Source organism: Enterobacter sp. V87_3, from assembly GCF_029967835.1.
In the GTDB taxonomy this organism is placed as follows: domain Bacteria; phylum Pseudomonadota; class Gammaproteobacteria; order Enterobacterales; family Enterobacteriaceae; genus Enterobacter; species Enterobacter cancerogenus.
This window is the reverse complement of sequence record NZ_JASCAM010000010.1, coordinates 453782-510563: the sequence shown is the minus strand read 5'-3', so window position 1 is coordinate 510563 and position 56782 is coordinate 453782. Positions and strand designations below refer to the sequence as shown.

General features: G+C 56.1%; 57 protein-coding genes (2 of these 57 cut by a window edge). 46 read left to right on the top strand and 11 right to left on the bottom strand.

All coding sequences use genetic code 11. From position 1 onward, the window contains the following. The 15 genes from pdxB to hisP all read left to right on the top strand — a co-directional run. Positions 1-78 carry the final stretch of a 4-phosphoerythronate dehydrogenase PdxB gene (gene pdxB, locus QLG21_RS03050; protein WP_282483859.1) on the top strand. The gene continues 1059 nt to the left of window position 1, outside the view, so the window shows 78 of its 1137 coding nt (coding positions 1060-1137); its start codon lies off the left edge, out of view; the stop codon is at positions 76-78. 67 nt (positions 79-145) lie between these two features. Further along, the gene (locus tag QLG21_RS03045) at positions 146-1159 is read left to right on the top strand and encodes an aspartate-semialdehyde dehydrogenase (RefSeq protein WP_282483858.1); all 1014 of its coding nucleotides are present in this window, start codon (positions 146-148) and stop codon (positions 1157-1159) included. Continuing rightward, a complete protein-coding gene (gene truA / locus QLG21_RS03040; RefSeq protein WP_088207994.1) occupies positions 1159-1971 on the top strand; it encodes a tRNA pseudouridine(38-40) synthase TruA in 813 nt (270 codons plus the stop codon). The genes QLG21_RS03045 and truA overlap by 1 nt, the downstream gene beginning before the upstream one ends. A gap of 28 nt (positions 1972-1999) precedes the next feature. After that, entirely contained in the window at positions 2000-2659 is a 660-nt protein-coding gene (locus QLG21_RS03035; protein WP_006176551.1) for a DedA family protein, read from the top strand. A gap of 154 nt (positions 2660-2813) precedes the next feature. Next, positions 2814-3719, top strand: a complete 906-nt coding sequence (accD, locus tag QLG21_RS03030; protein ID WP_006176550.1) for an acetyl-CoA carboxylase, carboxyltransferase subunit beta — start codon at positions 2814-2816, stop codon at positions 3717-3719. 70 nt (positions 3720-3789) lie between these two features. Beyond that, positions 3790-5058: a bifunctional tetrahydrofolate synthase/dihydrofolate synthase gene (folC, locus tag QLG21_RS03025; RefSeq protein ID WP_282483857.1), complete on the top strand. Its 1269-nt coding sequence runs from the start codon at positions 3790-3792 to the stop codon at positions 5056-5058. Next, entirely contained in the window at positions 5048-5743 is a 696-nt protein-coding gene (gene dedD / locus QLG21_RS03020; protein WP_282483856.1) for a cell division protein DedD, read from the top strand. The genes folC and dedD overlap by 11 nt, the downstream gene beginning before the upstream one ends. Positions 5744-5996: 253 nt before the next feature. Then, positions 5997-6485 carry a colicin V production protein gene (cvpA, locus tag QLG21_RS03015; RefSeq protein WP_000262116.1) on the top strand — a complete coding sequence of 163 codons (489 nt, stop codon included), beginning with the start codon at positions 5997-5999 and terminating at the stop codon, positions 6483-6485. A gap of 36 nt (positions 6486-6521) precedes the next feature. Beyond that, on the top strand, positions 6522-8039 hold the full coding sequence (gene purF / locus QLG21_RS03010; protein WP_006176547.1) for an amidophosphoribosyltransferase: 1518 nt from the start codon (positions 6522-6524) through the stop codon (positions 8037-8039). Between the two features lie 89 nt (positions 8040-8128). Further along, a complete protein-coding gene (locus QLG21_RS03005; protein ID WP_058609885.1) occupies positions 8129-8698 on the top strand; it encodes a UbiX family flavin prenyltransferase in 570 nt (189 codons plus the stop codon). A 290-nt stretch (positions 8699-8988) separates the two neighbouring features. Further along, entirely contained in the window at positions 8989-9771 is a 783-nt protein-coding gene (gene argT, locus QLG21_RS03000) for a lysine/arginine/ornithine ABC transporter substrate-binding protein ArgT (RefSeq protein WP_006176545.1), read from the top strand. Positions 9772-9997: 226 nt separating this feature from the next. Beyond that, complete coding sequence (hisJ, locus tag QLG21_RS02995; RefSeq protein ID WP_006176544.1) at positions 9998-10780, top strand: histidine ABC transporter substrate-binding protein HisJ; 783 nt, start codon at positions 9998-10000, stop codon at positions 10778-10780. An 88-nt stretch (positions 10781-10868) separates the two neighbouring features. Further along, complete coding sequence (locus QLG21_RS02990; protein ID WP_006176543.1) at positions 10869-11555, top strand: histidine ABC transporter permease HisQ; 687 nt, start codon at positions 10869-10871, stop codon at positions 11553-11555. Continuing rightward, positions 11552-12268 carry an ABC transporter permease gene (locus QLG21_RS02985; protein WP_006176542.1) on the top strand — a complete coding sequence of 239 codons (717 nt, stop codon included), beginning with the start codon at positions 11552-11554 and terminating at the stop codon, positions 12266-12268. Before QLG21_RS02990 ends, QLG21_RS02985 begins: the two co-directional genes overlap by 4 nt. 8 nt (positions 12269-12276) lie before the next feature. Next, positions 12277-13050 carry a histidine ABC transporter ATP-binding protein HisP gene (gene hisP, locus QLG21_RS02980; RefSeq protein WP_042320620.1) on the top strand — a complete coding sequence of 258 codons (774 nt, stop codon included), beginning with the start codon at positions 12277-12279 and terminating at the stop codon, positions 13048-13050. A 120-nt stretch (positions 13051-13170) separates the two neighbouring features. On the opposite strand, the gene QLG21_RS02975 is transcribed toward hisP, so the two are convergent. The 4 genes from QLG21_RS02975 to yfcG form a co-directional block, all read right to left on the bottom strand. Further along, positions 13171-13680: a GNAT family N-acetyltransferase gene (locus tag QLG21_RS02975; RefSeq protein WP_282483855.1), complete on the bottom strand. Its 510-nt coding sequence runs from the start codon at positions 13678-13680 to the stop codon at positions 13171-13173. Between the two features lie 43 nt (positions 13681-13723). Further along, positions 13724-14617 (bottom strand): TIGR01777 family oxidoreductase, encoded by an 894-nt coding sequence (locus tag QLG21_RS02970; protein WP_137849438.1) that lies wholly within the window; start codon positions 14615-14617, stop codon positions 13724-13726. Between the two features lie 13 nt (positions 14618-14630). After that, positions 14631-14999, bottom strand: a complete 369-nt coding sequence (gene folX / locus QLG21_RS02965) for a dihydroneopterin triphosphate 2'-epimerase (RefSeq protein WP_006176538.1) — start codon at positions 14997-14999, stop codon at positions 14631-14633. A gap of 75 nt (positions 15000-15074) precedes the next feature. Continuing rightward, positions 15075-15704 (bottom strand): GSH-dependent disulfide bond oxidoreductase, encoded by a 630-nt coding sequence (gene yfcG, locus QLG21_RS02960; RefSeq protein ID WP_006176537.1) that lies wholly within the window; start codon positions 15702-15704, stop codon positions 15075-15077. A 138-nt stretch (positions 15705-15842) separates the two neighbouring features. Between yfcG and yfcF the strand changes: the two genes are divergently transcribed. Genes yfcF through yfcD form a run of 3 tightly spaced genes read left to right on the top strand, consistent with a single transcriptional unit; the run spans position 15843 to position 17705 of the window. After that, positions 15843-16487: a glutathione transferase gene (gene yfcF, locus QLG21_RS02955; protein ID WP_042320328.1), complete on the top strand. Its 645-nt coding sequence runs from the start codon at positions 15843-15845 to the stop codon at positions 16485-16487. A gap of 56 nt (positions 16488-16543) precedes the next feature. Continuing rightward, complete coding sequence (gene yfcE, locus QLG21_RS02950) at positions 16544-17095, top strand: phosphodiesterase (RefSeq protein ID WP_153688070.1); 552 nt, start codon at positions 16544-16546, stop codon at positions 17093-17095. A gap of 55 nt (positions 17096-17150) precedes the next feature. Beyond that, entirely contained in the window at positions 17151-17705 is a 555-nt protein-coding gene (gene yfcD, locus QLG21_RS02945) for an NUDIX hydrolase YfcD (protein ID WP_006176534.1), read from the top strand. Between the two features lie 3 nt (positions 17706-17708). Here yfcD and QLG21_RS02940 read toward each other — a convergent pair whose 3' ends face one another. Beyond that, positions 17709-18728, bottom strand: a complete 1020-nt coding sequence (locus tag QLG21_RS02940) for a LacI family DNA-binding transcriptional regulator (RefSeq protein WP_042320326.1) — start codon at positions 18726-18728, stop codon at positions 17709-17711. Between the two features lie 237 nt (positions 18729-18965). Here QLG21_RS02940 and QLG21_RS02935 point away from each other — a divergent pair, with 237 nt between their 5' ends. From QLG21_RS02935 to QLG21_RS02915, 5 genes are all read left to right on the top strand, one after another. Beyond that, positions 18966-19409, top strand: a complete 444-nt coding sequence (locus QLG21_RS02935; protein ID WP_042320324.1) for a PTS sugar transporter subunit IIA — start codon at positions 18966-18968, stop codon at positions 19407-19409. A gap of 80 nt (positions 19410-19489) precedes the next feature. Beyond that, positions 19490-19762: a PTS sugar transporter subunit IIB gene (locus tag QLG21_RS02930; RefSeq protein ID WP_006176530.1), complete on the top strand. Its 273-nt coding sequence runs from the start codon at positions 19490-19492 to the stop codon at positions 19760-19762. A gap of 21 nt (positions 19763-19783) precedes the next feature. Next, positions 19784-21175, top strand: coding sequence for a PTS ascorbate transporter subunit IIC (locus QLG21_RS02925; RefSeq protein WP_006176529.1), 1392 nt, complete (start codon positions 19784-19786; stop codon positions 21173-21175). After that, a complete protein-coding gene (locus QLG21_RS02920; RefSeq protein ID WP_006176528.1) occupies positions 21172-22002 on the top strand; it encodes a transketolase in 831 nt (276 codons plus the stop codon). Before QLG21_RS02925 ends, QLG21_RS02920 begins: the two co-directional genes overlap by 4 nt. After that, complete coding sequence (locus QLG21_RS02915) at positions 21995-22948, top strand: transketolase family protein (protein ID WP_137849433.1); 954 nt, start codon at positions 21995-21997, stop codon at positions 22946-22948. Before QLG21_RS02920 ends, QLG21_RS02915 begins: the two co-directional genes overlap by 8 nt. A 113-nt stretch (positions 22949-23061) precedes the next feature. Here the strand turns inward: QLG21_RS02915 and pta are convergent, their stop codons facing one another. Together pta and ackA are read right to left on the bottom strand one after the other, a co-directional pair. After that, positions 23062-25206, bottom strand: coding sequence for a phosphate acetyltransferase (pta, locus tag QLG21_RS02910; RefSeq protein WP_042320322.1), 2145 nt, complete (start codon positions 25204-25206; stop codon positions 23062-23064). A 76-nt stretch (positions 25207-25282) separates the two neighbouring features. Continuing rightward, positions 25283-26485, bottom strand: a complete 1203-nt coding sequence (gene ackA / locus QLG21_RS02905; protein ID WP_006176525.1) for an acetate kinase — start codon at positions 26483-26485, stop codon at positions 25283-25285. Positions 26486-26822: 337 nt separating this feature from the next. Here ackA and yfbV point away from each other — a divergent pair, with 337 nt between their 5' ends. The 4 genes from yfbV (at position 26823) to QLG21_RS02885 (ending at position 30445) form a co-directional block, all read left to right on the top strand. Further along, the gene (yfbV, locus tag QLG21_RS02900; RefSeq protein ID WP_006176523.1) at positions 26823-27278 is read left to right on the top strand and encodes a terminus macrodomain insulation protein YfbV; all 456 of its coding nucleotides are present in this window, start codon (positions 26823-26825) and stop codon (positions 27276-27278) included. Between the two features lie 91 nt (positions 27279-27369). Continuing rightward, positions 27370-27864, top strand: a complete 495-nt coding sequence (locus QLG21_RS02895; RefSeq protein ID WP_006176522.1) for a YfbU family protein — start codon at positions 27370-27372, stop codon at positions 27862-27864. Positions 27865-27875: 11 nt separating this feature from the next. After that, positions 27876-28535 (top strand): sugar phosphatase, encoded by a 660-nt coding sequence (locus QLG21_RS02890; RefSeq protein WP_101737219.1) that lies wholly within the window; start codon positions 27876-27878, stop codon positions 28533-28535. Between the two features lie 77 nt (positions 28536-28612). Then, positions 28613-30445 (top strand): SLC13 family permease, encoded by a 1833-nt coding sequence (locus QLG21_RS02885; protein WP_282483854.1) that lies wholly within the window; start codon positions 28613-28615, stop codon positions 30443-30445. Between the two features lie 53 nt (positions 30446-30498). On the opposite strand, the gene yfbR is transcribed toward QLG21_RS02885, so the two are convergent. Both yfbR and alaA read right to left on the bottom strand, forming a co-directional pair. Then, complete coding sequence (gene yfbR / locus QLG21_RS02880) at positions 30499-31098, bottom strand: 5'-deoxynucleotidase (protein ID WP_058609873.1); 600 nt, start codon at positions 31096-31098, stop codon at positions 30499-30501. Between the two features lie 117 nt (positions 31099-31215). After that, the gene (gene alaA, locus QLG21_RS02875) at positions 31216-32430 is read right to left on the bottom strand and encodes an alanine transaminase AlaA (RefSeq protein ID WP_006176518.1); all 1215 of its coding nucleotides are present in this window, start codon (positions 32428-32430) and stop codon (positions 31216-31218) included. A 946-nt stretch (positions 32431-33376) separates the two neighbouring features. Between alaA and lrhA the strand changes: the two genes are divergently transcribed. From lrhA to nuoN, 14 genes are all read left to right on the top strand, one after another. Further along, a complete protein-coding gene (gene lrhA, locus QLG21_RS02870) occupies positions 33377-34315 on the top strand; it encodes a transcriptional regulator LrhA (RefSeq protein ID WP_042320321.1) in 939 nt (312 codons plus the stop codon). A 631-nt stretch (positions 34316-34946) separates the two neighbouring features. Next, positions 34947-35387 (top strand): NADH-quinone oxidoreductase subunit NuoA, encoded by a 441-nt coding sequence (gene nuoA / locus QLG21_RS02865; RefSeq protein ID WP_006176516.1) that lies wholly within the window; start codon positions 34947-34949, stop codon positions 35385-35387. Positions 35388-35402: 15 nt separating this feature from the next. Continuing rightward, complete coding sequence (gene nuoB, locus QLG21_RS02860) at positions 35403-36077, top strand: NADH-quinone oxidoreductase subunit NuoB (protein ID WP_006176515.1); 675 nt, start codon at positions 35403-35405, stop codon at positions 36075-36077. Positions 36078-36166: 89 nt separating this feature from the next. Then, on the top strand, positions 36167-37969 hold the full coding sequence (gene nuoC, locus QLG21_RS02855) for an NADH-quinone oxidoreductase subunit C/D (RefSeq protein WP_006176514.1): 1803 nt from the start codon (positions 36167-36169) through the stop codon (positions 37967-37969). Positions 37970-37971: 2 nt separating this feature from the next. Further along, positions 37972-38472 (top strand): NADH-quinone oxidoreductase subunit NuoE, encoded by a 501-nt coding sequence (nuoE, locus tag QLG21_RS02850; protein WP_006176513.1) that lies wholly within the window; start codon positions 37972-37974, stop codon positions 38470-38472. Beyond that, positions 38472-39809, top strand: coding sequence for an NADH-quinone oxidoreductase subunit NuoF (gene nuoF, locus QLG21_RS02845; protein ID WP_088208007.1), 1338 nt, complete (start codon positions 38472-38474; stop codon positions 39807-39809). The genes nuoE and nuoF overlap by 1 nt, the downstream gene beginning before the upstream one ends. 106 nt (positions 39810-39915) lie before the next feature. Next, a complete protein-coding gene (gene nuoG / locus QLG21_RS02840) occupies positions 39916-42639 on the top strand; it encodes an NADH-quinone oxidoreductase subunit NuoG (RefSeq protein ID WP_137272295.1) in 2724 nt (907 codons plus the stop codon). Further along, positions 42636-43613 (top strand): NADH-quinone oxidoreductase subunit NuoH, encoded by a 978-nt coding sequence (gene nuoH, locus QLG21_RS02835; RefSeq protein ID WP_006176509.1) that lies wholly within the window; start codon positions 42636-42638, stop codon positions 43611-43613. The genes nuoG and nuoH overlap by 4 nt, the downstream gene beginning before the upstream one ends. A 13-nt stretch (positions 43614-43626) precedes the next feature. After that, positions 43627-44169 carry an NADH-quinone oxidoreductase subunit NuoI gene (gene nuoI, locus QLG21_RS02830; RefSeq protein WP_003861491.1) on the top strand — a complete coding sequence of 181 codons (543 nt, stop codon included), beginning with the start codon at positions 43627-43629 and terminating at the stop codon, positions 44167-44169. A gap of 10 nt (positions 44170-44179) precedes the next feature. Next, positions 44180-44734 carry an NADH-quinone oxidoreductase subunit J gene (gene nuoJ / locus QLG21_RS02825; protein ID WP_006176507.1) on the top strand — a complete coding sequence of 185 codons (555 nt, stop codon included), beginning with the start codon at positions 44180-44182 and terminating at the stop codon, positions 44732-44734. After that, the gene (gene nuoK / locus QLG21_RS02820; RefSeq protein WP_006176506.1) at positions 44731-45033 is read left to right on the top strand and encodes an NADH-quinone oxidoreductase subunit NuoK; all 303 of its coding nucleotides are present in this window, start codon (positions 44731-44733) and stop codon (positions 45031-45033) included. The genes nuoJ and nuoK overlap by 4 nt, the downstream gene beginning before the upstream one ends. Further along, positions 45030-46871 (top strand): NADH-quinone oxidoreductase subunit L, encoded by a 1842-nt coding sequence (gene nuoL / locus QLG21_RS02815; RefSeq protein ID WP_006176505.1) that lies wholly within the window; start codon positions 45030-45032, stop codon positions 46869-46871. The genes nuoK and nuoL overlap by 4 nt, the downstream gene beginning before the upstream one ends. 176 nt (positions 46872-47047) lie before the next feature. After that, on the top strand, positions 47048-48577 hold the full coding sequence (gene nuoM / locus QLG21_RS02810) for an NADH-quinone oxidoreductase subunit M (protein WP_006176504.1): 1530 nt from the start codon (positions 47048-47050) through the stop codon (positions 48575-48577). A 6-nt stretch (positions 48578-48583) separates the two neighbouring features. Beyond that, positions 48584-50041, top strand: a complete 1458-nt coding sequence (gene nuoN, locus QLG21_RS02805) for an NADH-quinone oxidoreductase subunit NuoN (protein ID WP_088208009.1) — start codon at positions 48584-48586, stop codon at positions 50039-50041. A 100-nt stretch (positions 50042-50141) separates the two neighbouring features. Here the strand turns inward: nuoN and QLG21_RS02800 are convergent, their stop codons facing one another. Further along, positions 50142-51146 (bottom strand): chemotaxis protein, encoded by a 1005-nt coding sequence (locus QLG21_RS02800; RefSeq protein WP_006176501.1) that lies wholly within the window; start codon positions 51144-51146, stop codon positions 50142-50144. Between the two features lie 64 nt (positions 51147-51210). Further along, complete coding sequence (gene rbn, locus QLG21_RS02795; protein WP_282483853.1) at positions 51211-52128, bottom strand: ribonuclease BN; 918 nt, start codon at positions 52126-52128, stop codon at positions 51211-51213. Between the two features lie 72 nt (positions 52129-52200). Here rbn and QLG21_RS02790 point away from each other — a divergent pair, with 72 nt between their 5' ends. The 5 genes from QLG21_RS02790 to menH all read left to right on the top strand — a co-directional run. Continuing rightward, a complete protein-coding gene (locus QLG21_RS02790) occupies positions 52201-52662 on the top strand; it encodes a GNAT family N-acetyltransferase (protein WP_042320312.1) in 462 nt (153 codons plus the stop codon). A 53-nt stretch (positions 52663-52715) separates the two neighbouring features. Continuing rightward, the gene (gene elaB, locus QLG21_RS02785) at positions 52716-53021 is read left to right on the top strand and encodes a stress response protein ElaB (RefSeq protein WP_042320308.1); all 306 of its coding nucleotides are present in this window, start codon (positions 52716-52718) and stop codon (positions 53019-53021) included. A gap of 87 nt (positions 53022-53108) precedes the next feature. Continuing rightward, entirely contained in the window at positions 53109-54404 is a 1296-nt protein-coding gene (gene menF / locus QLG21_RS02780) for an isochorismate synthase MenF (RefSeq protein WP_282483852.1), read from the top strand. 88 nt (positions 54405-54492) lie between these two features. Further along, positions 54493-56163, top strand: coding sequence for a 2-succinyl-5-enolpyruvyl-6-hydroxy-3-cyclohexene-1-carboxylic-acid synthase (menD, locus tag QLG21_RS02775; protein WP_282483851.1), 1671 nt, complete (start codon positions 54493-54495; stop codon positions 56161-56163). After that, on the top strand, positions 56160-56782 hold the 5' portion of the coding sequence (gene menH, locus QLG21_RS02770) for a 2-succinyl-6-hydroxy-2,4-cyclohexadiene-1-carboxylate synthase (protein ID WP_137849425.1). Its footprint extends 154 nt past the window's final position; 623 of the gene's 777 nt are visible here — the first part of the coding sequence; the start codon lies at positions 56160-56162; its stop codon lies beyond the right edge, outside the window. Before menD ends, menH begins: the two co-directional genes overlap by 4 nt.

The following is a 56782-nucleotide window of genomic DNA, read 5'->3' as shown; positions in this document are numbered from 1 at the left end:
GTGATTTGCGATGATGCTTCAGCGGCGACGCTGCTGCACGCACTGGGTTTTAACGCGGTTCATCACCCGGCGCGTTAATGTCTTCTTCATGCTCCCTGTTGGATGCTCTGACAGGGACGCTTTTTTATTTCTGGAGTAAACCACCATGTCTGAAGGCTGGAACATTGCCATTTTGGGTGCCACTGGCGCCGTGGGCGAAGCCCTGCTCGAAACCCTTGCTGAGCGTCAGTTCCCGGTGGGCGATATTTACGCGCTGGCGCGTACTGAGAGCGCGGGCGAACATCTGCGTTATAACGGTAAATCCGTGAGGGTCCAGGACGCCGCTGAGTTCGACTGGACGCAGGCGCAGCTGGCATTTTTCGCCGCAGGTGCCGAAGCCACCGCATCCTACATTGAAGACGCCACTAACGCGGGCTGCCTGGTAATTGATCTGAGCGGTCTGTTCTCACTGGAGCCAGACGTCCCACTGGTAGTGCCGGACGTGAACCCGTTTGTCCTGGCTGACTACCGTAACCGCAACGTTATTGCGGTACCGAACAGCCTCACCAGCCAACTGCTGACCGCGCTTAAGCCGTTGATTGACGATGGTGGTCTGTCGCGTATCAACGTGACCAGCCTGCTGTCAGCCTCTGCTAACGGCAAGAAAGCGGTCGATGCGCTGGCCGGGCAGAGCGCGAAACTGCTTAACGGTGTTCCGATTGACGAAGACGATTATTTTGGCCGCCAGCTGGCGTTCAACATGCTGCCACTGTTGCCGGATCGTGAAGGTAGCGTGCGTGATGAGCGTCGTATCGTCGATGAAGTGCGCAAAATCCTCCAGGATGACGGCCTGATGATCTCCGCCAGTTGTATCCAGTCACCGGTATTCTATGGCCATGCGCAGATGGTGGGCTTTGAGGCGCTGCGTCCGCTGGCGGCCGAAGAGGCACGCGATGCGTTTGGCCGCGGTGAAGACATCGTCCTCTCGGAAGAGAGCGAATTCCCGACGCAAGTGGGTGATGCAACCGGAAGCGCGCATCTTTCAGTCGGCTGCGTGCGCAATGATTACGGCATGCCGGAGCAGGTTCAGTTCTGGTCGGTAGCGGATAACGTCCGTTTTGGCGGTGCGCTGATGGCGGTCAAAATCGCTGAGAAACTGGTGCAGGAGTATCTGTACTGATGTCAGAAGTGGAACACAAGCCGGTCCATAGAATTGCCCTCGGCATTGAGTACGATGGCAGTAAATACTATGGCTGGCAGCGTCAGAACGAAGTGCGCAGCGTGCAGGAAAAGCTGGAAAAAGCGCTTTCTCAGGTGGCGAACGAACCGATTAACGTTCTTTGCGCAGGGCGGACGGACGCCGGTGTCCACGGCACGGGGCAGGTGGTTCATTTTGAAACCACCGCCGTGCGTAAAGACGCCGCCTGGACCCTGGGCGTGAATGCGAATCTGCCTGGAGACATCGCAGTGCGTTGGGTCAAAAATGTGCCCGATGATTTTCATGCGCGTTTCAGCGCCACGGCGCGTCGTTACCGCTATGTCATCTACAATCAGCGTCTGCGTCCGGCGGTGCTCAGCCAGGGCGTGACGCATTTCTATGAACCGCTCGATGCAGAACGTATGCAGCGCGCGGCACAGTGTCTGATTGGCGAAAATGACTTTACGTCGTTCCGTGCGGTGCAGTGCCAGTCCCGCACGCCGTGGCGTAACGTGATGCACATAAACGTCAGTCGTTATGGCGCGTATGTGGTGGTGGATATCAAAGCGAATGCCTTTGTACATCATATGGTGCGGAATATTGTGGGCAGCCTGATGGAAGTGGGTGCCGGACACCAGCCGGAGAGCTGGATTGCTGAGCTGCTGGCAGCGAAGGACAGAACGCTTGCGGCAGCAACGGCGAAAGCGGAAGGGCTGTATCTGGTTTCGGTGGATTATCCGGACCGGTTCGATCTTCCAAAACCGCCAATGGGTCCGCTGTTTTTAGCGGACTAATCAACGGTGCTATTAAGGCTTAGACAATATGGACGTAATACGTTTTCTGATTGATTTCATTCTGCATATTGATGTTCACCTGGCTGAACTGGTCGCTCAGTACGGCATTTGGGTGTATGCCATTCTGTTTTTAATCCTCTTTTGCGAAACCGGGCTGGTGGTTACCCCGTTTTTGCCGGGAGATTCGCTGCTGTTCGTGGCCGGTGCGCTCTCTGCGCTGCCCACCAACGATCTGAATGTGCATCTGATGGTGATACTGATGATTATTGCCGCCATTGTCGGCGATGCGGTCAACTACACCATTGGGCGGGTGTTCGGTGAACGATTGTTCAGCAATCCGGATTCGAAAATATTCCGCCGCAGCTATCTGGATAAAACCCATGCGTTCTATGAACGTCATGGCGGTAAAACCATTATCCTTGCGCGTTTTGTGCCTATTGTGCGTACATTTGCACCCTTTGTGGCGGGAATGGGACATATGTCCTATCGTCACTTTGCAATGTACAACGTGGCGGGGGCGCTGCTGTGGGTCCTGTTGTTTACCTACGCGGGCTATCTGTTTGGCGATCTGCCGGTGGTTCAGGAAAACCTTAAGTTACTGATTGTAGCGATTATTGTGCTTTCCGTCCTGCCTGGTGTTATCGAAATTATTCGCCATAAGCGCGCGGCGGCAAAACAAGCGAAGTAACAGCACTCTGGCGGTTCGACCACTTTTTTATCCAAAGTTTCGGGCTGTTATGTTTTAATGTGCAACATTCATGGTCTGTTGGAGGCAAAAATGGCATTATTCGCCTCTTACAGCAAAACTGGCATACGACCAGGTTCAGGCAGAAAGGTTATCAATGAGCTGGATTGAACGAATTAAAAGCAACATTACCCCAACGCGCAAAGCGAGCATTCCTGAAGGGGTATGGACGAAGTGTGATAGCTGCGGCCAGGTTCTGTATCGCGCAGAGCTGGAACGCAATCTCGAGGTGTGTCCGAAGTGTGACCACCACATGCGTATGTCGGCGCGTAACCGCCTGCATAGCCTGCTGGACGAAGGTTCCTTAGTTGAACTGGGCAGCGAACTTGAGCCAAAAGATGTGCTGAAGTTCCGCGATTCCAAAAAATACAAAGATCGTCTGGCCTCTGCACAAAAAGAGACCGGCGAGAAAGACGCGCTGATCGTCATGAAAGGCACCCTGCACGAGATGCCGGTTGTCGCCGCCGCGTTTGAGTTCGCCTTTATGGGCGGCTCAATGGGCTCTGTAGTCGGTGCGCGTTTCGTACGTGCCGTTGAGCAGGCGCTGGAAGACAACTGTCCGCTGATCTGCTTCTCCGCCTCCGGTGGCGCGCGTATGCAGGAAGCGCTGATGTCCCTGATGCAGATGGCGAAGACCTCTGCGGCGCTGGCGAAAATGCAGGAGCGCGGTCTGCCGTATATCTCCGTGCTGACCGACCCAACCATGGGTGGCGTCTCAGCCAGCTTCGCGATGCTGGGTGATTTGAACATCGCCGAGCCGAAAGCGCTGATCGGGTTTGCCGGTCCTCGCGTTATCGAACAGACCGTACGTGAAAAGCTGCCGCCGGGCTTCCAGCGCAGTGAGTTCCTCATCGAAAAAGGCGCTATCGACATGATCGTCCGCCGCCCGGAAATGCGCCTGAAACTGGCCAGCATCCTGGCGAAGCTGATGAATCTGCCAACGCCTAACCCGGATGAACCGCGTGAAGGTGTGGTTGTACCGGATCAGGTACCCGAGGCCTGATAACTGAAAAGGGCAGGGCCGGTTGGCGCTGCCCTTTTGCTTTCTAAACTGTTAATGACAACCGGGCATCATGGAAAATAAACGCATTCCCCAAGCCACGTCGCCCCTGGTCGCGTGGCTTTCTTATCTGGAAAATCTGCACGGTAAAACCATCGATATGGGGCTTGAGCGCGTAAGCCAGGTTGCCGCGCGTCTCGATGTGCTGAAACCCGCACCTTTCGTGTTTACCGTTGCCGGAACGAACGGTAAAGGTACCACCTGCCGTACGCTGGAATCCGTGCTGATGGCCGCCGGTTATAAGGTCGGTGTTTACAGCTCCCCGCATCTTGTGCGCTATACCGAGCGCGTGCGGGTGCAAAACACCGAGCTGCCGGAATCGGCCCATACGGCGTCGTTTGCTGAAATCGAAGCCGCGCGCGGTGAGACCTCATTAACCTATTTCGAATACGGTACCCTTTCGGCGCTGTGGCTGTTTAAACAGGCGCAGCTGGACGTGGTGATTCTGGAAGTGGGCCTTGGCGGACGGCTTGATGCTACCAACATGGTGGATGCCGACGTTTCCGTGGTGACCAGCATTGCGCTGGATCATGTTGACTGGCTGGGGCCGGATCGCGAAAGCATTGGGCGCGAGAAAGCGGGCATTTTCCGCGCCGGTAAGCCTGCCGTTGTCGGTGAACCGGATATGCCGCACACCATTGCCGATGTGGCGAAAGAGAAGGGGGCCACGTTGCTTCACCGCGACGTGGACTGGCAGTACAGTGTTGAGGATAACGGCTGGTGCTACCGCGATGCACAGGGCGCGCTGGATAACCTGCCGCTGCCGCAGGTGCCACAGCCTAATGCGGCTACCGCGCTGGCGGCACTGCGCGCAAGCGGGCTGGCAGTGAGCGAGCAGGCGATCCGCGACGGCATCAAAAATGCCATCCTGCCCGGGCGTTTCCAGATCGTCAGCGAATCGCCACGTCTGATTCTGGACGTGGCGCATAATCCGCACGCGGCGGCCTATCTCGCAGGACGTCTCAAATCGTTACCAAAAACCGGGCAGGTCCGGGCGGTTATCGGTATGCTTCATGATAAAGATATTGGCGGCACGCTGGCCTGCATGGAGAGTGTGGTCGATAGCTGGTATTGTGCTCCTCTGGAAGGGCCGCGAGGCGCCACCGCTGAACAGCTGATGGCGCATCTCGGCGAAGGCAAAGCCTACGCAAGCGTAGTGGAGGCCTGGCATGCCGCGATGGCGGATGCGAAACCAGAAGATACCGTGCTGGTGTGTGGCTCGTTCCACACGGTGGCACATGTCATGGAAGTGATGGACGCGGGGAGAACCGGTGGCGAGTAAGTTTCAGAACCGTCTGACAGGAACCATTGTGTTGGTCGCGCTCGGGGTGATTATCCTCCCGGGGCTGCTTGACGGGCAGAAAAAGCATTATCAGGATGAGTTTGCGGCGATCCCGCTGGTGCCAAAACCAGGCGATCGCGATGAGCCGGATATGCTGCCTGCGGCGACGCAGGCGCTGCCTGCTCAGCCGCCGGAAGGCGCTGCCGAAGAGGTGCGTGCGGGCGATGCGGCAGCCCCGTCGCTGGACCCGTCTCGCCTGGCGGCAAACAGCAATACCGATATCGACCCTGTGCCGGTTGAACAGCCGAAACCGGCAGTCAAACCGAAGCCGGTAGAGAAACCGCAGCCTAAACCACAGCGTGACCAGACCGACGATCGGCTTGCCGCTGCGTCAGAAACACCGCCGCCGGCAAAACCTGCCCAGCAAGAGCCAGCCCCTGTGGGTAAAGCGTACGTCGTGCAGCTCGGCGCGCTGAAAAATGCCGATAAGGTTAATGAGGTAGTGAGTAGGCTGCGTGGCGCGGGATATCGTGTTTACACTTCACCTTCCACGCCGGTACAGGGTAAAATCACCCGTATCCTCGTCGGACCGGATGCGTCGAAAGATAAGCTCAAAGGGTCGCTCGGCGAGCTGAAGCAGATTTCCGGTCTGAGCGGTGTGGTGATGAACTACAGCGCGAACTGATAAGATCTTTCCCCTCACCCTGACCCTCTCTCCAGAGGGGCGAAGGGAGGGTTTGCTCCCTCTTCCTTGAGGGAGATAGCTGGGGGGAGGGGCAACAGACGTCCACAGCGACGTCAAAAGGACCGTGGCGTTGAGCTTTTTTTCAGCGCCTTTTTTATTTACGCGGGGAAAGGAAATCCCTACGCAAACGTTTTCTTTTTCTGTTAGAATTCGCCCCGAACTGGATGACAGGGCGTTAAATCGTGGGACATATATGGTCTGGATTGATTACGCCATCATTGCGGTGATTGGTTTTTCCTGTCTGGTTAGCCTGATCCGTGGCTTTGTTCGTGAAGCGTTATCGCTGGTGACATGGGGTTGTGCTTTCTTTGTTGCCAGTCATTACTACACTTACCTGTCTGTCTGGTTCACGGGCTTTGAAGATGAACTGGTCCGAAACGGAATCGCCATCGCGGTGCTGTTTATCGCGACGCTGATTGTCGGCGCTATCGTCAATTACGTGATAGGTCAGCTGGTCGAGAAAACCGGTCTGTCAGGAACGGACAGGGTACTCGGGATCTGTTTTGGGGCGTTACGAGGCGTGCTGATTGTGGCCGCGATACTGTTCTTCCTGGATACCTTTACCGGGTTCTCAAAAAGCGAAGACTGGCAAAAATCGCAGCTCATTCCGGAGTTCAGCTTCATCATCAGATGGTTCTTTGACTATCTGCAAAGCTCGTCGAGTTTCTTGCCCAGAGCCTGACTGGCTCTGAGATGTGGCTTAACGAGGAAAAGACGAATGTGCGGTATTGTCGGTATCGCCGGTTTCATGCCGGTTAACCAGTCTATTTATGACGCATTATCGGTGCTTCAGCACCGTGGTCAGGATGCTGCGGGTATCATCACCATTGATGCACACAACTGCTTCCGTTTACGTAAGGCAAACGGCCTGGTAAACGATGTGTTTGAAGCCCGCCATATGCAGCGCCTGCAAGGTAATATGGGGATTGGTCACGTTCGTTATCCTACTGCTGGCAGCTCCAGCGCCTCTGAGGCTCAGCCTTTTTACGTCAACTCACCGTACGGCATCACGCTTGCCCACAATGGCAACCTGACCAATGCCCACGAGCTGCGTAAAAAGCTGTTCGAAGAAAAACGTCGCCACATTAACACCACCTCTGATTCTGAAATCCTGCTCAATATCTTTGCCAGCGAGCTGGATAACTTCCGTCACTATCCGCTGGAAGCCGATAACATCTTTGCCGCCGTGGCCGCGACCAACCGCCTGATCCGCGGCGCGTACGCCTGCGTGGCGATGATTATCGGTCACGGTATGGTGGCCTTCCGCGATCCAAACGGCATTCGCCCGCTGGTGCTCGGCAAACGCGATCTCGGCGATGGTCGTACCGAATACATGGTCGCCTCCGAAAGCGTGGCGCTTGATACTCTGGGCTTTGAGTTCCTGCGCGACGTCGCGCCGGGCGAAGCGGTGTACATCACCGAGAAGGGGCAGCTGTTTACCCGCCAGTGTGCCGACAACCCGGTCAGCAACCCGTGCCTGTTCGAATACGTCTACTTCGCGCGTCCGGACTCGTTCATCGACAAGATTTCCGTGTACAGCGCCCGCGTGAACATGGGAACCAAACTGGGTGAAAAGATTGCCCGCGAGTGGGACGATCTGGATATCGACGTGGTTATCCCTATCCCGGAAACCTCCTGCGATATCGCGCTGGAAATTGCCCGTATTCTGGACAAGCCGTACCGTCAGGGTTTTGTGAAAAACCGCTACGTTGGCCGCACCTTCATCATGCCGGGCCAGCAGCTGCGCCGTAAATCCGTGCGCCGCAAGCTGAACGCCAACCGCGCCGAGTTCCGTGACAAGAACGTCCTGCTGGTGGATGACTCCATCGTGCGGGGCACGACGTCTGAGCAGATTATCGAGATGGCGCGTGAAGCCGGGGCGAAGAAAGTGTATCTGGCCTCTGCGGCACCGGAAATTCGCTTCCCGAACGTGTACGGCATTGATATGCCAACCGCCAACGAGCTGATCGCCCATGGCCGCGAAGTGGATGAAATCCGTCAGATCATCGGAGCCGACGGCCTGATTTTCCAGGATCTCAACGATCTGATCGACGCGGTACGTGCCGAGAACCCGGATATTCAGCAGTTCGAATGCTCGGTGTTTAACGGTATCTACGTAACCAAAGACGTTGATCAGCAATATCTCGACTACCTTGATTCGCTGCGTAACGACGACGCGAAAGCCGTCCAGTTGCAAAACGATCTCGAAAGCTTAGAGATGCACAACGAAGGCTAACGCCTGAGCAGGTGAGGGCGGGTGCCCTCACTTGCAACTCCCCGTAAAATCCTGCACAGTCAGCCCTGAATTCAGCAAGGGCAAAAATCATGAAACGACTCATTATCGGGCTTAGCGGTGCCAGCGGTGCCATTTACGGCGTGCGCCTGTTGCAGGTGCTGCGTGACGTACCTGAAGTAGAAACGCATCTGGTGATGAGCCAGGCGGCGCGTCAGACCCTGTCGCTTGAAACCGACCTCTCCCTGCGTGACGTACAGTCGCTGGCTGATGTCGTGCATGATGCCCGCGATATTGCCGCCAGCATCTCCTCTGGCTCGTTTAAAACGGCGGGCATGGTGATCCTGCCGTGTTCCATCAAAACCCTCTCGGGCATTGTGAACAGTTATACCGACACGCTCGTCACCCGCGCAGCCGACGTTGTGCTGAAAGAGCGCCGTCCGCTGGTGCTGTGCGTGCGTGAAACGCCTTTGCACCTGGGCCACCTGCGGTTAATGACCGCGGCTGCGGAGCTGGGGGCGGTGATCATGCCTCCGGTCCCGGCGTTCTATCATCGGCCTAAAAACCTTGACGATGTGATTAACCAGACGGTCAACCGCGTGCTGGATCAGTTTGACATTGACCTGCCTGAAGATCTCTTTACCCGCTGGCAGGGCGCGTGAGTCGCTGCACCGCCTGAGTGCATGAGAAGACAAGTTGCCCTGTTTCAGGGCAAAACTGCAACCGCGATCATATCCTCGACATTTAATTCGTTTTTTCCCTTTTTCTCTCTGCGGTTCGTTCGACAGACCTGCTATCTTTCACCATTAAGGCAATATCGCAACGTTTTATTAACATATTTAACGTCGAAAAATTGACCCGACGTCAAAATGGCATAAGACCTGCAAGAGAAGCCCTGCACGACAACACACAACACAACCATAATAAAATCACGGTACTTGAGGGTAAATGTATGAAGAAGACGGTTCTGGCTCTGTCTTTGCTGGTGGGATTAAGCGCTGCTGCGAGCAGCTACGCAGCGCTTCCACAGACGGTACGTATCGGTACGGACGCCACCTACGCGCCATTCTCTTCGAAGGATGCGAAAGGTGAATTTGTCGGTTTTGATATCGACCTGGGAAATGAGATGTGCAAACGCATGCAGGTGAAATGCACATGGGTGGGCAGCGACTTCGACGCATTGATCCCGTCGCTGAAAGCCAAGAAAATCGACGCCATTATCTCTTCACTCTCCATTACCGAGAAACGTCAGCAGGAGATTGCTTTCTCCGAGAAGCTCTATGCGGCGGATTCTCGTCTGATTGCAGCCAAAGGCTCGCCGATCCAGCCGACGATTGACTCGCTGAAAGGCAAGCACGTGGGTGTGCTTCAGGGCTCGACGCAGGAAGGGTATGCCAATGCCAACTGGCGCGAGAAGGGCGTGGACGTGGTGCCTTATCAGAACCAGGATCTAATTTACTCGGATCTGACTGCCGGGCGTCTGGACGCTGCGTTCCAGGATGAAGTCGCTGCAAGCGAAGGCTTCCTGAAACAGCCTGCGGGCAAAGAGTACGCCTTTGCTGGCCCCTCGGTTAAAGATAAAAAATACTTTGGTGACGGAACCGGTATCGGCCTGCGTAAGGACGACACCGAGCTGAAAGCCGCCTTTGATAAAGCGTTTACCGAACTGCGCAAAGACGGCACCTACGACAAGCTGGCGAAGAAGTATTTCGACTTCAACGTATACGGTGATTAAGACGGACGGTGATGCCCCGAAACGGTGCGCTTCGGGGCGCGAATGAGCCAATATGGTGCAGTGCGTGCACCATATTGGTTCGGCTCGTGCATAGTTAAGCACTAATAATGCAAAAAATACCGCCCGAAAGGCATTAATCTTTGCCTGACAGAGGGGATTAATGGCACATTAACGGCACCCCGTCGTCGTAAAAATCCCGTATGAAGACAGTCTGTTGAGGATAGATATGAAAAAACTGGTGTTGTCCCTTTCTCTGGTGCTGGCCTTTTCCAGCGCTACCGCGGCATTCGCAGCGATCCCGCAAAAAATTCGTATCGGTACCGATCCAACCTATGCCCCCTTCGAATCGAAGAATGCGAAGGGTGAACTGGTCGGTTTTGACATCGATCTGGCTAATGAGCTGTGCAAACGCATCAAAGCGCAATGTACCTACGTTGAGAACCCGCTGGATGCGCTGATCCCATCGCTGAAAGCGAAAAAAATCGACGTTATCATGTCTTCTCTCTCCATCACCGAAAAACGCCAGCAGGAGATTGCCTTTACGGACAAGCTGTATGCGGCAGATTCCCGACTGGTGGTGGCGAAATCCTCTGATATCCAGCCAACCCTTGACTCCCTGAAAGGCAAGCGCGTCGGCGTTCTGCAGGGCACGACTCAGGAAACCTATGGCAATGAGCACTGGGCACCGAAAGGGATTGAGATTGTCTCCTATCAGGGCCAGGAAAACATCTACGCTGACCTGACGGCAGGCCGTATCGACGCGGCGTTCCAGGATGAAGTCGCGGCGAGCGAAGGCTTCCTGAAGCAGCCGGTGGGTAAAGACTATAAGTTCGGCGGTCCGTCTATTAAGGACGAAAAACTCTTTGGCGTCGGCACCGGTATGGGCCTGCGCAAAGAAGACAACGAACTGCGTGAAGCGCTAAACAAAGCGTTCGCGGAAATGCGTGCTGACGGCACGTACGACAAACTGGCCAAAAAATACTTCGATTTTAATGTTTACGGCGGCTAATCGCTCCGTCAAATAACGTGCGGCCCCTCCCCGTGTGGGAGGGGAAAAGACACGGTTTCACCACTCACGACACGACAGGGCAGGCGGTATGCTGTACGGATTTTCTGGCGTTATTTTACAGGGCGCGCTTGTCACCCTGGAGCTGGCTCTTAGCTCCGTGGTACTCGCCGTGCTGATAGGACTGGCGGGGGCGGGAGCAAAGCTGTCGGCAAATAAACCGCTCGCGCTGATTTTTGAAGGCTATACCACGCTGATTCGCGGCGTGCCTGATCTGGTCCTGATGCTGCTGATTTTTTACGGTCTGCAGATTGCGCTGAACGGCGTAACGGATGCCATCGGCATGGACCAGATTGATATTGACCCGATGGTGGCCGGTATCATTACTCTCGGTTTTATCTACGGGGCGTACTTCACCGAAACCTTCCGTGGCGCGTACATGGCGGTGCCGAAGGGCCATATCGAAGCGGCGACCGCATTTGGTTTCACCTCCTCACAGACGTTTCGCCGGATCATGTTCCCGGCCATGATGCGCTATGCGCTTCCGGGCATCGGTAACAACTGGCAGGTTATCCTCAAAGCCACGGCGCTGGTTTCCCTGCTCGGCCTGGAAGATGTCGTGAAAGCGACCCAGCTGGCGGGCAAGAGTACCTGGGAACCCTTCTATTTTGCCGTCGTCTGCGGGGTGATCTATCTGGTCTTTACGACCGCCTCCAACGGCGTGCTGCTTCTGCTCGAACGTCGCTACTCCGTGGGTGTGAAGAGGGCTGACCTGTGATTGAGATTATTCAGGAATACTGGAAAGCGCTGCTGTGGACGGATGGCTACCGTTTTACCGGCGTGGCGATTACGCTGTGGCTGCTGATCTCCTCGGTGGTGATGGGCGGCATTCTGGCCATTTTTCTCGCCATTGGCCGCGTGTCCAACAATAAATACATCCGCTTCCCGATCTGGCTGTTCACCTACGTGTTCCGCGGTACGCCGCTGTATGTGCAGCTGCTGGTGTTCTATTCAGGCATGTATACGCTGGAGATAGTGAAAGGCACCGAGATGCTGAACGCCTTCTTTCGCAGCGGTTTGAACTGTACGGTGCTGGCGTTAACGCTGAATACCTGCGCTTACACCACCGAGATCTTCGCTGGCGCCATTCGCTCTGTACCCTACGGTGAAATTGAGGCGGCGCGCGCGTACGGCTTTTCGTCGGTTAAGCTTTACCGCTGCATCATTCTGCCGTCGGCGCTGCGCATTGCGCTGCCTGCCTACAGCAACGAAGTGATTTTGATGCTGCACTCAACCGCGCTGGCCTTCACCGCAACGGTCCCGGACCTGCTGAAGATTGCCCGTGATATTAACTCCGCGACCTATCAGCCCTTTACCGCCTTCGGGATTGCAGCGGTGCTCTATTTAATTATTTCATACGTCCTGATTAGCCTGTTCCGCAAGGCGGAAAAACGCTGGCTGCAGCATATAAAACCTTCTTCGACGCACTGAGAATGATGATGGCTGAGAACAAATTAAACGTAATTGATTTGCACAAACGCTACGGCGAACACGAAGTGCTGAAAGGGGTATCGCTGCAGGCTGATGCAGGCGACGTGATCAGTATTATCGGCTCATCCGGTTCCGGTAAAAGTACTTTCCTGCGCTGCATTAACTTCCTCGAAAAACCGAGTGAAGGCCAGATTGTGGTGAGCGGACAGAACATTAATCTGGTCCGTGACAAAGACGGCCAGCTGAAGGTGGCGGATAAAAACCAGCTGCGGTTGTTGCGCACGCGCCTGACCATGGTGTTTCAGCATTTCAATCTCTGGAGCCACATGACGGTGCTGGAGAATGTGATGGAGGCACCGATTCAGGTGCTGGGGTTGAGCAAGCAGGAAGCGCGCGAGCGGGCGGTGAAATACCTGGCGAAAGTGGGTATTGATGAACGCCAGCAGATCAAATACCCGGTGCATCTCTCCGGCGGCCAGCAGCAGCGTGTCTCTATCGCCCGCGCGCTGGCAATGGAGCCAGAGGTGCTGCTGTTCGACGAACCCACCTCGGCGCTTGACCCTGAACTCGTTGGCGAAGTGCTGCGCATCATGCAGAAGCTGGCCGAAGAGGGCAAAACGATGGTGGTGGTGACGCACGAGATGGGCTTTGCACGTAACGTCTCGAACCACGTCATTTTCCTGCATCAGGGGAAAATTGAGGAGCAGGGACACCCGGACGAGGTGTTAGCGAACCCACAAAGTCCGCGCTTGCAGCAATTTTTGAAAGGATCGTTGAAGTAGTTTTTGCCCTTCTCCTTCTACTTCTCCCTCTCCCGTGGGAGAGGGGGCATCAGGCCACAGCGCAGTCAGTCGCCCGGTGGCGCTTCGCTTACCGGGCCTGATAAATCGGGCCCAGGGTACTCAAACCGCACCGCGCTCCAGCCGATATCCCCAGTCGTCATACCGCACGCCGTCAATCTCGTATGCCTTCTCAAGCACCTGCGTGCGCACAAACCCGGCTTTCTCCAGCACCCGTACCGACCCGATGTTATCCGCCAGCACCCAGGCGTTAATCGCCTTCACGCTTGTCTGATTAAACGCATAATCACACACCGCGCGCAGCGCTTCGCTGGCAATGCCTTTCCCCTGTGCGGCGGGGACGACGGTGTAGCCGATGTCCGCTTCTTCACGGTTTTCCGGGCTAATTTGCAGGCCAATGTCGCCGAGCGGGGTGTCGTCGTCATGCAGACGAATGACAAATACATGCCCCGCCGTCAGACGCGCGGCAAAGACGCGTCGCGTCTCTTTTTCCGGGGCGATAGCGGCCATATAGCGCATAACGGAGCGGTCTTCACGCAGGCTGCGGAAGAATGCCCAGTCAGAGGGTTCGAAAGGAGTAAGTGAAAGTCGGGAGGTTGTGATGGTTGCCATTATTACGCCCGGTCAGCTGAACAGGCGTATAAATGTAACATATTCACCGCACCACATCCCCCAGCGCCTCTTCCAGGTCATGCCAGCGGAACGTAAATCCGGACGCTTCCAGCCGTTTTGGCAGCGCGCGCTGACCACCCAGCACCAGTACCGATGATTCGCCCATCAACAGCCGAATTGCGGTGGCAGGGGCGCGCAGCACCGCTGGGCGATGCAGAGCATGTCCCAGCGCGTGCGCAAACTGCTCGTTACGAACCGGGTATGGCGAGACCATGTTAAACGGCCCGCGCAGGTCGTTATCCAGCAGCCAGATAATGCCGTTGACCATATCGTCGATATGGATCCAGGCGAGATACTGACGGCCATTGCCGATGGGGCCACCGAGACCGAGCTTAAAGGGAGGGACCATTTTGCCCAGAATGCCGCCTTTCGGGGCCAGGACGACGCCAGTGCGCAGCAGACAGACGCGGGTTTTATCGCTCTGCGCGCCGCAGGCGATCTGCTCCCAGCGTGCGCAAAGTTTGTGGGTAAATTCGTTGTGTGGCGGCTCCTCTTCGGTGACCACCACTTCGCCGAGATCGCCATAATAACCTGCCGCCGAGCCGGAAATCAGCACCGACGGCGGCGTGTCGCTATTGCGGAAAAGCTCGACCAGCTTTTCGGTAATGTTCCACCGGCTGTGGCACAACCGCTGTTTCTGCTCCTGAGTCCAGCGCTTGTCGGCGATAGGCTCACCCGCGAGGTTAATGACGGCGTCAAAGCCGTCCAGATTCTGCTTATCCGCCAGCCCTTTCCAGACCTCAACGCCGCTACCCAGCGCCTGACGCGCTTTCTCCGGGCTGCGCGTCACCACGGTAATTTCGTGATGCAACGCCTGCAGGCGCGGGATGAGATGACGACCAATCAGGCCGGTACCGCCGGTCAGCAGAATCTTCATATAACCTCCAGGTTTACGCGTCGCGTCGCCAGCCTAGCGTCATCGAGACGGAGTCGGCGTAGCGCAGAGCGTGAAGTTTATCGATCTCGACTTCAGCATAAGTGACCCAGTGATGTTCGCGTGCGATATCGAGCACATCCTGAGTTAATTTTTCCAGCAGGAAGAAACGGTTGTTTTCAACGTACTGGATGATCTCTTTGGTAATGGTGCGATAGTTCAGCGCATCATTAATATCTTCACTGGCGCGCGCCTTGTCCGCCGGGTAATGGATGGTCACGTTGACCACGATATCCTGACGGTTGACGATCTCTTCCTCTTTAATACCGATGAACGTGCGTAAGCGTAGATTTTTTATACGAATAATAGCGTCTTGCTGCGACATTGCAGGTCTTCTCCGTGTCAGTCATGCCTCCCCATCATACATGAGAGCCTGACCCGCACCCAACCGGGCACAGGCCTAAATCTGCTGGATCTTTTGCATCGCGCGCTCGGTCGCAGGGCGAGTCCGGATGCGCTCGAACCAGTTATTGACGGCCGGGTAAGAGGCTAAATCGATGCGGTGGCGCACATGGGTATTCACCCACGGCCAGCAGGCGATATCGGCAATGCTGTAGTGATCGCCCCCGAGCCACGGTGATTTCTCCAGCCGACGGTTAAGCACGCCGTAGAGCCGCTGCGTTTCCACCTGATAGCGCTCAATAGCGTAAGGGATCGGCTGCGGGGCATAGGCGGTGAAATGGTGATTTTGCCCAAGCATCGGCCCCAGGCCGCTCGTCTGCCAGAAAAGCCATTGCAGCGTATGGTGGCGCTCGCGCAGTTCCCCACTCAGCAGCTGGCCGGTTTTCTCCGCCAGATAAAGCAAAATCTCGCCGGATTCAAACAGGCTCAGCGGCCGCCCTCCGTCAGCGGGCAGGTTATCGATAATGGCCGGGATTTTATTGTTTGGCGAAATCGCCAGAAAAACGGGCCGGAACTGATCGCCCTTGCTGATATCCACGCGGATGATCCGGTAATCGAGTTCGGCCTCTTCGAGAAAAAGGGTGATTTTATGGCCGTTAGGGGTGGGCGCATAATAGAGATCTATCATTCTTAACTCCTGTCATTGCAAACCGTAATGCCATAAAAGGAGTATAGGTGCATGTTGAAAATCGTGAGTTTTCATCAAGTGACAGCGAAGCAAAGAGATTATATGTTGAGTGAAAACCGATCAGCCGATGAGGATGTTATGAACCAGCCCGTAATCACATTGTGGTCCGATGCGAATTTCTTTTCACCCTATGTTCTGAGCGCTTACGTGGCGCTGGCCGAAAAAGGGCTCTCTTTTACCCTTAAAACCGTTGATCTGGACGGCGGTGAGCATCTTAAACCGCAGTGGCAGGGGTACGCACAAACGCGACGCGTACCGATGCTGGACATCGACGGCTTCACGCTGAGCGAATCCTCGGCGATCGATGAGTATCTCGAAGATCGCTTTGCACCACCGGAATGGGAACGCATTTATCCACACGATCTGCAAAAACGGGCCCGTGCCCGCCAGATCCAGGCCTGGCTGCGCAGCGATCTGGTGCCAGTTCGCGTCGAACGTTCAACCGACGTGGTGTTTGCCGGCGTGAAAAAGCCCACGCTCAGTGAAGAGGGGCTGCTCAGCGCGCAAAAGCTGATCGATACGGCATCGTCACTGCTGGCTCACGGTAATCCAAATCTCTTTGGCGAATGGTGCATCGCCGACACCGATCTTGCCCTGATGCTCAATCGCCTGATCCTTAACGGCGATGCCGTGCCGCAGCTGCTGGTGGATTATGCGGCGTTCCAGTGGCAGCGGGCGTCAGTGCAGCGTTTTGTGGCACTCTCCGCTAAGCGCGCGGGCTGATAAGCCCTGGCGCATAAGGTATGATAGGGGCAGTTTATTTTCCTGAGGAATGACTGATGAAACTCATGTTTGCGTCGGATATCCATGGATCGCTGCCCGCGACCGAGCGTGTTCTTTCTCTGTTCGCCCAAAGCGGGGCGCAGTGGCTCATCATTCTGGGCGACGTGTTAAATCACGGCCCGCGAAACGCGTTGCCGGAAGGCTATGCCCCGGCGCAGGTCGCTGAAAAGCTTAATGCCTGTGCGTCGCGCATTATCGCCGTGCGCGGCAACTGCGACAGCGAAGTGGACCAGATGCTGCTGCACTTTCCCATCACCGCGCCCTGGCAGCAGGTGCTGCTGGAAAAATGCCGTCTGTTTTTAACCCACGGACACCTTTTTGGCCCGGATGCGCTTCCCGCGCTGGCGGCTGGCGATGTCCTGGTTTATGGCCATACTCATATTCCGGTCGCGGAAAAACGTGGCGAGATTTATCACTTTAACCCCGGTTCGGTTAGCATCCCAAAAGGGGGATACCCTGCAAGCTATGGCATGCTGGATGAGAATTCATTACGCGTAATCGCACTTAATGATCAGCAAGTTATTGCGCAGGTAGAGATTAATCCGTAAGTTACACCTCAACTGCAAACGCGCCGAAAGAGCGCTTAGACGAGAAGGTTTCCCGATGGTGGAGCAGAGTCATTTGGCAAGTACAGAATGGGTTGACATTGTCAGCGAAGAAAATGAAGTGATCGCGCAGGCCAGCCGCGCACAAATGCGTGCGGAGCGTCTGCGTCACCGTGCGACGTATATCGTGGTGCATGATGGAATGGGCAAAATTCTGGTCCAGCGCCGCACGGACACCAAAGATTTTCTACCCGGTATGCTGGATGCCACCGCGGGCGGCGTGGTACAGGCAGATGAAGTGCTGCTGGATTCTGCGCGCCGTGAAGCGGAAGAAGAGTTAGGGATCGCTGGCGTGCCGTTTGCCGAGCACGGTCAGTTCTATTTCGAAGACGAACATTGCCGCGTCTGGGGCGGGCTGTTCAGCTGCGTTTCCCACGGGCCGTTCGCCCTGCAGGAAGAAGAGGTGAGCGAGGTCAGCTGGATGACGCCAGAAGAGATCACCGCACGCTGTGATGAGTTCACGCCGGATTCGTTAAAAGCGCTGGCGCTGTGGATGACCCGCAACGCCAAAAATGAATCCACCCGACCGGAAAAAGAAGAAGAGGCTGAATAAGCCTTAACAACTCTCCCGCAGACACAGACTGGACGCGATGGGTTTATGCTCGCGCCAGTCTCCGTCATTCAGACGTTCCAGCAAGGCTTTCCCCGCTTCCACACCAATTTTCCGATGCGGTACCGCCATTGTTGTCAGCGGCGGCTGACAGACGCGGCTGACGTCGCTATCCCCAAAGCCTACTACGGCCAAATCATCCGGTACTTTGATGCGACGACGCTGACACTCGTAGAGCGCACCGCAGGCCAGTTCGTCCGACACGCAGACCAGCGCATCCAGCTCCGGCCACGCCAACAGAAATTCCGGCAGCTGCGCCGCACCCGTGGAAAAGACGGGCGGCATGGCGGCGTTAATCACCCGGTTGGGCGACATATGATGGCGAAGCATGGCCTTGTACCAGCCCTGCAGGTGCTGCTGGAAAATCCACTGCTCCTGATTAGCGCACAGCAGGCCGATATTCTGGTAACCGCGCTGGATCACCGTTTCGGTCAGCTCATACATCGCGGCGACGTTATCAATTCCGATATTCATATCAATGGGATCGGCGCGCATGGCCCCCATCTCCATTACCGGAATCGAGGCATTTTTCAGCCAGTGGCGCACGGTGTCGCTATGCTCGACGCTCAGTAAAATCGCCGCGGCAATGTTCGACGCCAGCAGCGTTTCCAGCAATTTTTCTTCCTGCTCAAGTCGGTGCTGAGATTCCGCCAGCATGATTTGATATCCGGCAGGCTGCAGCACCTGCTGTAGCCCGGCGAACATTTCCGAGCAGCCTGCTTCGGAAAGATTTGGAACGACCATCGCAATCGTCCATGACGAGGCCGATGCCAGCGCGCTGGCAGCGAGATTGGGCATATAACCCAGTTCCTGCACAGCGGCTTCAATTTTTTCACGCAGTTTATCGGAAACTTGCTCGGGCGTGCGGAGCGCACGGGACACGGTCATTGTGCCTACACCGGCAAGCTGTGCGACATCGGCAAGTGTCACTTTACCAGTACTGCGCCGTTTTCGGGTTAGAGACATACACCTTCCTGCTGACCAGACGCGTTCTTATTGTCATCCTTCGCTTCACGTGAAACGCAGTATACGCCTTAAATCCCTTTTTTTGCTGTGATTTAACCCGATGATTACAATTTGATAGCGCTATCACACTTCTGCATGTTCGTCGTTGGTAGCGCTATCTTTGTGACCGCGATCGCAGCGAATAGCGCAGGCGTTGAATAAAGTTTGCTCATCTTTTGGGGTATGGCGGGAGGAGAAATGCTCAAAACGTGGCTAAACGAGACAACCATTACGCTCAGGGATAGCGTCGACAGCTGGTCGCAGGCGCTGGCGCTGTGCGCGCAACCGCTGCTGGAGCAGCAGGTGATTTCGCCGGCATACGTGACGGCCATCATCGAGCAGCATCACGCCTTAGGGCCGTACTATGTGCTGGCACCAGGTCTGGCGATGCCGCATGCGCGGCCAGAGGAAGGGGCTAACGGGTTGGGGCTGTCATTATTAAAGCTGAATCAGGGCGTCTCATTCGGCGCGGGAGAATTCGACCCGGTTGATGTGATAGTGATGCTGGCGGCACCGGACAAAAATAGCCATATCGACGCACTCTCCGCGCTGGCTGAATTATTTTCCAGCGAGGATGACATGGCCAAATTACACCGGGCGAATACGCTGGAGGAGATAAAAATTATCGTCGACCGCTTCTGATTTACTGATTTCATCCGATTCTTCACAACATTACGCACCAGCGTGATGGGGCGTACTCTACACCAAAAAAGGGGCTAACAATGAAAATCATGGCTATTTGCGGTTCTGGCCTGGGCAGCAGTTTCATGGTCGAAATGAATATTAAAAAAGTCCTTAAAAAACTGGAGATCGACGCGGAGGTAGAGCACTCCGATCTCTCTTCCGCTACGCCGGGGGCGGCCGATCTCTTTGTGATGGCAAAGGATATCGCGGCCAGCGCCAGCGTGCCGGAAAGCCAGCTGGTGGTGATCAACAACATCATCGATATCAACGAACTCGAAGCGCAGCTGCGCGCCTGGTTCGACAGACAATAATCCTGATTAGGCGAGGTGGATATGTTTATCCTTGAAACGCTGAATTTCGTTGTTGATATTTTAAAAGTCCCTTCTGTGCTGGTGGGATTAATTGCGTTAATTGGTCTGGTTGCGCAGAAAAAAGCCTTTTCTGACGTCGTCAAAGGGACAATTAAAACCATTCTGGGTTTTATTGTGCTGGGCGGTGGGGCCACCGTGCTGGTGGGATCGTTAAATCCTTTAGGCGGGATGTTTGAGCACGCCTTTACCATTCAGGGCATTATTCCAAACAATGAAGCGATTGTTTCTATTGCGCTGGAAAAATACGGTGCCTCTACCGCGCTGATTATGGCCTTCGGGATGGTGGCAAATATTATTGTTGCCCGCTTTACCCGTTTGAAATACATCTTCCTGACCGGACACCACACTTTCTATATGGCGTGCATGATTGGCGTGATCCTGACGGTGGCGGGCTTCGAGGGCGTGGGGCTGGTCTTTACCGGCTCGTTGATCCTCGGCCTGGTAATGGCCTTCTTCCCGGCGATCGCCCAGCGTTATATGAAGCGGATTACCGGTACCGATGATATCGCCTTCGGCCACTTCGGCACGCTGGGATATGTGTTGTCCGGCTGGATTGGCAGCCGCTTCGGCAAAGGCTCGCGCTCGACGGAAGAGATGAACCTGCCGAAAAACCTCAGCTTCCTGCGCGACAGCTCGATCTCCATCTCGCTGACCATGATGATTATCTACCTGATCATGGCGGTAAGCGCCGGTCGTGAGTACGTTGAGGGCACCTTCAGCGGCGGCCAGAACTATCTGGTCTACGCCATCATCATGGCGATCACCTTCGCTGCCGGGGTATTTATCATCCTGCAGGGCGTGCGTCTGATTCTGGCGGAAATCGTGCCGGCCTTTACCGGCTTCTCCGAAAAACTGGTGCCTAATGCGCGCCCCGCGCTGGACTGTCCGGTGGTTTACCCCTATGCGCCCAACGCGGTACTGATTGGTTTTCTGTTTAGCTTCCTCGGCGGCCTGGTCGGGTTGTTCATCTGCGGCCAGTTCAGCTGGGTGCTGATCCTGCCGGGCGTGGTGCCGCACTTCTTCACCGGCGCAACCGCAGGCGTGTTTGGCAACGCCACGGGCGGGCGTCGCGGAGCGATGATCGGCGCGTTTGCCAACGGTCTGCTGATCACTTTCCTGCCAGTGCTGCTGTTGCCGGTGCTGGGCGCTATCGGCTTTGCCAACACCACCTTCTCCGACGCTGATTTCGGCGCGGTCGGCATTGTGCTGGGCAATCTGGCGCGCTTCCTGTCGCCGCTTGCCATCACCGGACTTGTGGTTGCGTTGTTTGCTCTGCTGGTGGCGTACAACGTGTTCGCTAAAAACAAAACCGCGGGCGAGAGCGCGCAGGAAAATACCGGAGCTAAATCATGAATGTGAAAGAAGTCACCCAACTGGCGCGTGATATCCGCCTCGAAACCCTGAAGGCGCTGACGCAGCTCGGTTTTGGGCACTACGGCGGCAGCATGTCGGTTGTCGAAACGCTGGCCGTGCTGTACGGCGCAGTGATGAAGATCGACCCGGCCGACCCGGACTGGCCCGAGCGCGACTATTTTGTGCTGTCAAAAGGCCATGCTGGCCCGGCGCTGTATAGCACTCTGGCGATTAAGGGCTACTTCCCGATAGAAGAGCTGAGCACGCTGAACCACAACGGGACGCGTTTGCCCAGCCACCCGGACCGCCTGAAAACGCGCGGCGTCGATGCCACCACCGGCTCGCTGGGGCAGGGGATCTCCATTGCTGGCGGCATGGCGCTGTCGCACAAGCTGGCGGGCAGGCCAAACCGGGTCTTCTGCATTGTTGGCGATGGTGAACTCAATGAAGGCCAGTGCTGGGAGGCGTTCCAGTTTATTGCCCACCATCGCCTGAACAACCTGACGATATTTGTGGACTGGAATAAGCAGCAGCTTGACGGTGAGCTGGATGAAATCATCTGCGCGTTTGACCTTGAAGGCAAATTCCGCGCCTTCGGGTATGACGTGGTGACGGTGAAAGGCGACGACATCCCGACGCTGCTGGAGGTTACATCACGGGTGCCGGAGGCCAATGCGCGCCCGCGGGTGGTGATCCTCGACAGCATTAAAGGGCAGGGGGTGCCGTATCTTGAGCAGCTCGGCAATTCGCACCACCTGCGTTTAACAGAGGAGAGCAAAGCGGCGCTTAACGAGACGATCCGCCAACTGGAGGCTTCACATGATTAAGATTGCACCCGCAGGACAGAAAGATGCCATCGAGATGCGCAAAGTCTACGCCGGTTTTGTAGCCAAACAGATCGAAGCCGGAAGCGAGATCATCGCGCTGGAAGCCGACCTGATGAGCTCCATGGCGATGGACGGCGTGGCGCGCGATTATCCCCGGCATGTGATCAACTGCGGCATTATGGAGGCGAACGTGATCGGGACGGCCGCCGGGCTGTCGCTGACCGGGCGCAAGCCGTTCGTCCATACGTTTACCGCCTTCGCCAGCCGTCGCTGCTTCGACCAGCTGTTTATGTCCCTGGACTACCAGCGCAACAACGTGAAGGTTATCGCCTCGGACGCGGGCGTGACCGCCTGTCACAACGGCGGCACGCACATGTCGTTTGAGGATATGGGCATCGTGCGTGGTCTGGCCCATTCGGTGGTGCTGGAGGTGACCGACGCGGTGATGTTTGAGGATGTGCTGCGCCAGCTTATTGACCTTGAGGGGTTCTACTGGGTGCGCACCATTCGCAAGCAGGCACCGAGCGTGTATGCCCCGGGGTCAACCTTTACCCTTGGCAAAGGCAACGTGCTGCGAGAGGGGAGCGATATTACGCTGATCGCCAACGGCATTATGGTTGCAGAAGCGCTGGAGGCGGCGCGCCAGCTGGAGCAGGAGGGCGTGAGCGCGGCGGTGATAGACATGTTCACCCTCAAGCCCATCGACCGGATGCTGGTGAAAAACTACGCCGAAAAAACCGGGCGCATCGTGACCTGTGAAAACCACAGTATTCATAACGGGCTGGGATCGGCGGTGGCCGAAGTGCTGGTGGAAACCTGCCCGGTACCGATGCGGCGGGTGGGGGTGAAGGAGCGTTACGGCCAGGTGGGGACGCAGGACTTTCTGCAGAAGGAGTATGGCCTGACGGCGCATGACATTGTGTCGGCGGCGCGAGAGTTGCTGTAAATAAAAAAGGCGACCGTGAGGTCGCCTTTTTGTTGCCCGGTGGCGCTGGCGCTTACCGGGCCTACGGTCCTGTAGGCCGGATAAGCGAAGCGCCATCCGGCAAGACCTTAAGCTTACTGCTGCTGCTGCGAAGACTGAATCGCCGTCAGCGCGATGGTGTAGACGATATCGTCTACCAGCGCACCACGGGAGAGGTCGTTCACAGGCTTGCGCATGCCTTGCAGCATCGGCCCGATGGAGATCAGGTCTGCAGAACGCTGTACCGCTTTGTAGGTGGTGTTACCGGTGTTCAGATCCGGGAAGATGAACACGGTAGCGCGACCTGCAACCGGCGAGTTCGGCGCTTTGGATTTCGCCACGTCAGCCATCACGGCCGCATCGTACTGCAGCGGGCCGTCGATCATCAGGTCAGGACGTTTTTCCTGCGCCAGACGGGTGGCTTCACGCACTTTCTCTACGTCGCTACCTGCACCAGAGGTGCCGGTAGAGTAGGAGAGCATCGCAACGCGTGGTTCGATACCGAAGGCAATCGCGGAGTCTGCGGACTGGATAGCGATTTCTGCCAGCTGCTCTGCGGTTGGGTCCGGGTTGATCGCACAGTCGCCGTAAACATAAACCTGTTCAGGCAGCAGCATGAAGAACACGGAAGAGACCAGAGAGCTGCCTGGTGCGGTTTTGATCAGCTGCAGCGGTGGACGGATGGTGTTCGCGGTGGTGTGAACAGCACCGGAAACCAGACCGTCAACTTCATCCTGCTCAAGCATCAGCGTACCCAGCACCACGTTGTCTTCCAGCTGCTCGCGCGCAACGGCTTCGGTCATGCCTTTGCTCTTACGCAGCTCAACCAGACGGGCAACGTAGCTTTCGCGAACCACTTCCGGGTCAACGATTTCGATGCCAGCACCCAGCTCAACGCCCTGAGACGCCGCAACGCGGTTGATTTCGTCCGGGTTACCCAGCAGCACACAGGTCGCGATGCCGCGTTCGGCACAGATAGCAGCCGCTTTCACGGTACGTGGTTCGTCGCCTTCTGGCAGAACCACGCGTTTGCCTGCTTTGCGTGCCAGCTCGGTCAGCTGGTAGCGGAAGGCTGGTGGAGACAGACGACGGCTGCGCTCGGAGGTCGCGGTCAGGGATTCGATCCAGTCTGCGTTGATGTAGCTTGCGACATATTCCTGAACTTTCTCGATGCGCTCGTGGTCATCAACCGGCACTTCGAGGTTGAAGCTCTGCAGGCTCAGGGAGGTCTGCCAGGTGTTGGTGTTGACCATAAATACCGGCAGGCCAGTAGCAAAGGCGCGTTCGCACAGTTTGCTCACGCGTGGGTCCATTTCGTATGCACCGGTCAGCAGGATAGCGCCAATTTCAACGCCGTTCATCGCGGCCAGACAGGCTGCAACCAGCACGTCCGGACGGTCTGCAGAGGTCACCAGCAGGGAACCTGCACGGAAGTGTTCCAGCATGTGCGGAATGCTACGCGCACAGAAGGTCACGGACTTCACGCGGCGGGTATTGATGTCGCCTTCGTTAATCACGGTCGCGTTCAGGTGACGCGCCATGTCGATTGCACGGGTCGCAATCAGATCAAAGCTCCACGGCACCACGCCCAGCACCGGTAGCGGGCTGGAGTTCTGCAGCGTAGCCGGATCAACTTTAACCACTTTCGCTTTGGAGGAGTCGTCGAAGATCTCGGACAGGTCAGGGCGAGTACGGCCCTGCTCATCAACCGGGGCGTTCAGTTTGTTAACGATAACGCCGGTGATGTTGCTGTTTTTTGCGCCGCCGAAGCTGCTGCGCGTCAGTTCGATACGCTCTTTCAGCTGCTCCTGGGTATCGGTGCCCTGAGACATCACGAAGACGATCTCAGCGTTCAGCGTTTTGGCAATTTCGAAGTTCAGCGACTGGGCAAACTGGTGTTTGCGGGTCGGGACCAGGCCTTCAACCAGCACCACTTCAGCGTCCTGCGCGTTCGCGTGGTAGTTGGCGATGATCTCTTCCATCAGCACGTCTTTCTGGTTGCTGGAGAGCAGAGACTCAACGTGGCTCATCTTCAGCGGTTCAGCCGCTGGAAGATTGGAGTTTTTACGCACGATGGAGGTGGTCTGGTCTGGCGCATCGCCACCGGCACGAGGCTGGGCGATAGGTTTAAAGACGCTCAGACGAACGCCTTTGCGTTCCATAGCACGGATCACGCCAAGGCTGACGCTGGTCAGGCCGACGCTGGTTCCGGTAGGGATCAGCATAATAGTACGGGACACGGTTTATCCTCTTTCGTTACCGCCGACGTTTGGCGGGCTACAAAACAGCACCGCCAGCATGGCTGGCGGTGTGGAATCAGGCAGTCAGGCGATGCGCGTCTTGCGCAATGACCAGCTCTTCGTTAGTTGGGATAACGATAGCAGGACGGGTACCTTCTTTGTTGATGAAGCCAGACTTACCGAAGCGGGCAGCCAGGTTACGCTCGTGATCAACTTCGAAGCCCAGAACGCCCAGTTTACCCAGAGACAGTTCACGCACCATTGCCGCGTTTTCACCGATACCACCGGTGAAGATAACCGCGTCCAGACGGCCGTCCATCAGCGCAGTGTAGGAGCCGATGTATTTCGCCAGACGGTGGCAGTAAACGTCCATTGCACGTTTAGCGTCTTCTTTCGCGTCGTAGTTGTCTTCAACGTAACGGCAGTCGCTGGTGACCTCGGTCAGACCCAGCAGGCCAGACTCTTTAGTCAGCATTTTGTTGATTTGATCAACGCTCATGCCCAGGTTGTCGTGCAGGAAGAAGATGATCGCCGGGTCGATGTCACCGGTACGGGTACCCATCACCAGACCTTCCAGCGGGGTCAGACCCATAGAGGTATCAACACATTCACCGTTGCGGATAGCCGAAACGGAACCACCGTTACCCAGGTGGCAGGTGATGATGTTCAGCTCTTCAACCGGCTTGTTCAGGACTTTCGCGGCTTCCTGCGTCACATAGTAGTGGCTGGTACCGTGGAAGCCGTAGCGACGTACGCCGTGCTCTTTATACAGGTTGTACGGCAGGGCGTAGAGGTAAGACTCTTCCGGCATGGTCTGATGGAACGCGGTGTCGAACACGGCAACGTTCTTGTCTTTCAGATTCGGGAAGGATTTCAGCGCTTCAGTGATACCGATCAGGTGAGCAGGGTTGTGCAGTGGCGCAAACGGCGCAGCATCTTTGATACCCTGGATTACGGTGTCGTCAATGATCACGGATTTGGTGTATTTTTCGCCGCCGTGGACGATACGGTGACCAATCGCGGTCAGCTGAGCAGACAGTTCTGGTTTTTGTGCCAGAATAGTGTTAACGATAAAGTTCAGCGCTTCACTGTGAGCGGCGCCTGCACCTAAAGCCGCTTCTTGTTTGTTGCCGTCCATCTTCCACTTGATACGTGCTTCAGGCAGATGGAAACATTCGGACAAACCAGAGAGGTATTCTTCACCGTTCAGCGCATCGATGATGGCAAATTTGAGGGAAGAACTACCGCAGTTCAGAACCAGTACTAACTTACTCGACATGGAAGTACCTATTATTGATACGTGGCTAAAAAAACGTCAGTGAGTCTAAAAGCGTAACGCATGCTGACCCAGACATTTATGATTAACATCATGCCAAACGAACATTCTGGCATGACGGAAGAAATACATATGATTTTATGCCATTTTGAACATTTTTCAGGCAATGGCATAATATGCGATAATTTGACGAGTTAATGTTTCTCGTCTAAGGCCGCATCAGGCTGGCACAGAATACCTGATACTGGGTAGCGATGACAAAATATTTTGAACGTTGTCATAGCCTGTTGTGGTTTTGCACAAAAATTTTAATTTTTATACGTGAAGTTGAGGTAAAGCCATGTCGACACCCGAAATCCCATCCGTGAACTTCTTCAGTCTGTTTCGCCGGGGGCAGCATTACGCAAAGACGTGGCCAATGGAAAAGCGCCTTGCGCCAATGTTTATTGAGAATCGTACAATCCGCGCCACGCGCTATGCGATTCGCTTTATGCCGCCCGTCGCCATCTTTACCCTGTGCTGGCAAATTGCGCTCGGCGGCCAGCTCGGTCCGGCCGTTGCCACGGCGCTTTTCGCGCTGAGTCTGCCGATGCAGGGGCTGTGGTGGCTCGGTAAACGATCCATTACGCCGCTCCCGCCTACAATTTTACACTGGTTTTATGAAGTCCGTGGAAAACTTGAAGAGGCCGGGCAGGCGCTGGCACCCGTCGAAGGCAAGCCAGATTATCAGGCGCTGGCCGATACCCTTAAGCGGGCTTTCAAACAACTTGATAAAACATTCCTCGATGACTTGTGATTGATCATCGAAACGACGACGAAAAGAAGGCACAGTGACAAACGTTACCGTGTCTTTTTTTTCAAGTGCCATGCGCTACAGGAGTCGAAAGATGGAAATGACCCATGCTCAACGTCTGATTTTGTCTAACCAGTACAAGATGATGACTATGCTTGATCCCGACAACGCTGAGCGCTACAGCCGCTTACAGACCATTGTCGAACGCGGGTTTGGCCTGCAGATGCGCGAGCTGGACCGCGAGTTCGGCGAGCTAAAAGAAGAAACCTGCCGCCTCGTGATCGACATTATGGAGATGTATCACGCGCTGCATGTTTCCTGGACCAATCTGAAAGATCGGGAGTCCATCGACGAACGCCGCGTGACCTTCCTCGGGTTCGATGCCGCGACGGAAGCGCGCTATCTCAGCTATGTACGCTTTATGGTGAATACCGAAGGGCGTTACACCCATTTTGATGCGGGTACGCATGGCTTTAACGCCCAGACCCCAATGTGGGATAAATATCAACGTATGCTGAGCGTATGGCACTCCTGCCCGCGCCAGTACCATTTGAGCAGCAACGAAATTCAACAAATCATTAATGCCTGACGGAGGTGCGTGTGCAGTGTAAAGGTTTTCTGTTTGATCTGGACGGTACGCTGGTAGATTCGCTGCCGGTAGTGGAGCGTTCATGGTGCCACTGGGCCGACAGGCACGGCATCGACCATCAGGACGTACTGAATTTCATCCATGGCAAACAGGCCATTACCTCATTGCGGCACTTCCTGGCCGGGCGTTCTGAGGAAGAGATCCAGGCGGAATTTCGCTACCTCGAACAGATCGAAGCCAACGACACGAACGGGATCACCGCCTTACCCGGCGCGCGCGAGCTGCTTGAACACCTCAACGAAGCGCAGATCCCCTGGGCGATTGTGACCTCAGGCTCTGTTCCCGTTGCCCACGCGCGTCATCAGGCCGCGGGCCTGCCGAGGCCGGAGGTCTTTATTACGGCGGAACGCGTAAAGCGCGGCAAGCCTGAACCGGATGCCTTTTTACTCGGCGCTGAAATGCTTGGCCTTGCGCCAGCCGAGTGCGTGGTGGTGGAAGATGCAGCCGCGGGCGTTTTAGCCGGGCTGAATGCCGGAAGCCACGTTATCGCCGTAAACGTACCGGCGGGCTCCCCCCGACTGGACGAGGCGGATTATGTGGTTAACTCCCTGGCCGCGTTAAACGTCGCGAAGGCACCGGATGGAAGTGTAACCGTCTCGCTGAAAATGTAATCCTATGATTTAGCCCCGCATTGTCGGGGCTTTTTTTATGGCAAAATCGCGTCTTCTTCCACTGACAAGGATATGTTGTGAACGGTGAACTGATTTGGGTGCTCAGCCTGCTCTTAATCGCCATCATTCTCTTTGCGACAGGCAAGGTGCGCATGGATGCCGTCGCCCTGTTTGTGATTGTCGCCTTTGTACTGAGCGGCACGCTCACGCTGTCTGAGGCGTTCTCCGGCTTTAGCGATCCCAACGTTATTCTGATTGCTGCCCTGTTTATCATCGGCGATGGCCTGGTGCGCACCGGCGTGGCGACCATCATGGGCGCCTGGCTGGTAAAGGTGGCGGGCAGTAGCGAAACCAAAATGCTGATCTACCTGATGGTGACGGTGGCCGGGCTGGGCGCGTTCATGAGCTCAACGGGCGTAGTCGCCATTTTTATTCCGGTCGTGCTCAGCGTATCGATGCGGATGCAGACCTCGCCGTCACGCCTGATGATGCCCCTGAGCTTTGCCGGGCTGATCAGCGGCATGATGACGCTGGTGGCCACGCCACCGAACCTGGTCGTTAACAGCGAACTGCTTCGCGAAGGGTTGCAGGGATTTAGTTTTTTCAGCGTCACCCCGCTTGGGCTGGTGATCCTGGTGCTGGGCGTCGTCTATATGCTGCTGACGCGCTTTGCCCTGAAAGGGGAGAAGCACGACAAAAGCAAAGAGAACTGGAAACGGCGGACGTTTCGCGACCTGATCAAAGAGTACCGTTTAACCGGACGCGCACGTCGCCTGGCTATTCGTCCCGGTTCACCGCTGATCGGCCAACGGCTTGACGATCTCAAGCTGCGCGAACGCTACGGGGCAAACGTCATCGGCGTCGAGCGCTGGCGGCGCTTTCGCCGGGTGATCGTCAACGTCAACGGGGTATCGGAATTCCGCGCGCGCGACGTGCTGCTTATTGATATGTCCACGGCTGACGTCGACCTGCGAGAGTTCTGCAGCGAACAGCTGCTGGAACCGATGGTCCTGCGCGGGGAATACTTCTCCGATCAGGCGCTGGACGTGGGGATGGCAGAAGTCTCCTTGATTCCGGAATCGGAACTGCTGGGTAAAACGGTACGCGAGATGGGATTCCGCACCCGCTACGGGCTTAACGTGGTGGGCCTCAAGCGCGATGGCGTGGCGATGGAAGGCGCGGTGGTGGACGAGCCTATCCTGCTGGGGGATATCTTCCTGGTGGTCGGTAACTGGAAGCTGATTAGCCAGCTCGGTCATATGGGGCGTGATTTCGTGGTGCTGAATATGCCCGTCGAAGAGAGCGATGCTTCTCCCGCCCACAGCCAGGCTCCGCACGCCATCTTTTGCCTGGTGCTGATGGTAGCCTTGATGCTCACCGATGAAATTCCCAACCCGGTGGCGGCGATTATTGCCTGCCTGCTGATGGGGAAATTCCGCTGTATTGATGCCGAAAGTGCCTATAAAGCCATTCACTGGCCGAGCATTATCCTGATTGTCGGAATGATGCCGTTTGCCTTAGCGCTGCAAAAAACGGGCGGGGTGGATTTGGTTGTCAAAGGGCTGATGGACATCGGCGGAGGTTATAGCCCGTATATGATGCTGATTTGCCTGTTTGTGATGTGTGCATCGATAGGGTTGTTTATCTCTAACACGGCGACCGCGGTGCTGATGGCGCCGATTGCGCTGGCGATGGCGAAGTCTATGGGCGTCTCCCCCTATCCGTTTGCCATGATGGTGGCGATGGCCGCCTCGGCTGCGTTTATGACGCCCGTTTCATCACCGGTTAACACGCTGGTGCTGGGGCCAGGGAACTATACATTTAGCGATTTCGTGAAGCTTGGGGTGCCATTCACCGTGCTGGTGATGGTGGTATGCGTGGTGTTGATCCCGGTCCTGTTCCCGTTTTAAGCGTGGGGCCAGAAACGTAAGCCGGGTAAGGCGAAGCCGCCACCCGGCAAAAATTACAGCGGCGAATCCTGACTGATCTCATCCAGAGACAAATGGAAGCTCGGCACAAACACCTGCATAAAGTAATCCATCTCTTCGCTGCGGCGGGATTCCAGGGTTTTTTCCAGACGCGTTTTCGCCAGTAAAAACTCATTATTGCCAGCCGACAGCTCTTCCAGACATTTCAGATAAGCGCACAGCGCATCAGCCTGCTTCACCAGCGACGTCTCTTCTTCGGTGTACTGGTGTTCGTCGATCAGCGGCTCAAAGATATCGCGCAGCTCTTCCGGCACCATCTCGATCAGCTTTTGCTGGGCGATCTTTTCAATGGCTTTGTATTCCTGGGCAATCTGCGAGTTGAAGTATTTCACAGGCGTAGGCAGATCCCCGGTCAGGACTTCTGACGCGTCGTGATACATCGCCAGCAGGGCGATACGTTCCGCGTTCACGCGTCCGTTGAACTTACGATTCTTAATGGCCGCCAGCGCATGAGCGACCATCGCCACCTGCAGGCTGTGCTCGGACACATTCTCGGTGCGCACGTTGCGCATCAGCGGCCAGCGGTTGATGAGTTTCAGGCGGGAGAGGTGGGCAAAGAAATGACTCTGACTCATAGGTTACCTTTTGTCTTCACTGCGACAGGCTTCATTGTGGGGGGAGGGGAGGCAAGATGCAAATTTGCGGATTGTGTCTGCCGGGTCAGCATCGCGCCACCCGGCAGACAGACTACATTACTGATGATAGCCGGACAGGAATCGCCCGAAGCGGCTGATCGCCATTTCAAGATCGTCTTCGCGCGGCAGCGTCACGATACGGACGTGATCCGGCCACGGCCAGTTAAACGCGGTACCCTGTACCAGCAGTACCTTCTCCTGTAACAGGAAATCGAGCACCATTTTCTGGTCGTCGTGAATATTAAAGCGCTTCGCGTCGATTTTCGGGAACATATAGAGCGCGCCGTTAGGCTTCACGCAGGAGACGCCGGGAATATCGTTAATCAGCTCCCAGGCGCGGTTACGCTGTTCGTACAGACGGCCACCGGGGGCAATGAATTCACTGATGCTCTGGTAGCCACCCAGCGCCGTCTGGATCGCATGCTGCGCCGGAACGTTGGCGCACAGGCGCATTGATGCCAGCATCTCCAGCCCTTCGATATAGCCCTTCGCGTGTTTCTTCGGCCCATTAAGCACCATCCAGCCCTGACGGAAACCGGCCACGCGGTAGGTTTTTGACAGACCGTTAAAGGTAACGGTGAGCAAATCCGGCGCCAGCGCGGCGATAGAGTGATGCTGTGCGGCGTCGTAAAGAATTTTGTCGTAGATTTCGTCGGCAAAAATAATCAGGTTGTGCTGGCGGGCGATCTCAACGATCTCCATCAGCAGCTCTCTGGAATAGACGGCACCCGTCGGGTTATTCGGGTTGATAATCACGATACCGCGGGTGCGCGGCGTGATTTTGGCGCGGATATCGTCCAGGTCCGGGAACCAGTCAGACGACTCATCGCACAGGTAATGCACCGCTTTGCCGCTGGACAGAGAGACAGCTGCCGTCCACAGCGGGTAATCCGGTGCCGGTACCAGCATTTCGTCGCCGCTGTTCAGCAGCGCCTGCATCGCCTGGACGATCAGCTCAGAAACGCCGTTACCAATATAGATATCTTCAACGGTCACATCACGCATGCCGCGCGCCTGATAATGCTGCATGATGGCTTTACGTGCGGAGTAGAGTCCTTTTGAATCGCAGTAACCTTGTGCCGTAGGCAGGTTGCGGATCACATCAACCAGGATCTCATCCGGCGCTTCAAAACCAAACGGCGCTGGGTTGCCAATGTTGAGTTTGAGAACCTTGTTACCTTCCTCTTCAAGGCGTTTCGCCTCTTTAAGAACCGGGCCTCGAATGTCATAACAGACGTTATCTAGCTTGCTGGATTTTTCGATAGGGGACATGAACCTTTAACCTTTTCGCTATTATTGCCACTCCCTGCCGTGGAAGTCAGCACGGAACAATGTACTCCCCCCTCGCTGCGTTTTGAAGGGTATACAGCAGAAGATTTTGTGCAGAGGCGAATTTTTCTTTAAATTTATATTGCTGCCATGGATTGTTTTACGGTGGTTATCATCTCGTTTTCAATGCATTAAAAGGATTAATGTGCTGATTAAAGGCAAATTAATTGAATTTTATTCTGTTAAAAATGAGGTGATTTTCCCACAGGCGTGAACAGGCGGGGGCCGTTGCTCCAGGTGACCTTTCGTAAAACCTGAATGTTAACATAAGGGTTGTACTAATATGCCTGATGGGCTAAAAGTTACTCGTGTGAATTAAATGTTAAGTGTTATTAATGTATGGCCTTAATCGAAATTAAACTTTATTTATTATTATCGACGAAAATGCAACTTCATTAATTTTAATAAAATTACAGTAGCGGTTTTTCAACGCAGTTTAATCTCCAGCTTTACAATAAGACTTATAAATATAGTGGATTTGAGTTAAGATGTCTTACGGGAAAGCAGATGACAGATAAGCTTGTTATGTCCATCTGAACCCGCTGTTCTAAATTAATCGATTGTTATTGTTAAAGTTATCTCTGGCTGGATTGTGAGGATCACATCCTGTCACGTTGACAGCGCTGCGATAAAGATGGCAGAAATATGTTTTCCCTTTAAAGGGATTTACCTACATCTGCAAACATCTAAATAACCTGAACGTTTTAGAGAATAAAAATAACGTCATGAAACCTTGTTTCTGACTGTTGGTTTAACGCAGCACAATAACTGTCTGTCAGGCAGTCTGCCGGGCCGGGATGCGAGGGAAACCTTCAGAGGGAATTGCTTAACTTTTACACACAGCTTCAACCCGGGCAGCTCCGCACGAGCAACCTGAAAGTGAATAGATATGATAAATGCAAATCGTCCGATAATGAATCTCGACCTCGATCTGCTGAGAACGTTTGTTGCGGTCGCCGATCTCAACACTTTTGCAGCAGCTGCTGCCGCAGTTTGCCGAACCCAGTCTGCCGTAAGCCAACAGATGCAGAGGCTGGAGCAGCTGGTGGGTAAAGAACTCTTTGCGCGTCACGGGCGCAATAAGCTCTTAACCGAACACGGTATACAGCTACTGGGTTATGCCAGAAAAATACTTCGCTTTAATGATGAAGCATGTATGTCGTTAATGTTTAGCAACCTTCAGGGGGTGCTAACGTTAGGTGCATCTGATGAGTCAGCGGACACCATATTACCGTTTCTTCTCAACCGAATTAGTTCGGTTTATCCGAAGCTTGCGTTAGATGTCAGCGTAAAACGCAATGCGTTTATGGTTGAGATGTTGAAAGAGAACGAAGTGGACCTGGTCGTCACCACCCATCGTCCAGGGGCGTTTGATTGCCTGACGCTTCGCACATCGCCCACGCACTGGTATTGTGCGGCGGAATATGTGCTGCAAAAAGGCGAGGCCATTCCTCTGGTGTTACTGGATGATCCAAGTCCGTTCCGCGATATGGTGCTTTCTGCGCTTAATGAAGCCAATATTCCGTGGCGTCTGGCCTACGTTGCTTCAACGTTGCCCGCCGTTCGCGCCGCCGTGAAAGCCGGGCTGGGCGTGACGGCCCGACCGGTGGAGATGATGAGCCCGGATCTGCGAGTATTGGGGAGAAGTGATGGCCTGCCTGTATTGCCAGATACGGAGTACATGCTGTGCCATAACGCTTCCAGCAACAACGAGCTGGCGAAAGTGGTGTTTGACGCGATGGAAAACTACCACAATCCGTGGCAGTTCGAGCATGTTACTCCAGAAGGGGGGGATAACTCCCTGATCGCTGAGGGGGATTTTGAGTGATCAACCACTCAAAATTCTCGTAACAAAATGTAAGTGTAAAAAAAGACCACTCGCGCGGTTTTCGCGTTGAGTGGTTTTTTTTCGTCAGTTATACCCACTTTCATAGAATGGGATTAAGAAATAACCATTAATTATCATTGCGATAAATGGTTTTGGTTGATCTTCGAACGATTTCAGTTCTCTCCTGCTTCATCTCCCCTCCATGTTAAAAAAACAGGAAATATGTTGCTGTTTTTTTGATTGAATTAACAAAAGCGTGTCTCAGATCAAGAAAATACTCCTCTTTGGGGGGAGGAATCGTTGGCAAATCCTGTCAAAATAGGAGGGTTATTTTTTTTACTTCCAAAACGGACACGATTCAACAGCATGCATTTGACGTATAGTCATGTACCCACCAGGGTTAAAGGGCATGAAATGTTAATGAGAATCGCTCGATGTAATTTACTGTGAAGAAACCTTTGTTAAAGTTGACAAAAGGTTATAGAAAGGAGTAAAAAACCCCATCATTTTGCTGTCTATGTCTCATTTCTGACAGTTAGTGTAAGGTTATTTTGTTCCTCCCCATGAATCGATGTGATACCCATCTGCCAGCAAGAGCAGTCTCACAGGTATCACTTTTGATGAGTAAGCAATGAGTATGTCAACATCCACAGAAGTCATCGCTCATCACTGGGCATTCGCAATCTTTCTTATTGTAGCCATTGGCCTGTGCTGCCTGATGTTAGTCGGCGGCTGGTTCCTGGGCGGTCGCGCCCGCGCAAGGCACAAAAACACGCCTTTTGAATCAGGTATTGATTCAGTCGGCACCGCTCGCTTACGCCTGTCTGCCAAGTTTTATCTGGTAGCCATGTTCTTCGTCATCTTCGACGTGGAAGCGCTTTACCTTTTCGCATGGTCAACGTCCATACGCGAAAGTGGTTGGGTGGGCTTTGTCGAGGCCGCAATTTTCATTTTAGTGCTACTGGCCGGTCTGGTTTATCTGGTGCGTATTGGCGCGCTTGACTGGACGCCTGCGCGTTCACGTCGTGAACACATCAACCCGGAAAACAGTATCTCTAATCGTCAGCAGTAACAGCGAGGCAACAAGATGGATTATACGCTCACCCGCATAGATCCTAACGGTGAGAATGACCGTTACCCCCTGCAGAAACAGGAGATCGTAACAGACCCCCTGGAGCAAGAAGTCAATAAAAGCGTGTACATGGGCAAGCTCGAACATGCCATGCACGATATGGTCAACTGGGGTCGTAAGAACTCCATTTGGCCTTATAACTTTGGCCTTTCTTGCTGCTACGTTGAAATGGTGACGTCATTCACTGCGGTGCATGACGTTGCGCGTTTTGGGGCAGAGGTACTTCGTGCTTCTCCACGTCAGGCTGACCTGATGGTGGTGGCGGGCACCTGCTTCACCAAAATGGCGCCGGTTATTCAACGTTTGTATGACCAGATGCTTGAGCCAAAATGGGTTATCTCCATGGGCGCATGTGCAAACTCTGGCGGTATGTACGACATTTATTCTGTTGTGCAGGGCGTTGATAAGTTCATTCCTGTGGATGTGTACATCCCGGGCTGCCCGCCGCGTCCGGAAGCTTACATGCAGGCGCTGATGCTGCTGCAGGAGTCTATCGGTAAAGAACGTCGCCCGCTCTCGTGGGTGGTTGGCGATCAGGGCGTGTACCGCGCCAATATGCCGTCTGAGCGCGAGCGTAAACGCGGTGAACGTATTGCAGTAACCAACCTGCGTACGCCTGACGAAATTTAATTTGCGCCTGTGGGCCTGGAGAAAACCTTCGCATATCACTACTCAAATAGCGCGAAGCCAGGCTTAACAGTCACCACGGACCATTTGCAATGGTGAACAATATGACCGACTTAACCGCGCAAGAAGCCGCCTGGCAGACAAGGGATCATCTTGATGACCCCGTCATTGGCGAACTGCGCAACCGTTTTGGGCCGGATGCCTTTACTGTTCAGGCCACCCGCACCGGCGTACCCGTCGTTTGGGTGAAGCGTGAACAATTACTGGAAGTGGTCGATTTCCTTAAGAAATTGCCAAAACCATACGTCATGCTGTTTGACTTACACGGCATGGATGAACGTCTGCGTACGCACCGCCAGGGTCTCCCTGCTGCGGATTTTTCCGTTTTCTACCACCTGATCTCAATAGACCGCAACACGGATATCATGCTCAAGGTGGCATTGTCTGAAAACGACATGCATCTGCCGACGATCACCAAACTTTTCCCGAACGCCAACTGGTACGAGCGTGAGACCTGGGAAATGTTCGGCATGACCTTTGACGGCCACCCGCACCTGACGCGCATCATGATGCCGCAGACCTGGACCGGCCACCCGCTGCGTAAAGACTACCCGGCGCGCGCAACTGAATTCGACCCGTTTGAGCTGACCAAAGCCAAGCAGGATCTGGAGATGGAAGCGCTGACCTTCAAGCCGGAAGACTGGGGTATGAAGCGCGGTACCGACAACGAGGACTTCATGTTCCTCAACCTCGGTCCAAACCACCCGTCTGCGCACGGTGCATTCCGTATTATTCTTCAGCTTGATGGCGAAGAGATTGTCGACTGCGTCCCCGATATCGGCTATCACCACCGTGGTGCTGAGAAGATGGGCGAGCGTCAGTCCTGGCACAGCTACATTCCGTACACCGACCGTATCGAGTACCTCGGCGGCTGCGTGAACGAAATGCCATACGTGCTGGCCGTTGAGAAACTGGCAGGCATCACCACGCCGGACCGCGTTAACGTGATCCGCGTCATGCTGTCAGAACTGTTCCGTATTAACAGCCACCTGCTGTACATCTCCACGTTCATTCAGGACGTCGGCGCAATGACCCCGGTCTTCTTCGCCTTTACCGATCGTCAGAAAATCTACGATCTGGTGGAAGCGATTACCGGTTTCCGTATGCACCCGGCCTGGTTCCGCATCGGCGGCGTGGCGCACGATCTGCCGCGCGGTTGGGACCGTCTTCTGCGCGAGTTCCTGGAGTGGATGCCGAAGCGTCTGGATTCTTACGAGAAAGCCGCGCTGCGCAACTCCATCCTCAAGGGCCGTTCACAGGGTGTCGCCGCTTACGGCGCGAAAGAAGCGCTGGAGTGGGGTACCACGGGTGCAGGTCTGCGTGCAGCAGGTATTGATTTCGACGTGCGTAAAGCCCGTCCATACTCTGGCTATGAGAACTTCGACTTTGAAGTACCGGTTGGCGGCGGGGTTTCCGACTGCTACACCCGCGTCATGCTGAAAGTGGAAGAGCTGCGCCAGAGCCTGCGCATTCTCCAGCAGTGCCTCGATAACATGCCGGAAGGCCCGTTCAAGGCGGATCACCCGCTGACCACGCCGCCACCGAAAGAGCGCACGCTGCAACATATCGAAACCCTGATCACCCACTTCCTGCAGGTTTCCTGGGGTCCGGTCATGCCGGCGCAAGAATCCTTCCAGATGGTTGAAGCGACCAAGGGTATTAACAGTTACTACCTGACCAGTGACGGCAGCACCATGAGCTACCGTACCCGCGTGCGTACGCCAAGCTTTGCGCACCTGCAGCAGATCCCGGCAGCTATTCGCGGCAGTCTGGTCTCCGACCTGATTGTGTATCTGGGTAGTATCGATTTTGTTATGTCAGATGTGGACCGCTAATTATGCACGAGAATCAACAACCACAAACCGAGGCTTTTGAGCTGAGTGAAGCAGAGCGTGCCGCCATTGAGCACGAGATGCACCACTACGAAGACCCGCGTGCGGCGTCCATTGAAGCGCTGAAAATCGTACAGAAACAGCGTGGCTGGGTGCCGGATGGCGCGATCTACGAGATCGCAAAAGTGCTGGGTATCCCGGCCAGTGATGTCGAAGGCGTCGCGACGTTCTACAGCCAGATCTTCCGTCAGCCGGTAGGCCGTCACGTGATCCGCTACTGCGACAGCGTGGTCTGCCACATTACGGGTTACCAGGGTATTCAGGCCGCCATTGAGAAGAAACTCAATATCAAGCCAGGCCAGACCACGTTCGACGGTCGTTTTACCCTGCTGCCAACCTGCTGCCTGGGTAACTGCGACAAGGGGCCGACCATGATGATTGATGAGGACACTCACAGCCATCTGACGCCGGAAGCGATTCCTGACCTGCTGGAGCAGTATAAATAATGAAAAATATTATTCTGACTCCCGAAACCCATCCGCTGACCTGGCGTCTTCGCGACGACAAGCAGCCGGTGTGGCTGGAAGAGTATCAGGCGAAGAACGGCTATGCTGGCGCGCGCAAGGCGCTCGGCGGTATGGCACCGGATGAGATCGTCAATGCGGTTAAAGACGCCGGCCTGAAAGGGCGCGGCGGTGCGGGCTTCTCCACCGGTCTGAAGTGGAGCCTGATGCCAAAAGACGAATCCATGAACATCCGTTACCTGCTGTGTAACGCCGATGAAATGGAGCCGGGCACCTATAAAGACCGCCTGCTGATGGAGCAGCTGCCGCACCTGCTGGTGGAAGGCATGCTGATCTCCGCGTTTGCGCTGAAAGCCTGGCGTGGTTACATCTTCCTGCGTGGTGAATATATCGAAGCGGCAGAAAACCTGCGTCGCGCGATTGCCGAAGCGACCGAAGCCGGCCTGCTCGGTAAAAACATTTTGGGCACCGGTTTTGACTTCGAACTGTTTGTGCACACCGGGGCAGGGCGTTATATCTGCGGTGAAGAAACCGCGCTGATTAACTCCCTGGAAGGCCGCCGTGCGAACCCGCGTTCCAAGCCACCGTTCCCGGCCAGCTCCGGCGTGTGGGGTAAACCGACCTGCGTTAACAACGTCGAAACCCTGTGTAACGTCCCGGCGATCCTTGCCAACGGCGTGGAGTGGTATCAGGGCATCTCTTCAAGCAAAGATGCCGGCACCAAGCTGATGGGCTTCTCCGGGCGCGTGAAGAATCCTGGCGTCTGGGAACTGCCGTTCGGTACCACCGCGCGTGAAATTCTTGAAGACTACGCGGGCGGCATGCGTGATGGCCTGAAGTTCAAAGCCTGGCAACCGGGCGGGGCAGGAACAGACTTCCTGACCGAAGCCCACCTTGACCTGCCGATGGAATTCGAAAGCATTGGTAAAGCAGGCAGCCGTCTGGGTACGGCGCTGGCGATGGCCGTCGATCACGAAATCGGCATGGTTCCGCTGGTGCGTAACCTGGAAGAGTTCTTTGCCCGTGAGTCCTGCGGCTGGTGTACACCGTGCCGTGATGGTCTGCCGTGGAGCGTGAAGATCCTTCGCGCCCTCGAGCGTGGCGAAGGCCAGCCTGGCGATATCGAGACACTTGAGCAACTGTGTCGATTCCTGGGCCCAGGCAAAACCTTCTGCGCCCACGCACCGGGTGCGGTCGAGCCACTACAAAGCGCGATTAAATATTTCCGCGAAGAATTCGAAGCAGGCATCAAGCAGCCGTTCAGTAATACCCATGCCATCAATGGGATTCAGCCGAACCTGCTAAAAGCACGCTGGTAATTCCCCCTCATTCCGGCCCTCTTCCTCAGGGAGAGGGGGAGGGTGAGGGCGATAAAAGAATTTTGATTAACGCTCGAAGCAATTCGAGCCAACTGGAAGCATGCTAATGGCTACGATTCATGTAGACGGCAAAGAATACGAAGTCAACGGGGCGGACAACCTGCTAGAAGCTTGTCTGTCTCTTGGCCTCGATATTCCGTACTTTTGCTGGCATCCGGCGCTGGGCAGCGTCGGTGCTTGCCGCCAGTGTGCGGTGAAGCAATATCAGAACGCGGAAGACACGCGTGGTCGCCTGGTGATGTCCTGTATGACGCCAGCCACCGAAGGCACCTTTATTTCGATTGATGACGAAGAAGCCAAACAGTTCCGCGAAAGCGTGGTGGAGTGGTTGATGACCAACCACCCGCACGACTGTCCGGTTTGTGAAGAGGGCGGTAACTGCCACCTTCAGGATATGACCGTAATGACCGGTCACAGCTTCCGTCGCTATCGCTTTACCAAGCGTACCCACCGTAACCAGGATCTGGGGCCGTTCATCTCTCACGAAATGAACCGCTGCATCGCCTGCTACCGCTGCGTGCGTTACTACAAAGACTATGCAGATGGTCAGGATCTGGGCGTGTATGGCGCGCATGACAACGTCTACTTCGGTCGTCCGGAAGATGGCGTTCTGGAAAGCGAATTCTCCGGCAACCTGGTAGAAATCTGCCCGACCGGCGTATTCACCGACAAAACGCACTCCGAGCGCTACAACCGTAAATGGGACATGCAGTTTGCGCCAAGCATCTGCCAGCAGTGCTCCCTGGGTTGTAACACCAGCCCGGGTGAACGTTATGGCGAACTGCGTCGTATCGAAAACCGTTATAACGGTACCGTTAACCACTACTTCCTCTGCGACCGCGGTCGTTTCGGCTATGGCTATGTAAACCTGAAAGACCGTCCGCGTCAGCCGGTTCAGCGCCGTGGCGATGACCTGATCACCCTGAACGCCGAGCAGGCGATGCAGGGTGCTGCGGATATTCTGCGTCAGTCGAAGAAAGTGATCGGTATCGGCTCCCCGCGTGCCAGCATCGAGAGCAACTTTGCGCTGCGCGAACTGGTTGGGGCAGAAAACTTCTACACCGGTATCGCCCAGGGCGAGCAGGAACGTTTGCAGCTGGTGCTGAAAGTGCTGCGCGAAGGCGGTATTCATACTCCTGCGCTGCGCGAAATCGAGTCTTATGATGCGGTGCTTGTGCTGGGTGAAGATCTGACCCAGACCGGCGCGCGTGCAGCTCTGGCGGTTCGTCAGGCGGTGAAAGGTAAAGCGCGTGAAATGGCAGCGGCCCAGAAAGTGGCTGACTGGCAGATTGCGGCAATCCTGAACATCGGTCAGCGCGCGAAGCATCCGCTGTTTGTGACCAACGTCGACAACACCCGTCTGGACGACATCGCCGCGTGGACCTACTGCGCACCGGTGGAAGATCAGGCGCGTCTTGGCTTCGCGATTGCTCACGCGCTGGATAACAGCTCGCCGGCGGTTGAACTGGATCGCGACCTGCAAAACAAGGTTGATGTGATTGTTCAGGCCCTGGCAGGCGCGAAAAAACCGCTGATTATTTCCGGTACCAACGCCGGTAGCGCCGAGATCGTTCAGGCGGCAGCGAACGTTGCTAAAGCCCTGAAAGGCCGCGGCGCGGACGTGGGTATCACCATGATTGCCCGTGCGGTGAACAGCATCGGTCTGGGTATGATTGGCGGCGGCTCGCTGGAAGAAGCGTTAAGCGAACTGGAATCCGGTTCTGCTGACGCCGTTGTGGTGCTGGAAAACGACCTGCATCGCCACGCCTCAGCCGCTCGCGTTGACGCAGCGCTCTCTAAAGCGCCGCTGGTGATGGTCATTGACCATCAGCGCACCGCCATTATGGACAAAGCGCACCTGGTGCTCTCTGCGGCAAGCTTCGCCGAAAGCGACGGTACGGTCATCAACAACGAAGGCCGCGCACAGCGCTTCTTCCAGGTGTATGACCCGGCGTACTACGACAGCAATACGCTGATGCTGGAAAGCTGGCGCTGGCTGCACTCCCTGCACAGCACCGTGCAGAGCCGTGAAGTGGACTGGACGCAGCTCGACCACGTTATCGACGCGGTAGTGGAAAAACTGCCACAGCTGGCGGGCATCAAAGATGCAGCTCCTGACGCAAGCTTCCGCATTCGCGGCCAGAAACTGGCGCGTGAGCCGCACCGCTACAGCGGTCGTACCGCGATGCGTGCCAATATCAGCGTGCATGAACCTCGTCAGCCGCAGGATAAAGACACGATGTTCGCCTTCTCCATGGAAGGGAACAACCAGCCGTCTGCGCCACGCTCTCAGGTTCCGTTTGCATGGGCACCGGGCTGGAACTCCCCGCAGGCATGGAACAAGTTCCAGGCTGAAGTGGGCGGTTCTCTGCGCCACGGCGACCCGGGCGTGCGTCTGATTGAAGCCTCCGAAACCGGTCTGGACTTCTTCACTACCGTTCCGGAACGTTTCCAGGCTCAGGAAGGCAACTGGCGTATTGCGCCGTACTACCATCTGTTTGGTAGCGACGAAATGTCCCAGCGCTCTCCGGTCTTCCAGACCCGTATGCCGCAACCGTACATCAAGCTCAACCCGGCGGATGCCGCAAAGCTTGGCGTTAACGCGGGTGCGAACATCGCCTTTAGCTACGACGGCCAGACGATCAGCCTGCCGCTGATCATCTCTGAAGGTCTGTCCGCGGGGCAGGTGGGTCTGCCGATGGGAATGCCTGGCATCGCGCCGGTACTGGCGGGTGCGCGACTTGATAACCTGCAGGAGGCAAAAGCATGAGTTGGTTAACGCCGGATCTTATCGACATCCTGCTGAGCATTCTGAAAGCGGTTGTGATTCTGCTGGTGGTGGTCACCTGCGGTGCGTTCATGAGCTTTGGTGAACGTCGTCTGCTCGGTCTGTTCCAGAACCGTTACGGACCGAACCGCGTGGGCTGGGGTGGTTCACTCCAGCTGGTCGCGGACATGATCAAGATGTTCTTCAAAGAGGACTGGATCCCGCGCTTCTCGGATCGCGTGATCTTCACTCTGGCACCGATGATCGCCTTTACCTCGCTGCTGCTGGCGTTTGCTATCGTTCCCGTCAGCCCGACCTGGGTTGTGGCTGACCTGAACATCGGCATCCTGTTCTTCCTGATGATGGCAGGCCTCGCGGTCTACGCGGTGCTGTTCGCCGGCTGGTCCAGTAACAACAAATACTCGCTGCTGGGTGCGATGCGTGCTTCCGCGCAGACGCTGAGCTACGAAGTGTTCCTGGGTCTCTCCCTGATGGGCGTGGTGGCGCAGGCCGGTTCATTCAACATGACCGACATCGTCAACAACCAGGCCGACATCTGGAACGTTATCCCGCAGTTCTTTGGTTTTGTTACCTTTGCTATCGCGGGCGTGGCGGTGTGTCACCGTCACCCGTTTGACCAGCCAGAAGCCGAACAGGAACTGGCCGACGGTTACCACATTGAATATTCCGGCATGAAGTTCGGTCTGTTCTTCGTGGGCGAGTACATCGGTATCGTCACCATTTCCGCGTTGATGGTAACGCTGTTCTTTGGTGGCTGGCATGGCCCGTTCTTACCGCCGTTCATCTGGTTCGCGCTGAAAACCGCGTTCTTCATGATGATGTTCATTTTGATTCGTGCGTCCTTACCGCGTCCGCGTTATGACCAGGTAATGTCCTTCGGCTGGAAAGTGTGCCTGCCGCTGACGCTCGTCAACTTGTTGGTAACGGCGGCTGTCATTCTCTGGCAGCAGCCATAAGGGGCTATAGACCATGACCTTAAAAGAATTACTGGTAGGCTTCGGCACCCAGGTACGCAGTATCTGGATGATCGGCCTGCACGCGTTTGCCAAACGCGAAACCCGGATGTACCCGGAAGAGCCGGTATATCTGCCGCCGCGCTACCGTGGCCGTATCGTGCTGACGCGCGATCCGGACGGTTCGGAGCGCTGCGTTGCCTGTAACCTGTGTGCGGTAGCCTGTCCGGTAGGCTGTATCTCTCTGCAGAAAGCAGAGACGGTAGACGGCCGCTGGTACCCTGAGTTTTTCCGCATTAACTTCTCACGCTGCATCTTCTGCGGTCTGTGTGAAGAAGCGTGCCCAACCACGGCGATTCAGCTGACTCCAGATTTCGAACTGGGTGAGTACAAGCGTCAGGATCTGGTGTACGAGAAAGAGGATCTGCTGATTTCCGGTCCGGGCAAATACCCGGAATATAACTTCTACCGGATGGCGGGTATGGCAATCGACGGCAAAGATAAGGGCGAAGCAGAGAACGAAGCTAAGCCTATCGACGTCAAGAGCCTGTTACCGTAAGGAGAGGGCAATGGAATTCGCTTTTTATATCTGTGGCCTTATCGCCATCCTGGCTACGCTACGAGTGATTACGCACACCAACCCGGTGCATGCGCTGCTGTATTTAATCATCTCGCTGCTGGCCATTTCCGGGGTGTTCTTTGCGCTGGGCGCGCATTTCGCCGGTGCGCTGGAAATCATCGTCTACGCCGGTGCCATCATGGTGCTGTTCGTCTTCGTGGTGATGATGCTGAACCTGGGCGGCTCCGAAATTGAGCAGGAACGTCAGTGGTTAAAACCGCAGGTGTGGATTGGCCCGGCAATTTTGTCGGCCATCATGCTGGTGGTAATTGTTTACGCAATTTTGGGCGTGAACGATCAGGGCATCGACGGCACGCCGATCAGCGCCAAGGCCGTGGGTATTGCCCTGTTTGGCCCGTACGTTCTGGCGGTTGAACTGGCGTCAATGCTGCTGCTGGCGGGCCTGGTTGTTGCCTTCCACGTTGGCCGCGAAGAGCGTGTCGGCGAGGTGCTGAGCAACCGCACTGATGACCGCGCGAAAAGAAAAACGGAGGAGCGCGCATGATCCCCTTAACACATGGACTGATCCTCGCTGCGATTTTGTTCGTCCTGGGCTTAACCGGTCTGGTTATCCGCCGCAATCTGCTGTTTATGCTGATTGGGCTGGAAATCATGATTAACGCTTCGGCGCTGGCCTTTGTGGTCGCCGGGAGCTACTGGGGCCAGGCCGATGGTCAGGTGATGTACATTCTCGCCATCAGCCTCGCGGCTGCAGAAGCGAGTATTGGCCTGGCGCTGTTGCTGCAGCTCCATCGTCGCCGCCAGAACCTGAACATCGATTCAGTAAGTGAGTTGCGTGGATGAACATGCTTGCCTTAACCATTATTTTTCCGCTGATCGGCTTCGTGCTGCTGGCGTTTTCTCGTGGCCGCTGGTCTGAGAATCTGTCTGCAACCGTGGGCATCGGCTCTATCGGTTTGTCTGCGCTGGTGACAGCCTATGCGGGCATCGATTTCTTCAACAACGGACGTCAGGCCTTTAGCGTTCCACTGTGGACCTGGATGTCGGTCGGTGATTTCAACATCGGCTTTAATCTGGTGCTGGACGGACTGTCGCTGACCATGCTCTCTGTGGTCACCGGCGTGGGCTTCCTGATCCACATGTTCGCCTCCTGGTATATGCGCGGTGAAGAGGGTTACTCCCGCTTCTTCGCCTACACCAACCTGTTTATCGCCAGCATGGTTGTTCTGGTGCTGGCCGATAACCTGCTGCTGATGTATCTCGGCTGGGAAGGCGTGGGTCTGTGCTCTTACCTGCTGATCGGTTTCTACTACACCGATCCGAAGAATGGCGCAGCGGCCATGAAAGCGTTCGTCGTGACCCGTGTGGGTGACGTCTTCCTCGCCTTCGCGCTGTTCATTCTTTACAACGAACTGGGCACGCTGAACTTCCGCGAAATGGTGGAACTGGCACCGGCACACTTCGCTGCAGGCAACGACATGCTGTGGTGGGCAACGCTGATGCTGCTGGGCGGCGCCGTGGGTAAATCCGCGCAGCTTCCTCTGCAAACGTGGCTGGCCGACGCGATGGCGGGTCCAACCCCTGTCTCCGCGCTGATCCACGCCGCGACCATGGTGACCGCAGGTGTTTACCTGATTGCGCGTACCCATGGCCTGTTCCTGATGACGCCGGAAATTCTGCATCTGGTGGGTATTGTTGGTGCGGTAACGCTGGTGCTGGCAGGCTTTGCCGCGCTGGTGCAGACCGACATCAAACGCGTTCTCGCGTATTCCACCATGAGCCAGATTGGCTACATGTTCCTGGCGCTGGGCGTTCAGGCGTGGGACGCGGCCATTTTCCACCTGATGACCCATGCGTTCTTCAAAGCGCTGCTGTTCCTGTCATCCGGTTCGGTGATTCTGGCCTGCCACCACGAGCAAAACATCTTCAAGATGGGCGGACTGCGTAAGTCCATCCCGCTGGTTTACGCTTGCTTCCTGGTGGGCGGCGCGGCGCTGGCGGCACTGCCGCTGATCACCGCGGGCTTCTTCAGTAAGGACGAAATCCTTGCGGGTGCCATGGCGAATGGACATATCAATCTGATGGTTGCGGGTCTGGTCGGTGCGTTTATGACCTCCCTGTATACCTTCCGTATGATTTTCATCGTATTCCACGGTAAAGAACAAATTCACGCACACGCAGGGAAGGGGATTACCCACCACCTGCCGCTGATTGTGCTGCTGGTACTCTCCACCTTCGTTGGCGCGATGATTGTGCCACCGCTGCAGGGCGTACTGCCGGCAACAACCGAGCTTGAGCACGGTCGCGTACTGACGCTTGAAATCACCTCCGGTGTGGTCGCCATTGCGGGCATCCTGATTGCTGCATGGCTGTGGCTGGGCAAACGTACGCTGGTGACTGCCGTTGCCAACAGTGCGCCAGGCCGTCTGCTGGGTACCTGGTGGTACAACGCGTGGGGCTTCGACTGGCTGTACGACATGATTTTCGTCAAGCCGTTCCTGGGCATTGCGTGGCTGCTGAAGCGCGACCCGATGAACAGCATGATGAATATCCCGGCGATCCTCTCCCGCTTTGCAGGTAAAGGCCTGCTGTACAGCGAGAACGGTTACCTGCGCTGGTATGTGGCGTCCATGAGCATCGGTGCGGTTGTCGTGCTGGCGCTGCTGATGGTGTTGCGTTGATTGTGATTTGAGATTGCGGTTTTGCCCGGTGGCGCTGCGCTTACCGGGCCTACGAGACCGTAGGTCGGGTAAGCGTTAGCACCACCGGGCTAAAAGAACCCGCACTCAACCGTGAATGTAGTCGAATTCGTTGAAAATCGGTCCTTTAGGGACTTTAACAAGGAATAAAAATCGCCATGTTACTACCCTGGCTAATATTAATTCCCTTCATCGGCGGCTTCCTGTGCTGGCAGACTGAACGCTTTGGCGTGAAGATGCCGCGCTGGATCGCGCTGATCACCATGGGATTAACGCTCGCGCTTGGTCTGCAACTCTGGTTGCAGGGTGGCTACTCTCTGACCCAGTCTGCAGGCATTCCGCAGTGGCAGTCTGAGTTTATCCTCCCGTGGATCCCACGTTTCGGTATCACCATCCACCTGGCGATTGACGGTCTGTCGCTGCTGATGGTGGTGCTGACCGGCCTGCTCGGCGTTCTGGCGGTACTCTGCTCCTGGCGAGAAATCGAAAAATACCAGGGCTTCTTCCACCTGAACCTGATGTGGATCCTGGGCGGCGTGATCGGCGTGTTCCTGGCCATCGACATGTTCCTGTTCTTCTTCTTCTGGGAGATGATGCTGGTGCCGATGTACTTCCTGATCGCGCTGTGGGGCCATAAGGCGTCCGACGGTAAAACGCGTATCACGGCGGCAACCAAGTTCTTCATCTACACCCAGGCGAGTGGTCTGGTGATGTTGATTGCGATCCTGGCGCTGGTGTTTGTGCATTACAAGGCGACCGGCGTCTGGACCTTCAACTACGAAGATCTGCTGAATACCCCAATGTCTCACGGTATTGAATACCTGCTGATGCTGGGCTTCTTCATCGCCTTCGCGGTGAAAATGCCGGTGGTTCCTCTGCACGGCTGGCTGCCGGATGCGCACTCTCAGGCGCCAACGGCGGGTTCCGTTGACCTCGCGGGTATCTTGCTGAAAACCGCGGCCTACGGTCTGCTGCGCTTCGCGCTGCCGCTGTTCCCGAACGCTTCCGCAGAGTTCGCGCCGATTGCCATGTGGCTGGGTGTGATTGGTATCTTCTACGGTGCCTGGATGGCCTTCACGCAGTACGACATCAAGCGTCTGATTGCTTACACCTCCGTTTCCCACATGGGCTTCGTGCTGATTGCTATCTACACCGGCAGCCAGCTGGCGTATCAGGGCGCGGTGATTCAGATGATTGCGCACGGTCTGTCCGCAGCCGGTCTCTTCATCCTGTGTGGTCAGCTTTATGAGCGTCTGCACACCCGCGACATGCGCATGATGGGCGGCCTGTGGGGCAAGATGAAATGGCTGCCAGCGCTCTCCATGTTCTTCGCAGTGGCGACGCTGGGTATGCCGGGTACCGGTAACTTCGTCGGCGAATTTATGATTCTGTTCGGCAGCTTCAAGGTGGTTCCGGTGATTACCGTGATCTCTACCTTTGGTCTGGTGTTCGCTTCCGTCTACTCACTGGCGATGCTGCATCGCGCCTACTTCGGTAAAGCGAAGAGCGAAATTGCTGCACAACAACTGCCGGGGATGTCGCTGCGTGAGCTGTTCATCATCCTGTTGCTGGTCGTACTGCTGGTGCTGCTGGGCTTCTATCCGCAGCCGATTCTGGATACCTCGCACTCCGCGATGGGTAACATCCAGCAGTGGTTTGTTAATTCTGCTTCTACTACAAGGCCGTAATTCGCCATGACAATAACTCCACAACAACTGATCGCGCTGCTACCGCTGCTGATCGTCGGATTGACGGTGGTGGTTGTGATGCTCTCCATTGCGTGGCGACGCAATCACTTCCTGAATGCGACCCTGTCCGTTCTGGGTCTGAACGCTGCGTTAGTGTCCCTCTGGTTTGTTGGCCAGGCGGGCGCGATGGACGTCACGCCGCTGATGCGCGTTGACGGCTATGCCATGCTGTATACCGGTTTGGTTCTGCTGGCGAGCCTGGCAACCTGCACCTTTGCGTACCCGTGGCTCGAAGGTTACAACGACAATAAAGAAGAGTTTTACCTGCTGGTACTGATTGCCTCGCTTGGCGGCATTCTGCTGGCGAATGCGAACCACCTGGCCGCGCTGTTCCTCGGTATTGAGCTGATCTCTCTGCCGCTGTTTGGCCTGATTGGTTACGCCTTCCGCCAGAAACGCTCGCTTGAAGCGGCGATCAAGTACACGATCCTGTCCGCTGCCGCGTCGTCGTTCCTGCTGTTCGGTATTGCGCTGCTGTACGCACAGACGGGTAACCTCTCCTTCCTGGCCATCGGCAAGAGCCTTGGCGACGGTATGCTGCACGAGCCGCTGCTGCTGGCGGGTCTGGGCATGATGATCGTTGGCCTTGGCTTTAAGCTCTCTTTGGTTCCGTTCCACCTGTGGACGCCAGACGTTTACCAGGGTGCTCCGGCACCGGTATCGACCTTCCTGGCGACGGCGAGCAAAATCGCTATCTTCGGTGTGGTCATGCGTCTGTTCCTGTACGCGCCGGTGGGTGATAGCGAAGCGGTTCGCGTGGTGCTGGGCATTATCGCGTTCGTCTCCATCATCTTCGGTAACCTGATGGCGCTGAGCCAGACCAACATTAAGCGTCTGCTGGGCTACTCGTCTATTTCCCATCTGGGTTATCTGCTGGTGGCGCTGATTGCGCTGCAGAGCGGTGAAATGTCGATGGAAACCGTGGGCGTGTATCTGGCCGGTTATCTGTTCAGCAGCCTCGGCGCGTTCGGCGTGGTGAGCCTGATGTCCAGCCCGTACCGTGGCCCGGATGCTGACTCACTGTTCTCTTACCGTGGTCTGTTCTGGCACCGTCCGATTCTGTCTGCGGTGATGACGGTGATGATGCTGTCTCTGGCGGGTATCCCAATGACCCTGGGCTTTATCGGTAAGTTCTACGTCCTGGCCGTCGGTGTGCAGGCTGGCCTGTGGTGGCTGACCGCCGGTGTGGTTATCGGTTCCGCGATTGGTCTGTACTACTACCTGCGCGTTGCCGTGAGCCTCTACCTGAGCGCGCCTCAGCAGCTCAACCGCGATGCGCCGTCTAACTGGCAGTACAGCGCGGGCGGTATCGTGGTGCTCATCTCCGCGCTGCTGGTGCTCATCTTCGGTATCTATCCGCAGCCGCTGATTGATATCGTGCAGCATGCAATGCCGCTGATGTAAAAACAAAAAACCCGCCTCGGCGGGTTTTTTTATTGCCCAGCGGCGCTACGCTTGCAGAGCCTACGGGTTTTGTAGGTCGGGTAAGCGTAGCGCCACCCGACTAAGCCAGTTGCTTGCGACTAATCAACGGCCCGTCAATCTTCTTCATCGAGCGGTCCAGCACCTCTTCAATTACCGACGACAGCTCGTTCAGCTCGAACTTCGCCACGTAGCCGTCGGCTTTCACCTTGCGGATATGGTCTTCGTTGGCATTGCCCGAAAGCGATGAGTGGATCACCACCGGAATATCCTTCAGCACCGGGTCAGACTTAATCTTGCGCGTCAGCGTAAAACCGTCCATCTCCGGCATTTCGAGGTCCGTCAGCACCAGCGCAATCTTATCGGTGATCGGCACACCCTCAGCCTGAGCCTGCGCGGCCAGCACGCCGATCTTCTCCCACGCGTCCTTACCGGTAATATGCAGCTGCGCCGGGATTTGCATTGCCTGCAGACCTTTCTCCAGCATTGAACGCGCTACTTTGGAATCTTCTGCGACAATCGCAACGGACCCTGGCTTGATGTTGAATTGGGTGGTTTTCAGGTCGGTAGCGTGCAGATCGTGGTTCGCCGGGGTGATGTCATACAGGATCTGCTCAACGTCCAGCACCATCGCCAGGTCGTTGGTGTCGGTCTTTTCGTCCAGGCACGCAATACTGGTGATGTAACGCCCGCTGACGGCGGTTTCAGCCGCGTGAACCTGCTTCCAGTCCAGACGCATAATGTTCTCAACGGATTCCACGGCAAACGCCTGAACGCTGCGGGCATATTCGGTGATCAGCAGAATGTTCAGCCCGGTTGTCGGCTTACAGCCAGCCACGGCGGCGAGGTCGATGACTGGGATCACCTGATCGCGAATGTTCACCATCCCCATCAGCGGCGACTTCATTCCCGCAGGTTTGGTGAACTCCGGCATCGGCACGATCTCACGCAGCTTAAACACGTTAATGCCGAACAGCTCGGATTTATTTTCGTTCAGCGAGGTGCCGAGCCGAAACAGCAGCAGTTCAAAACGGTTCGATAGCGTGAGATTCGCCCTGTCATCAATATCTTTCTGGAAATTATCCATTGTACCCTCAAGTAAAATGCTGACCTTTTAATCGTTATCGGCATCCTGAGGGAAAAATGAAGGACTAAACGCTGAACTGCGTAAAATCTTCGGCCAGTTCACAGTGTGCGAACGCATCCCGGCACTCCGCCAGCAGCCGCTCGCAGCCATGGGCATCGTAGCGGGAGCTGACGTGCGTGATGATTAACTTCCCGACGCCCGCTTCACGGGCAAGCCGCGCGGCCTGACGCGTGGAGCTGTGACCGCGGCTGTTGGCCTTCTCCTCCATTGCCGCTTCGAGGGTAGCTTCATGCACCATCACGTCCACGCCCTGAGCCAGCTGCAGGGCGGAAGGGCAGGGGGCCGTGTCGCCAAAGATGGCCAGTTTTTTGCCCGGCAGAGGAGCCGAGAGATAGCGCTGCCCGTTGACGATGCGGCCATCGTCCAGCGTGACGGTTTCGCCTTGCTTCAGGCGCTGGAACAGTGGCCCTGGTTTCACGCCGTCTGCCAGCAGCGCAGCCGCGTTGAGCGCGCCGGGCTTATCATGTTCTTCGATACGGTAGCCGTAGCACGTAATGGGATGGTTAAGCGCTGTGGCAGTAACTTTATATATCCCATCATCAAAGATTAACCCTTCGGCAATCTCAACGATCTCAAGCGGATAATCCGTCCAGGAGCCGCTCAGGCGCAGGGCGGTGTCAACGAATTCACGAACCCCAGCGGGGCCGTAAATCGTTAACGGGCTGGCGATCCCCGCCATCGACCGGCTGCACAGCAGGCCGGGCAGGCCAAACAGATGGTCGCCATGCAGGTGGGTGATAAAAATCTTATCCAGCTTTCCCGGGTGATAAGGGGTGTGCAACAGCTGATGCTGAGTCCCTTCTCCACAGTCAAACAGCCACAGCCCGCCGCGGGTAGGATGCTGCAAATCGAGCAGGATGGCCGTCACGTTTCGCGAGCGGGTTGGCACGCCAGCGGACGTCCCCAGAAAAATCAGTTCCATAACGCAGTCAGACCCTTTGCCGAACGGTAAAGTGTTTAGTATAACGTGATGAACCCCAGGAAGGAGAATGACATGATCCAGTGGCAAGATTTACACCATAGCGAGCTTACCGTTACGGCACTTTATGCCCTGCTCAAACTGCGCTGCGAAGTGTTTGTGGTCGAGCAAACCTGCCCGTATCAGGACATCGACGGCGATGATCTGGTGGGCGAAAACCGTCACATCCTTGGTTGGAAAGATAACGTCCTGGTGGCGTATGCGAGGATTCTGAAAAGCGAAGACGATGTCGAGCCGGTGGTGATTGGCCGGGTGATTGTCAGCAGCCACGCGCGGGGCGAAAAGCTGGGCTATCAGCTGATGGAAAAAACGCTCGACGCCTGTCAAAAACAGTGGCCGGACAAGGCGTTATACCTTGGCGCACAGGCGCACCTCCAGCCATTCTATGCGCACTTTGGTTTTACCCCCGTGACGGAGGTGTACGACGAAGACGGCATTCCCCATATCGGTATGGCGCGGGAAGCGAAGCAGGCGTAATCGTCAGTCATTAGCTATAGTTAGCGAACTGGTGTACTAACATGGAGATAAATATGTCATATCAATCCCTGGATACCCGCATTGACGACGACCTTGCGTTACTGAGCGAAACGCTGGAAGAGGTGTTACGTTCATCGGGCGACCCTGCCGATCAAAAATACATCGAGCTGAAAGCGCGCGCTGAACAGGCGCTGCACGAGGTTAAAAACCGCGTCAGCCATGCCTCAGACAATTACTACTACCGTGCGAAAAAAGCGGTCTACCGTGCCGATGATTACGTGCATGAAAAACCGTGGCAAGGCATTGGCGTCGGGGCGGCGGCAGGCCTGGTGCTTGGGCTGCTTCTGGCACGTCGTTAATCGCGTGTAACCACTCCCTATACGTGGGTACTGCACTTTATCGCCAGTACCCCGTATAATGTGAGGTTTTAGCAGGGAGAGGTTCGCGTGCATTCGATGTCCATCGCGATGGAGCGCCTGCGCAGCCAGCTTGCGCAAGCGTTACCCGCTACACCCGGTTTACGTCATTTTGACGTCTCTTTCCCGTTAAACGATGCCTTTGATCCTCTCGCCTGGCTGGGCGTGCAGGTGTGCTATCCGCAATTTTACTGGCAGCAGCGAAACGGCGACGAGGAGCTTTCCGCGCTCGGTGCCGTCATCCACTTCCCCTCTCTGGCATCTGCCTCACAGTTTTTGCACAACCATCCTCAGCAGGCCGATACCCGGATCTGCGGCCTTAACGCCTTCAATCCTGAGCAAGGATCGTTATTTTTACCGCGCCTGCTCTGGCGACGACATGCCGGGGTTGCTACCCTGCGCCTGCAGCTGTGGAGTGAAACCTCGCTTCAGGACGATGCCCGTACCGCGCTGGCGTTTTTAGCTGCCCTGCGTGAGGCCAGACCAATCTCTCCGCTGTCGGTTCAGGTTCTGCATGAAACCCACCACCCGCAAAAGCCCGAGTGGTTACGTCTGGTGCAACAGGCCACCGATGCCATTGCCCAGGGCGATTTCGAAAAAGTTGTGCTCGCGCGGGCTACCGATTTGCAGTTTAACCGGGCGTTTTCCGCCGTCGCGTTGATGGCAGCGAGCCGGGCGGTGAACTTACGTTGCTACCATTTTTGCATGGTGTTTGATGCCCACAACGCCTTTATCGGCTCCACGCCGGAGCGGTTATGGCGGCGGCGCGGCGCGCTGCTGCGTACCGAAGCGCTGGCGGGAACGGTCGCAGGCCATCCTGACGACCGCCAGGCGCAACGCCTGGGTGAATGGTTATTGAATGATGACAAAAACCAGCGCGAAAATATGCTGGTGGTCGAAGATATCTGCCAGCGGTTACAGCATCATACCCGGACGCTCGAGGTTCTGCCCGCGCAGGTGGTTCGCTTGCGTAAAGTCCAGCATTTGCGTCGATGCATATGGACCGAGCTGAAACAGGCGGACGACGAACGGTGTCTGCATGTGCTACAGCCGACGGCGGCAGTCGCCGGCCTGCCGCGCCAGCCGGCGCGTGAGTTTATCGATAATAACGAACCCTTCGACAGGGAGTGGTATGCCGGGTCAGCGGGCTTTTTATCGCCCGAACGCAGCGAGTTCTGTGTGGCGCTACGCTCGGCGCGGATCCACGATGACACCCTGCGCCTGTACGCCGGTGCGGGTATTGTCAGCGGGTCGGACCCGGAGCAGGAGTGGCAGGAGATTGAAAATAAAGCTGCCGGACTGCGATCTCTGCTCCTAAGGGATTAATACTGATTCTCGCAATCCCGATTCATATCAAAATTACAACTTTCTCTATTATTTATACTGTGTCGCATTATTGATACCGGACAATCTCATGTCAGTAAGTTCTTTCAACCGACGCTGGGCGACGGTGATCCTTGAAGCCCTGACCCGCCATGGCGTCAGGCATGTGTGCATTGCACCAGGCTCTCGTTCCACTCCGCTGACCCTTGCGGCAGCAGAGAACCGGGCCTTTATTCACCATACCCATTTTGATGAACGCGGTCTGGGACATCTGGCGCTGGGCCTGGCGAAAGTCAGCAAAGCGCCTGTCGCGGTGATTGTGACCTCCGGTACGGCGGTGGCGAACCTCTACCCGGCGATTATTGAGGCCGGGCTGACGGGCGAAAAGCTGATCCTGCTCACCGCCGACCGTCCTCCTGAGCTTATTGACTGCGGTGCAAATCAGGCGATTCGTCAGCCGAATATCTTTGCGACCCATCCGTCAGAGACCCTGTCTTTACCGCGCCCGACGCAGGATATTCCGGCAGCCTGGCTGGTCTCGACCATAGACCATGCAATGGGATCGCTGCGCAGCGGCGCATTACACATCAACTGCCCGTTTGCCGAGCCGCTGTATGGCGAAATGAACGAAACGGGTCGGGTCTGGCAGCAGCAGCTTGGCGAGTGGTGGGAAAGCGAAAAACCCTGGCTGCGTGAACACACGCATCTCGAAAGCGCCAGACAGCGTGACTGGTTTTTCTGGCGGCAGAAGCGCGGCGTGGTGGTTGCCGGGCGCATGAGCGCCGCCGAGGGCAAACTGGTCGCCGACTGGGCGAAGACGCTCGGCTGGCCACTGATTGGCGACGTGCTTTCCCAGACTGGCCAGCCGCTGCCCTGTGCCGATCTCTGGCTGGGGAACGCCAAAGCGGTGACCGAACTGGCGCAGGCGGATATCGTGGTGCAGATTGGCTCCAGCCTGACCGGTAAACGGCTCCTGCAGTGGCAGGCGACCTGCAAGCCGGAAGAGTACTGGCTGGTGGACCCGCTGGAAGGGAGGCTCGACCCGGCGCACCATCGTGGTCGCCGTCTGGTCTGCGAGATTGACGCCTGGCTTGAGCAGCATCCTGCTGAAAAACGCAAACCCTGGGCAACGGCAATCCCGGACCTTGCCCGCCAGGCGTGGGAACTTACCCTGGCGCAATGCGAAGGGTTTGGCGAGGCGGAGCTGGCGCACCGGATCCGTCAGTATCTGCCGGAGCAGGGGCAGCTGTTTGTCGGCAACAGCCTGGTGGTGCGTCTGATTGACGCCTTATCTCAGCTGCCTGCCGGCTACCCGGTGTACAGTAACCGGGGGGCCAGCGGAATTGACGGGCTGATCTCCACCGCGGCAGGCGTGCAGCGCGCCAGTGCGAAATCCACGCTTGCGATTGTTGGCGATCTTTCCGCCCTGTACGACCTTAACGCGCTGGCGCTGCTGCGTCAGGCTTCCGCGCCGTTTGTGCTGATTGTGGTGAATAACAACGGCGGACAAATTTTCTCTCTGCTGCCCACTCCGCAGAGCGAGCGCGAGCGTTTCTACCTGATGCCGCAGAACGTGCAGTTCGAGCATGCGGCAGCGATGTTCAGCCTCACGTACCATCGCCCGGAAAGCTGGGCCGATCTGGACGCGGCGTTGAGCACGGCCTGGCGTCAGCCTGGCGCTACGCTGATTGAGCTGGTGGTTAACGACTCTGACGGCGCCCAGCGGCTGCAAAATCTGCTGGCGCAGGTGAGCCAGCTGTGATCCTCGCGGGCGAGCAAAGGGCCGGGAAACCAGGTTACCCCTGGCTGGTCTTTTTGCACGGTTTTTCCGGCGATGCCCGCGAGTGGCGGGCGGTTGGGGAGCAGCTCGGCGACTACCCGCAGCTGTACCTTGACCTGCCGGGGCACGGCGGCTCTACCGGTATCTCCGTTTCGGGCTTTGATGAGGTCAGCCAGTTGCTGACCACAACGCTAATTAGTTACAACATACTCTCTTACTGGCTGGTGGGGTACTCCCTCGGCGGCCGCATTGCGATGTTTCACGCCTGCCAGCAGCCAACAGGGCTGCGTGGCGTTGTGGTCGAAGGGGGCCATCCGGGGCTGCAGGATGCGCACGCGCGCGACGCCCGGTTGGATTCCGATCGCCGCTGGGCGAAGCGTCTGCGCACGGAACCGCTCGGCACGGTTTTCGCCGACTGGTATCAACAGCCGGTGTTCGCCTCACTCACGCAGGCGCAGCGCAGCGAGCTGATAACCCTGCGCAGCCAGAACAGCGGCGCGGCTCTGGCGGATATGCTCGAGGCGACCTCGCTCGCCGTACAGCCCGACCTCCGTTCTGCGCTCGCGGCAAACCCCGTGCCTTTTTACTATCTCTATGGTGA

What these genes read in the sequence shown, in the direction of transcription:
- truA (WP_088207994.1), top strand. Translation starts at nt 1,159, where the DNA reads ATGTCAGAAGTGGAACACAAGCCGGTCCATAGAATTGCCCTCGGCATT.
- hisJ (WP_006176544.1), top strand. Translation starts at nt 9,998, where the DNA reads ATGAAAAAACTGGTGTTGTCCCTTTCTCTGGTGCTGGCCTTTTCCAGC.
- QLG21_RS02990 (WP_006176543.1), top strand. Translation starts at nt 10,869, where the DNA reads ATGCTGTACGGATTTTCTGGCGTTATTTTACAGGGCGCGCTTGTCACC.
- folX (WP_006176538.1), bottom strand. Translation starts at nt 14,999, where the DNA reads ATGTCGCAGCAAGACGCTATTATTCGTATAAAAAATCTACGCTTACGC.
- nuoA (WP_006176516.1), top strand. Translation starts at nt 34,947, where the DNA reads ATGAGTATGTCAACATCCACAGAAGTCATCGCTCATCACTGGGCATTC.
- QLG21_RS02800 (WP_006176501.1), bottom strand. Translation starts at nt 51,146, where the DNA reads ATGGATAATTTCCAGAAAGATATTGATGACAGGGCGAATCTCACGCTA.
- nuoH (WP_006176509.1), top strand. Translation starts at nt 42,636, where the DNA reads ATGAGTTGGTTAACGCCGGATCTTATCGACATCCTGCTGAGCATTCTG.
- nuoE (WP_006176513.1), top strand. Translation starts at nt 37,972, where the DNA reads ATGCACGAGAATCAACAACCACAAACCGAGGCTTTTGAGCTGAGTGAA.
- accD (WP_006176550.1), top strand. Translation starts at nt 2,814, where the DNA reads ATGAGCTGGATTGAACGAATTAAAAGCAACATTACCCCAACGCGCAAA.
- ackA (WP_006176525.1), bottom strand. Translation starts at nt 26,485, where the DNA reads ATGTCGAGTAAGTTAGTACTGGTTCTGAACTGCGGTAGTTCTTCCCTC.
- yfcD (WP_006176534.1), top strand. Translation starts at nt 17,151, where the DNA reads ATGGTGGAGCAGAGTCATTTGGCAAGTACAGAATGGGTTGACATTGTC.
- purF (WP_006176547.1), top strand. Translation starts at nt 6,522, where the DNA reads ATGTGCGGTATTGTCGGTATCGCCGGTTTCATGCCGGTTAACCAGTCT.
- alaA (WP_006176518.1), bottom strand. Translation starts at nt 32,430, where the DNA reads ATGTCCCCTATCGAAAAATCCAGCAAGCTAGATAACGTCTGTTATGAC.
- QLG21_RS02975 (WP_282483855.1), bottom strand. Translation starts at nt 13,680, where the DNA reads ATGGCAACCATCACAACCTCCCGACTTTCACTTACTCCTTTCGAACCC.
- QLG21_RS02920 (WP_006176528.1), top strand. Translation starts at nt 21,172, where the DNA reads ATGAATGTGAAAGAAGTCACCCAACTGGCGCGTGATATCCGCCTCGAA.
- QLG21_RS02930 (WP_006176530.1), top strand. Translation starts at nt 19,490, where the DNA reads ATGAAAATCATGGCTATTTGCGGTTCTGGCCTGGGCAGCAGTTTCATG.
- QLG21_RS03005 (WP_058609885.1), top strand. Translation starts at nt 8,129, where the DNA reads ATGAAACGACTCATTATCGGGCTTAGCGGTGCCAGCGGTGCCATTTAC.
- rbn (WP_282483853.1), bottom strand. Translation starts at nt 52,128, where the DNA reads ATGGAACTGATTTTTCTGGGGACGTCCGCTGGCGTGCCAACCCGCTCG.
- hisP (WP_042320620.1), top strand. Translation starts at nt 12,277, where the DNA reads ATGGCTGAGAACAAATTAAACGTAATTGATTTGCACAAACGCTACGGC.
- yfcG (WP_006176537.1), bottom strand. Translation starts at nt 15,704, where the DNA reads ATGATAGATCTCTATTATGCGCCCACCCCTAACGGCCATAAAATCACC.
- QLG21_RS02895 (WP_006176522.1), top strand. Translation starts at nt 27,370, where the DNA reads ATGGAAATGACCCATGCTCAACGTCTGATTTTGTCTAACCAGTACAAG.
- yfbV (WP_006176523.1), top strand. Translation starts at nt 26,823, where the DNA reads ATGTCGACACCCGAAATCCCATCCGTGAACTTCTTCAGTCTGTTTCGC.
- QLG21_RS02970 (WP_137849438.1), bottom strand. Translation starts at nt 14,617, where the DNA reads ATGAAGATTCTGCTGACCGGCGGTACCGGCCTGATTGGTCGTCATCTC.
- QLG21_RS02940 (WP_042320326.1), bottom strand. Translation starts at nt 18,728, where the DNA reads ATGTCTCTAACCCGAAAACGGCGCAGTACTGGTAAAGTGACACTTGCC.
- nuoF (WP_088208007.1), top strand. Translation starts at nt 38,472, where the DNA reads ATGAAAAATATTATTCTGACTCCCGAAACCCATCCGCTGACCTGGCGT.
- nuoK (WP_006176506.1), top strand. Translation starts at nt 44,731, where the DNA reads ATGATCCCCTTAACACATGGACTGATCCTCGCTGCGATTTTGTTCGTC.
- QLG21_RS02915 (WP_137849433.1), top strand. Translation starts at nt 21,995, where the DNA reads ATGATTAAGATTGCACCCGCAGGACAGAAAGATGCCATCGAGATGCGC.
- menD (WP_282483851.1), top strand. Translation starts at nt 54,493, where the DNA reads ATGTCAGTAAGTTCTTTCAACCGACGCTGGGCGACGGTGATCCTTGAA.
- nuoM (WP_006176504.1), top strand. Translation starts at nt 47,048, where the DNA reads ATGTTACTACCCTGGCTAATATTAATTCCCTTCATCGGCGGCTTCCTG.
- argT (WP_006176545.1), top strand. Translation starts at nt 8,989, where the DNA reads ATGAAGAAGACGGTTCTGGCTCTGTCTTTGCTGGTGGGATTAAGCGCT.
- yfcE (WP_153688070.1), top strand. Translation starts at nt 16,544, where the DNA reads ATGAAACTCATGTTTGCGTCGGATATCCATGGATCGCTGCCCGCGACC.
- yfcF (WP_042320328.1), top strand. Translation starts at nt 15,843, where the DNA reads ATGAACCAGCCCGTAATCACATTGTGGTCCGATGCGAATTTCTTTTCA.
- lrhA (WP_042320321.1), top strand. Translation starts at nt 33,377, where the DNA reads ATGATAAATGCAAATCGTCCGATAATGAATCTCGACCTCGATCTGCTG.
- folC (WP_282483857.1), top strand. Translation starts at nt 3,790, where the DNA reads ATGGAAAATAAACGCATTCCCCAAGCCACGTCGCCCCTGGTCGCGTGG.
- QLG21_RS03035 (WP_006176551.1), top strand. Translation starts at nt 2,000, where the DNA reads ATGGACGTAATACGTTTTCTGATTGATTTCATTCTGCATATTGATGTT.
- QLG21_RS03045 (WP_282483858.1), top strand. Translation starts at nt 146, where the DNA reads ATGTCTGAAGGCTGGAACATTGCCATTTTGGGTGCCACTGGCGCCGTG.
- nuoJ (WP_006176507.1), top strand. Translation starts at nt 44,180, where the DNA reads ATGGAATTCGCTTTTTATATCTGTGGCCTTATCGCCATCCTGGCTACG.
- nuoG (WP_137272295.1), top strand. Translation starts at nt 39,916, where the DNA reads ATGGCTACGATTCATGTAGACGGCAAAGAATACGAAGTCAACGGGGCG.
- nuoL (WP_006176505.1), top strand. Translation starts at nt 45,030, where the DNA reads ATGAACATGCTTGCCTTAACCATTATTTTTCCGCTGATCGGCTTCGTG.
- elaB (WP_042320308.1), top strand. Translation starts at nt 52,716, where the DNA reads ATGTCATATCAATCCCTGGATACCCGCATTGACGACGACCTTGCGTTA.
- nuoB (WP_006176515.1), top strand. Translation starts at nt 35,403, where the DNA reads ATGGATTATACGCTCACCCGCATAGATCCTAACGGTGAGAATGACCGT.
- nuoI (WP_003861491.1), top strand. Translation starts at nt 43,627, where the DNA reads ATGACCTTAAAAGAATTACTGGTAGGCTTCGGCACCCAGGTACGCAGT.
- QLG21_RS02790 (WP_042320312.1), top strand. Translation starts at nt 52,201, where the DNA reads ATGATCCAGTGGCAAGATTTACACCATAGCGAGCTTACCGTTACGGCA.
- nuoN (WP_088208009.1), top strand. Translation starts at nt 48,584, where the DNA reads ATGACAATAACTCCACAACAACTGATCGCGCTGCTACCGCTGCTGATC.
- QLG21_RS02935 (WP_042320324.1), top strand. Translation starts at nt 18,966, where the DNA reads ATGCTCAAAACGTGGCTAAACGAGACAACCATTACGCTCAGGGATAGC.
- nuoC (WP_006176514.1), top strand. Translation starts at nt 36,167, where the DNA reads ATGGTGAACAATATGACCGACTTAACCGCGCAAGAAGCCGCCTGGCAG.
- QLG21_RS02925 (WP_006176529.1), top strand. Translation starts at nt 19,784, where the DNA reads ATGTTTATCCTTGAAACGCTGAATTTCGTTGTTGATATTTTAAAAGTC.
- yfbR (WP_058609873.1), bottom strand. Translation starts at nt 31,098, where the DNA reads ATGAGTCAGAGTCATTTCTTTGCCCACCTCTCCCGCCTGAAACTCATC.
- cvpA (WP_000262116.1), top strand. Translation starts at nt 5,997, where the DNA reads ATGGTCTGGATTGATTACGCCATCATTGCGGTGATTGGTTTTTCCTGT.